The sequence below is a fragment of the Streptomyces sp. NPDC002619 genome (assembly GCF_042889305.1).
In the GTDB taxonomy this organism is placed as follows: Bacteria; Actinomycetota; Actinomycetes; order Streptomycetales; family Streptomycetaceae; genus Streptomyces.
In genome coordinates this window covers 1-46,057 of sequence record NZ_JBIAQV010000051.1, presented here as the reverse complement: position 1 = coordinate 46,057, position 46,057 = coordinate 1, and the positions used below count along the sequence as shown (strand labels likewise).

The 46,057-nt window shown below is 68.1% G+C and carries 37 protein-coding genes and 9 pseudogenes; 17 read left to right on the top strand and 29 right to left on the bottom strand.

Annotation, left to right across the window (positions count from 1 at the left end; translation table 11 throughout):
• Positions 1-76 precede the first annotated feature (76 nt).
• The 4 genes from ACFYXB_RS39275 to ACFYXB_RS39260 all read left to right on the top strand — a co-directional run bounded on the left by ACFYXB_RS39275 (position 77) and on the right by ACFYXB_RS39260 (position 2,434).
• Entirely contained in the window at positions 77-457 is a 381-nt protein-coding gene (locus ACFYXB_RS39275; protein ID WP_389589775.1) for a VOC family protein, read from the top strand.
• A gap of 106 nt (positions 458-563) precedes the next feature.
• Positions 564-1,481, top strand: a complete 918-nt coding sequence (locus ACFYXB_RS39270; protein ID WP_389589774.1) for an IS5 family transposase — start codon at positions 564-566, stop codon at positions 1,479-1,481.
• Positions 1,482-2,016: 535 nt separating this feature from the next.
• The gene (locus tag ACFYXB_RS39265; protein ID WP_389589772.1) at positions 2,017-2,232 is read left to right on the top strand and encodes a hypothetical protein; all 216 of its coding nucleotides are present in this window, start codon (positions 2,017-2,019) and stop codon (positions 2,230-2,232) included.
• Positions 2,141-2,434: a transposase gene (locus tag ACFYXB_RS39260; protein ID WP_389589781.1), complete on the top strand. Its 294-nt coding sequence runs from the start codon at positions 2,141-2,143 to the stop codon at positions 2,432-2,434. Before ACFYXB_RS39265 ends, ACFYXB_RS39260 begins: the two co-directional genes overlap by 92 nt.
• A 158-nt stretch (positions 2,435-2,592) precedes the next feature.
• Here ACFYXB_RS39260 and ACFYXB_RS39255 read toward each other — a convergent pair whose 3' ends face one another.
• A complete protein-coding gene (locus tag ACFYXB_RS39255) occupies positions 2,593-4,686 on the bottom strand; it encodes a protein kinase (RefSeq protein WP_389589771.1) in 2,094 nt (697 codons plus the stop codon).
• A 499-nt stretch (positions 4,687-5,185) separates the two neighbouring features.
• Between ACFYXB_RS39255 and ACFYXB_RS39250 the strand changes: the two genes are divergently transcribed.
• From ACFYXB_RS39250 to sbnB, 4 genes are read left to right on the top strand one after another with little or no spacing between them, the layout of a single operon-like run.
• Positions 5,186-7,831 (top strand): Pls/PosA family non-ribosomal peptide synthetase, encoded by a 2,646-nt coding sequence (locus ACFYXB_RS39250; RefSeq protein WP_389589770.1) that lies wholly within the window; start codon positions 5,186-5,188, stop codon positions 7,829-7,831.
• 37 nt (positions 7,832-7,868) lie between these two features.
• Positions 7,869-10,382, top strand: a complete 2,514-nt coding sequence (locus ACFYXB_RS39245) for an amino acid adenylation domain-containing protein (protein ID WP_389589769.1) — start codon at positions 7,869-7,871, stop codon at positions 10,380-10,382.
• 50 nt (positions 10,383-10,432) lie between these two features.
• Complete coding sequence (locus ACFYXB_RS39240; RefSeq protein ID WP_389589768.1) at positions 10,433-11,437, top strand: TauD/TfdA family dioxygenase; 1,005 nt, start codon at positions 10,433-10,435, stop codon at positions 11,435-11,437.
• Positions 11,434-12,504 (top strand): 2,3-diaminopropionate biosynthesis protein SbnB, encoded by a 1,071-nt coding sequence (gene sbnB / locus ACFYXB_RS39235; RefSeq protein WP_389589766.1) that lies wholly within the window; start codon positions 11,434-11,436, stop codon positions 12,502-12,504. Before ACFYXB_RS39240 ends, sbnB begins: the two co-directional genes overlap by 4 nt.
• A gap of 735 nt (positions 12,505-13,239) precedes the next feature.
• On the opposite strand, the pseudogene ACFYXB_RS39230 reads toward sbnB, so the two are convergent.
• The 4 genes and pseudogenes from ACFYXB_RS39230 to ACFYXB_RS39215 form a co-directional block, all read right to left on the bottom strand.
• Positions 13,240-13,527, bottom strand: a pseudogene (locus tag ACFYXB_RS39230) (helix-turn-helix domain-containing protein); the annotation flags it as partial.
• Between the two features lie 34 nt (positions 13,528-13,561).
• Complete coding sequence (locus ACFYXB_RS39225; protein WP_389589764.1) at positions 13,562-14,104, bottom strand: nucleotidyltransferase domain-containing protein; 543 nt, start codon at positions 14,102-14,104, stop codon at positions 13,562-13,564.
• A 276-nt stretch (positions 14,105-14,380) separates the two neighbouring features.
• A complete protein-coding gene (locus ACFYXB_RS39220; protein WP_389589763.1) occupies positions 14,381-15,181 on the bottom strand; it encodes a GPP34 family phosphoprotein in 801 nt (266 codons plus the stop codon).
• A 230-nt stretch (positions 15,182-15,411) separates the two neighbouring features.
• A complete protein-coding gene (locus ACFYXB_RS39215) occupies positions 15,412-15,570 on the bottom strand; it encodes a hypothetical protein (protein WP_389589761.1) in 159 nt (52 codons plus the stop codon).
• Between the two features lie 552 nt (positions 15,571-16,122).
• On the opposite strand from ACFYXB_RS39215, the gene ACFYXB_RS39210 reads away from it, so the two are divergent.
• Positions 16,123-16,599: a hypothetical protein gene (locus ACFYXB_RS39210; RefSeq protein ID WP_389589759.1), complete on the top strand. Its 477-nt coding sequence runs from the start codon at positions 16,123-16,125 to the stop codon at positions 16,597-16,599.
• A gap of 175 nt (positions 16,600-16,774) precedes the next feature.
• Here the strand turns inward: ACFYXB_RS39210 and ACFYXB_RS39205 are convergent, their stop codons facing one another.
• The gene (locus ACFYXB_RS39205) at positions 16,775-17,620 is read right to left on the bottom strand and encodes an alpha/beta fold hydrolase (RefSeq protein WP_389589757.1); all 846 of its coding nucleotides are present in this window, start codon (positions 17,618-17,620) and stop codon (positions 16,775-16,777) included.
• Between the two features lie 373 nt (positions 17,621-17,993).
• On the bottom strand, positions 17,994-18,278 hold the full coding sequence (locus ACFYXB_RS39200; RefSeq protein WP_389589756.1) for a helix-turn-helix domain-containing protein: 285 nt from the start codon (positions 18,276-18,278) through the stop codon (positions 17,994-17,996).
• Between the two features lie 227 nt (positions 18,279-18,505).
• Between ACFYXB_RS39200 and ACFYXB_RS39195 the strand changes: the two genes are divergently transcribed.
• Positions 18,506-20,338, top strand: a complete 1,833-nt coding sequence (locus ACFYXB_RS39195; protein ID WP_389589754.1) for a tetratricopeptide repeat protein — start codon at positions 18,506-18,508, stop codon at positions 20,336-20,338.
• A 286-nt stretch (positions 20,339-20,624) separates the two neighbouring features.
• Here the strand turns inward: ACFYXB_RS39195 and ACFYXB_RS39190 are convergent, their stop codons facing one another.
• From ACFYXB_RS39190 to ACFYXB_RS39180, 3 genes and pseudogenes are all read right to left on the bottom strand, one after another.
• Positions 20,625-21,008, bottom strand: a complete 384-nt coding sequence (locus tag ACFYXB_RS39190; RefSeq protein ID WP_389589753.1) for a hypothetical protein — start codon at positions 21,006-21,008, stop codon at positions 20,625-20,627.
• A 645-nt stretch (positions 21,009-21,653) separates the two neighbouring features.
• A complete protein-coding gene (locus tag ACFYXB_RS39185; protein ID WP_389589751.1) occupies positions 21,654-22,655 on the bottom strand; it encodes a zinc-dependent alcohol dehydrogenase family protein in 1,002 nt (333 codons plus the stop codon).
• A gap of 488 nt (positions 22,656-23,143) precedes the next feature.
• A pseudogene (locus ACFYXB_RS39180) lies at positions 23,144-23,284 on the bottom strand (DDE-type integrase/transposase/recombinase); the annotation flags it as partial.
• Positions 23,285-23,662: 378 nt separating this feature from the next.
• Here ACFYXB_RS39180 and ACFYXB_RS39175 point away from each other — a divergent pair.
• Positions 23,663-24,918 (top strand): annotated as a pseudogene (locus ACFYXB_RS39175) (SAM-dependent methyltransferase).
• A 302-nt stretch (positions 24,919-25,220) separates the two neighbouring features.
• Here ACFYXB_RS39175 and gap read toward each other — a convergent pair.
• The 5 genes and pseudogenes from gap to ACFYXB_RS39150 form a co-directional block, all read right to left on the bottom strand.
• Positions 25,221-26,219 (bottom strand): type I glyceraldehyde-3-phosphate dehydrogenase, encoded by a 999-nt coding sequence (gap, locus tag ACFYXB_RS39170; protein WP_389589750.1) that lies wholly within the window; start codon positions 26,217-26,219, stop codon positions 25,221-25,223.
• Positions 26,220-26,326: 107 nt separating this feature from the next.
• Positions 26,327-27,283 (bottom strand): GlxA family transcriptional regulator, encoded by a 957-nt coding sequence (locus ACFYXB_RS39165; protein ID WP_389589749.1) that lies wholly within the window; start codon positions 27,281-27,283, stop codon positions 26,327-26,329.
• Between the two features lie 267 nt (positions 27,284-27,550).
• Positions 27,551-28,855 carry an MFS transporter gene (locus tag ACFYXB_RS39160; protein ID WP_389589748.1) on the bottom strand — a complete coding sequence of 435 codons (1,305 nt, stop codon included), beginning with the start codon at positions 28,853-28,855 and terminating at the stop codon, positions 27,551-27,553.
• Between the two features lie 496 nt (positions 28,856-29,351).
• Entirely contained in the window at positions 29,352-29,858 is a 507-nt protein-coding gene (locus tag ACFYXB_RS39155) for a recombinase family protein (RefSeq protein ID WP_389589746.1), read from the bottom strand.
• Between the two features lie 92 nt (positions 29,859-29,950).
• Positions 29,951-30,561, bottom strand: a pseudogene (locus ACFYXB_RS39150) (MerR family transcriptional regulator); the annotation flags it as partial.
• Positions 30,562-31,567: 1,006 nt separating this feature from the next.
• Between ACFYXB_RS39150 and ACFYXB_RS39145 the strand changes: the two are divergent.
• Positions 31,568-31,675: pseudogene (locus ACFYXB_RS39145) on the top strand (RNA polymerase subunit sigma); the annotation flags it as partial.
• Positions 31,676-31,947: 272 nt separating this feature from the next.
• Positions 31,948-32,595 (top strand): DUF6629 family protein, encoded by a 648-nt coding sequence (locus ACFYXB_RS39140; RefSeq protein WP_389589745.1) that lies wholly within the window; start codon positions 31,948-31,950, stop codon positions 32,593-32,595.
• A gap of 306 nt (positions 32,596-32,901) precedes the next feature.
• Here the strand turns inward: ACFYXB_RS39140 and ACFYXB_RS39135 are convergent, their stop codons facing one another.
• Positions 32,902-33,441, bottom strand: a complete 540-nt coding sequence (locus ACFYXB_RS39135) for a LuxR C-terminal-related transcriptional regulator (protein WP_389589780.1) — start codon at positions 33,439-33,441, stop codon at positions 32,902-32,904.
• On the opposite strand from ACFYXB_RS39135, the pseudogene ACFYXB_RS39130 reads away from it, so the two are divergent.
• Positions 33,341-33,802: pseudogene (locus tag ACFYXB_RS39130) on the top strand (transposase); the annotation flags it as partial. The gene ACFYXB_RS39135 and the pseudogene ACFYXB_RS39130 overlap by 101 nt on opposite strands.
• A gap of 115 nt (positions 33,803-33,917) precedes the next feature.
• On the top strand, positions 33,918-34,499 hold the full coding sequence (locus ACFYXB_RS39125) for an NAD(P)H-dependent oxidoreductase (RefSeq protein WP_389589744.1): 582 nt from the start codon (positions 33,918-33,920) through the stop codon (positions 34,497-34,499).
• A 67-nt stretch (positions 34,500-34,566) separates the two neighbouring features.
• Here ACFYXB_RS39125 and ACFYXB_RS39120 read toward each other — a convergent pair.
• From ACFYXB_RS39120 to ACFYXB_RS39065, 12 genes and pseudogenes are all read right to left on the bottom strand, one after another.
• A pseudogene (locus tag ACFYXB_RS39120) lies at positions 34,567-34,716 on the bottom strand (IS5/IS1182 family transposase); the annotation flags it as partial.
• A gap of 194 nt (positions 34,717-34,910) precedes the next feature.
• A pseudogene (locus tag ACFYXB_RS39115) lies at positions 34,911-35,489 on the bottom strand (helix-turn-helix domain-containing protein); the annotation flags it as partial.
• A 102-nt stretch (positions 35,490-35,591) separates the two neighbouring features.
• Positions 35,592-36,155, bottom strand: a complete 564-nt coding sequence (locus ACFYXB_RS39110; protein ID WP_389589743.1) for a dihydrofolate reductase family protein — start codon at positions 36,153-36,155, stop codon at positions 35,592-35,594.
• Positions 36,155-36,436 (bottom strand): transposase, encoded by a 282-nt coding sequence (locus ACFYXB_RS39105; protein WP_389589742.1) that lies wholly within the window; start codon positions 36,434-36,436, stop codon positions 36,155-36,157. Before ACFYXB_RS39105 ends, ACFYXB_RS39110 begins: the two co-directional genes overlap by 1 nt.
• Before the next feature lie 106 nt (positions 36,437-36,542).
• Positions 36,543-37,217, bottom strand: a complete 675-nt coding sequence (locus ACFYXB_RS39100; protein ID WP_389589779.1) for an alpha/beta hydrolase family protein — start codon at positions 37,215-37,217, stop codon at positions 36,543-36,545.
• A gap of 27 nt (positions 37,218-37,244) precedes the next feature.
• Positions 37,245-37,373, bottom strand: coding sequence for a hypothetical protein (locus tag ACFYXB_RS39095; protein WP_389589741.1), 129 nt, complete (start codon positions 37,371-37,373; stop codon positions 37,245-37,247).
• 11 nt (positions 37,374-37,384) lie between these two features.
• The gene (locus ACFYXB_RS39090) at positions 37,385-38,014 is read right to left on the bottom strand and encodes a CGNR zinc finger domain-containing protein (RefSeq protein ID WP_389589740.1); all 630 of its coding nucleotides are present in this window, start codon (positions 38,012-38,014) and stop codon (positions 37,385-37,387) included.
• A gap of 387 nt (positions 38,015-38,401) precedes the next feature.
• Positions 38,402-38,632: a hypothetical protein gene (locus ACFYXB_RS39085; RefSeq protein ID WP_389589739.1), complete on the bottom strand. Its 231-nt coding sequence runs from the start codon at positions 38,630-38,632 to the stop codon at positions 38,402-38,404.
• Positions 38,633-38,855: 223 nt separating this feature from the next.
• A complete protein-coding gene (locus ACFYXB_RS39080) occupies positions 38,856-39,755 on the bottom strand; it encodes a DMT family transporter (protein ID WP_389589738.1) in 900 nt (299 codons plus the stop codon).
• 107 nt (positions 39,756-39,862) lie between these two features.
• Positions 39,863-40,423 (bottom strand): VanW family protein, encoded by a 561-nt coding sequence (locus tag ACFYXB_RS39075; RefSeq protein WP_389589777.1) that lies wholly within the window; start codon positions 40,421-40,423, stop codon positions 39,863-39,865.
• A gap of 10 nt (positions 40,424-40,433) precedes the next feature.
• On the bottom strand, positions 40,434-41,159 hold the full coding sequence (locus ACFYXB_RS39070) for a peptidoglycan binding domain-containing protein (RefSeq protein WP_389589737.1): 726 nt from the start codon (positions 41,157-41,159) through the stop codon (positions 40,434-40,436).
• Positions 41,160-41,574: 415 nt separating this feature from the next.
• A complete protein-coding gene (locus ACFYXB_RS39065) occupies positions 41,575-42,123 on the bottom strand; it encodes a carboxymuconolactone decarboxylase family protein (RefSeq protein WP_389589736.1) in 549 nt (182 codons plus the stop codon).
• Between the two features lie 1,046 nt (positions 42,124-43,169).
• Between ACFYXB_RS39065 and ACFYXB_RS39060 the strand changes: the two genes are divergently transcribed.
• Positions 43,170-44,066: a prolipoprotein diacylglyceryl transferase family protein gene (locus ACFYXB_RS39060; RefSeq protein WP_389589735.1), complete on the top strand. Its 897-nt coding sequence runs from the start codon at positions 43,170-43,172 to the stop codon at positions 44,064-44,066.
• A 104-nt stretch (positions 44,067-44,170) separates the two neighbouring features.
• On the opposite strand, the gene ACFYXB_RS39055 is transcribed toward ACFYXB_RS39060, so the two are convergent.
• Complete coding sequence (locus ACFYXB_RS39055; RefSeq protein ID WP_389589734.1) at positions 44,171-44,980, bottom strand: transposase family protein; 810 nt, start codon at positions 44,978-44,980, stop codon at positions 44,171-44,173.
• A 390-nt stretch (positions 44,981-45,370) separates the two neighbouring features.
• Here ACFYXB_RS39055 and ACFYXB_RS39050 point away from each other — a divergent pair.
• Positions 45,371-46,057 (top strand): annotated as a pseudogene (locus tag ACFYXB_RS39050) (hypothetical protein); the annotation flags it as partial.

Here is a 46,057-nt window from a genome sequence, read left to right as displayed (position 1 = left end):
TGCCCGTGAACAAACTGATCGCAGAGCAGATTGTTCACGGGCATGAGAGAGGCTCCACCGCTTTAGGATCGTGCGCATGAGCGATGTCTATCCGTTCTTGGCGGTCAACGACGTCGACGCCGCAGTCGTGTTCTACGCGCAGGCGTTCGGCGCCATCGAGGATGGTGAGCGAGTGCGTGCTCCTGACGGGCCGCAAGTGGCAGTTCTCTCAATCGCAGGTCATCGCCTCGGCGTGGCGACCGAGGCGCCAGAGCTCGGCACGCCGAGTCCACAGACGCTGGGTGCGACGACGGTACGGATCTCCCTCGACGTCGATGATCCCGACGCGGTTGCAGCACGGGCAGTCGCTGCCGGCGCGCGCGAGATGTTCGCGGTCGCTGACCAGCCGTACGGGATGCGCCAAGGCCGCGTGATCGACCCGTTCGGCCACCACTGGCTCATCGGCCGCCACCTCTGAGTGTCGCAGAGCAGTTGGGAGCAGAACTGGCGAAGTGACCTGACAGGCCAGGACCTTTCGGTAGCAACAGCGGTGTCGAAGCCCTGCCGTACCAAGAGGTCCTGTGATGCCGTTGTACGCGCCTGTTCCTGCCGCTGTCACCCGCGCTGAAGAAACCCGCTGCTCCTGCGTGGCCTGCCGCTTCGGCCACGGCGCCCGGCATCCGGTGCGGCCGCGCCGCTACACCTCGGACACCACCGATAAGGAATGGCAAGTCATCGAGGCGGTGATGCCCTGCCCGGCGTGGCTGGACGGCAACGGCGGGCGCCCGGAGGAGTACTGCCGACGGCAGGTCGTCGACGCGATCTTCTACGTGGCCGACAACGGCTGCAAGTGGCGCAACCTGCCTGCGGACCTCCCGCCCTGGCGCACCGTGCACGCCATCTTCGCCAGGTGGTACCAGGATGGTGACGTCGACGCGGTCCACAACGATCTGCGTGACCAGGTCCGCCGGGCGGAGGGGCGGGACGCGGATCCCACTGCCGCGATCATCGACTCGCAGTCGGTACGGGCCGCGGAGACCGTCGGCGCCGACAGTCGCGGCTACGACGCGGGCAAGAAAGTGGCGGGCCGCAAGCGGCATGTCATCACGGACTGTCGCGGCCTGCTCCTGGTCGTGCTGGTCACAACCGCCAGCGTGCAGGACCGCGACGGAGCCCGGCCCGCACTGGAGCACCTACGAGAGCTGTTCGACACGATCCGCCTGGTGTGGGCCGACGGCGGCTACGCCGGCAAACTCGTCGACTGGGCCAAGGAGAAGCTCCAGCTCACGCTGGAGATCGTCAAGCGCAGCGACGACACCGAAGGCTTCGTCGTCCTGCCGCGTAGGTGGTGCGTGGAGCGAACCTTGTCGTGGATCTTCCAGCGGCGCCGCTGCGTCCGCGACTACGAGCGCCTACCCGCCCACCACGAAGCCATGGTCAAGTGGTCCATGATCATGCTGATGGCCCGCAGACTGGCCCGCCCGACCGCCCAACACCCCTAAACGATCAGTTTGTTCACGGGCACTAAGGGATACAGCCCGGCGGGTCCTGGGGGCCCGTGCAGGAATCGCGTGATACCGCGCTCGGCGATTCCGCCGTGGCCTTCGTTGTCTGAGGCATTGCCTCAGCACTCGTCACGCCCACCGTTCCGGCGAGCAGCGCAGCAGCGCAAAACGCACCGACGAGGTGTCGGATGTGCTTCCGGGCGCTTGTCGCCATGATGATCTCCCGCGGCTTGGGGTGATGGATTACTCCTTGTTTGTCAGTTTAGTACTACAGCTTGGCACTACAGCCGGACCACTATATTTTCCCTGGTCAACGGCCTGGAGGTGGGGAGTGCAGTGGGGCGGGGGCGGTAGTGGGGCGGTCTTTGCGGGGCCGTCCCGCGATCGTGTGCCCCTGCCGCATGTAGTGGCGACACTCCGGACAGCTCACCCACGTGATCGATGACATGCCGACGAGCTTGTGGGAACAGGAACTTGAAGACTCTTCCTGCGGATCGGAGCCCGCTTCGCCTGCGTGGAGGCGCGGCGTCGGATGCGGGACTGCGTGTGCGGGCTGCTCGGCCCGGTGGACCGCAAGAATGGTCGGCAGATCGCCGAGTACGCCGGCCACGCCACCCCCGACGCGCTGCAGCACCTGCTGTCCCGCAGCCACTGGGATGCGGACGAGGTCCGCGACGACCTCGAACCATACGTCGGCATACGTCGCCGAGCAGCTCGGCGAGCCGGACGGCGTACTGATCGTCGATGACACCGGCTTCGTGAAGAAGGGCTCTACCTTCGCCGGTGTCCAGCGCTGGTACTCCGGCACCGCAGCCGCCCGCGGCGGACGCCGCCTCCGCCTGCGGATCGCCGCCACCCGGCCATGGCGGCACGAACTTGTCAGCGCGTTCGCCCACCTCCTTGTCAGCGCGTTCGCCCACCTCGCCGTCCTGCCACGGCCTGCCACCTGACCTGCGGTACTTGTCCCTGCCCGCCTACGACCCGAGGATCCCTGGAGAACCCGACCCCAGCGTTGGGCCGCAGCCATGTCCGCCCGGCGACCAACAGCCGAAAACCACCGGCCCACCGCGACCAACTCGACTCCGCCGCCGCAAGCGAAAAGGGGAGGCTAGAACTTGATCACCGACACCGAGGCCGAGCCGGCATTGGCCGCGTAGGCCCGGCGTCCGTCCTCGGAGACCGCCACCCACACCGGGTACCCGTCGACATCGATTGGGTTGCCCACGGTGCGGTTGGTGGCGGTGTCGATCACCGACACCGAATCCGAGCCGGCATTGGCCACGTAGGCCCGGCGTCCGTCCGGGGACACCTCCACCCCGACTGGGTACTTGCCGACATCGATGGGGTTGCCCACGGTGCGGTTGGTGGCGGTGTCGATCACCGACACTGAATCCGAGTCGGCATTGGCCGCGTAGGCCCGGCGTCCGTCCTGGGAGACCGCCACCCCGACTGGGTTCTTGCCGACATCGATGGGGTTGCCCACGGTGCGGTTGGTGGCGGTGTCGATCACCGACACCGAAGCCGAGCCGGCATTGGCCACGTAGGCCCGGCGTCCGTCCTGGGACACCGCCACCCCCTGCGGGTTGTCGCCGACGGGAATGGGATTCCCCACGATGCGGTTGGTGGCGGTGTCGATCACCGACACCGAATCCGAGCCGGCATTGGCCACGTAGGCCCGGCGTCCGTCCCGGGAAACCGCCAGCCTGATCGGGTTCTTGCCGACATCAATGGGGTTGCCCACGGTGCGGTTGGTGGCGGTGTCGATCACCGACACCGAAGCCAAGCCGGCATTGGCCACGTAGACCCGGCGTCCGTCCTGGGACACCGCCACCCCCTGCGGCTTGTCGCCGACGGGAATGGGATTCCCCACGGTGCGGTTGGTGGCGGTGTCGATCACCGACACCGAAGCCGGGTTGAAGTAGTTGGTCGAGTAGACCCGGCGCCCATCCGGGGACACTGCCACCCCGCCCGGGGAGTTGCCGACCTGGATCGAGGACACGGACGGTGCGGCGGGTTCAGGACCCGAGGAACGGGACTGTGCCAGGTAGATGCCGCCGCCCGCCGCGGCAAGCGCCACCAGCGCCACCCCCGCAATGAGCCTGGCCCGTCGGTTTCTGGGCCGCGGCGGGCGGGGCCGCAGCCGGGCCTCGTCCCCTTCGTGCGGCAGCGGTTCCGGGGGCGGGCCGGTCGGTTCCTCCGGCTCGGCCGGCGACAGGATCTCGGTCGGCGGGGCCGATTCCTGGGGGCGCGGCGGCTTCGAGGCGGAGGGCCGCTCGGGCGGCGGCACCTCCGGTGAGGGAGCCGGTTGCTGCAAAGGGGACGGGTGGGGCTGGTCGGCGATGGAGGCGAGCCGCCGGGCGGCCTCCTCACCGTCCATCCTGTCCGCGGGGTCCTTGGCCAGCAGCCCGACGAGGACCGGGGTCAGCTCCGCCGCCCGGCGCGGCGGGCTCAGGGACTCGGACAGCAGGGCGCTCAGCGTGGTGAGGGCGGTGTCACGGTCGAACGGACCGGCCCCCTCGAGGGCGTAGTACAGGGTGGCCCCGAGCGAGAACAGGTCGGCGGCAGGGGTGGGCGGCTGACTGTTGGCCCGCTCCGGGGCCATGAAGCGCGGCGTCCCGAGGATCTCCAGGGTGGCGGTCAGGCGGTCCTCCCCGGAGCTCGGCTCCAGCGCGATGCCGTAGTCGGTGAGCATCACCTGGCCGCCGCCCTCCGTCGGATAGGAGGGCTGGGGCCCCGGATGGGTTAGCAGGATGTTGGCCGGTTTGACGTCCCGGTGCAGGACGCCGAGCCGGTGTCCCTCCAGCAGGGCGTCGAGGACCGCCAGACCGATCCGGGCGACGTCACGGGGCGGCAGCGGCCCCCGCTCGCGCACCACCGCCTCCAGGTCCATGGCGCCGGGGACGTATTCCATGACGATCCACGGCAGGCCGTCCTCTTCCACGATGTCGTGCACGGTGACGACATGCGGATGGTTGCGCAGCCGGGCGGCGTGCCGGGCCTCGCCGCGGGCCCTCGCGATCCGGGAGCCCACCTCGCATTCGGGGACGTCCGGCGGCAGAATGATCTCCTTGAGCGCGACCTCGCACGCCAGTTCCTGGTCGTACGCCAGCCACACACGTCCCATGCCGCCGGTGCCGAGCCGACGCAGGAGCCGGTAACGTCCGGTGATCACGCGCCCGGCGGCCTCTTGCGCTCCTGTCATGGCACTCCTCTTCCAGGACGGCCAGCAGGGGCTTCCTCGGCGAGCACTGAAGGGGCCCTCTCCACGTATCGCATATCGGCTGAAGAGCGGCAAGTCGCCCAGAACGGGGGTAGCCCAGCTCATGTATCCGTGTGCTTTGTCATGCCACCGGAATTCGGGACTTGACACGCACCCAGTTCGTGCATAAGCGGCCGTGTCCGTGACCGACCCGGACAACGCCGGGCCGGACGGGCGGTCAACGCAATGCGCGGGTGATTTCCCCGCGTATTGGACGTGTGCCTGTGATATGCGGTCGCAAGTCGTGCGAAGCGCGCAGAAAGCAAGGGAACGCGGGGCGATGACCAGCAAAGCGGTCGGTTTACCAAGACCTGGGTGTTGCGTCAAGCCCCGAAATTCAGGGGCAGGACAGGGACTCCCCGGCCGGGCTCACTGGAGAGGCGGGCATCACGAATCCGCCCGCATCGACCGACCCCGACCGAAACGTCCTGAAGGAGCTCACGTGATAGGGAAATCTGTCGAAGTCCTGCCGGCCGTTCCGGCTGAGATCTCGACCCTCCAGGACGGCGGGGACGCCGGCCCGGCGAACGGCACCGAGAGGCTTCTGGCCGAGGTGCTGGCCGGCGTGGTGCGCGTGGAGCAGATACCGGCCGACAGTCACTTCTTCAACGACCTGGGCGCCGATTCCCTGGTGATGGCCCAGTTCTGTGCGCGGGTCAGGAAGCGGGCAGACTTGCCGACGGTGTCGATGAAGGACATCTACCGGCACCCCACAATCCGCAGCCTTGCCGGCGCGCTCGGTGACACCACGCCCATGCCCGGCCCGTCCCCGTCCTCGGCTGAGGATGTACCGGCGCAGACACCGACCGATGTGGGGGTTGCGAACGCCATTGCGGCACAGACAGAGGTGGCGGCGCGAGCCGAGGTGCCGACAGCCGTCCGTACGCGGCGCTACATCGTGTGCGGACTACTGCAGTTCCTGATCTTCCTGGGCTACTCCTGCCTCGCAGCCCTCGTTGGCGCGCAGGGCTACGAATGGATCTCTGCGGGCTCGGGCCTGTTCGACCTCTACCTCCGGTCGGTCCTGTTCGCCGGTGCCGGCTTCCTGGGTCTGTGCACCTTCCCGATCGTGGCGAAATGGTCACTCATCGGCCGTTGGCGATCCGGCGCGTTCCCCCTGTGGGGGATGGCCTACCTACGGTTCTGGGTCGTCAAGGCCCTGATCCGCACCAGCCCCCTGCGCCTGTTGGCCGGTTCACCGCTGTACGTGCTCTACCTCAGGGCGCTCGGCGCGAGGATCGGCAAAGGCGTCACGATCCTGTCCCACGCCATACCGGTCTGCACCGACCTGCTCACCGTCGGGGAGGGCACGATCATCCGCAAGGACGTGCTCCTGTCCTGCTACCGCGCCAACGGCGGCCTGATCCAGACCGGCCCGGTCACTCTCGGCAGCAACGTGCTCGTCAGCGAGCACACGGTCCTCGACATCGAAACCTCGATGGGCGACGACGCTCAGCTGGGCCATGCCTCCTCCCTGCACACCGGCCAGGTGGTGCCCGACGGAGAACGCTGGCACGGCTCGCCGGCGCAGCCGACCGAGGTGGACTACCGGACGGTCGGCCCGGCCGACTGCCCCACGGTCAAAAGGACCGTGTACGGCGTAGTGCAGCTGCTGAATCTGCTGGTGGTGGTTCTGCCGCTGGCGATGGGTGGTGCGAGCGTCCTGTCGGCCGAGATCCCGCAACTTCACGCGCTCCTCAACCCGCAGCGCGTGGACATCACCAGCCCCACCTTCTACGCCTATGCCCTGACCACTTCCCTGGTCGTCTTCTTCGGCTCCCTGCTCGTCGGCCTCCTTGTCGTGGGCACCGTGCCGCGCGTGCTCAACCGGGCCATCGAGCCTGGCAAGGTCTATCCGCTGTACGGCTTCCACTACGGAATCCAGCGGGCGATCGCGCTGATGACCAACAGGAAGTCCTTCACCACGCTCTTCGGCGACAGCTCCGGCATCGTCCACTACCTGCGCTACCTCGGATACGACCTGTCCCGCGTCGAGCAGACCGGGTCGAACTTCGGCACCGAAGTGCAGCACGAGAACCCGTACCTGAGCGCTGTCGGCACCGGCACCATGATCGCCGACGGGCTGTCTCTCATGAACGTCGACTTCTCGAGCACGTCGTTCCGCGTGTCCCATACGTCGATCGGGGCCCGTAGCTTCCTCGGGAATCGCATCGCCTACCCCTCGCAGGGCAGGACCGGCGACAACTGCCTACTCGCCACCAAGGTCATGGTCCCCATCGACGGACCGGTGCGCGAAGGCGTGGGTCTGCTCGGCTCACCCAGCTTCGAGATCCCGCGCACGGTGATGCGCGACAAGAGGTTCAACCACCTCCAGACAGGCGACGAGCTGCGCCGCCGCCTGGCCGCCAAGAACAGTCACAATGCGGCAACCGCCGGCCTGTACCTGCTGGCGCGGTTGATCCACGTCTTCGTGATCACCCTCATCACCATAGGGGCAGCCCGCCTCTACCCCGCGCTCGGAGCTCTGGCGATCGCACTGGCCAGTGTCCTCACCCTGATGTTCACCGTCGTCTACTTCGCGCTGATCGAGCGGGCATCCGCCGGGTTCAAGGCCCAGAAGCCGCTGTACTGCTCGATCTACGCGCCCTCCTTCTGGCGCCATGAACGCTTCTGGAAGTTGGCCTCGATCGACTACATCCAGGTCTTCAACGGCACCCCCTTCAAGAACGTGATCTGGCGGCTGCTCGGGGCCAGGATCGGCAAGCGGGTCTTCGACGACGGCTGCTTCTTCCCGGAGCGCACCCTCGTCACCATCGGCGACGACAGCACGCTGAACGCCGGGACCGTGGTCCAGTGCCACTCGCAGGAGGACGGTGCCTTCAAGTCCGACCGCAGCGCCGTCGGCAGCGGCTGCACCCTCGGGGTCGGCGCCTTCGTCCACTACGGCGTGGCGATCGGCGACGGCGCCATGCTCGCCCCCGACTCCTTCCTCATGAAGGGCGAGGAAATCCCCACGCACGCCCAGTGGGGAGGCAACCCGGCCCGGGAAATGCCGGACAACAAGACCCACCTTCAGGCCTGCCAAGAGCGCAACACCGCCCACGCCGCCGCGGCCCACGGCAACTGACACCGCCACACCAGCAACAAGCAGAGGAAACGAACCGATGGCAACGCATGTGAACCACACCCTGATGGACCGGGAGTACTGGCGCGGCGTACTGACGGCCGGCGGCTTCACCCCCGCCCCACGCTGGACCCTCCACCCGATGACGGGCATGGGCCAGTACGAGTCCCAAGTCCCCGACGACACCGTGACCGGGTTGCGCCGACTCGCGGACGAGCTGGCGATGCCGCTCGGTTCGCTCCTGCTGGCCGCGCACGCCAAGGTGCTCGCGGCACTGTCCGCAGAGCAGGAGATCACCACCGGCTACGTCACCGAGGGCGGCCGCCCACTGCCGTGCCGTCTGTCCACCGTGCCCGCCTCATGGCGGGAACTGCTGCACCACACCCACCAGGCCGCCGCCGAACTGCTGGCACACCAGGACGTCCCGGCCGAGGACATCGACACTCTGAGGCGCGAACTGGGCCTGACGGAGCCGTCGTTCGAGACCGTCTTCGATCCCGCCGCGATCGACGGGGACCTCGCCGAGGACACCGCGCTGCGGGTGGGCGCACTTCACCGCGACGGTCGGCTCGTGCTGCGGCTGCGCTACCGCACCGACATGCTCGACGCCGACAGCGCCGCCCGCATCGCCGGCTATCACCTGACCGCGCTCGCGCTGATCACCGCCGACCCCGATGCCGAACACGCATGCCAGAGCCTGCTGTCGGACGCAGAGCTGCGATTCCAGCTCGAGCAACTGGCCGGGCCGGTCCGGGAGTTGCCCAACGCGCGGGTGCATGAGCTGTTCGAGGACCGGGTGCGGATGCATCCGGAAGCCGTCGCCGCCGTGTATGCCGACCGGCAGTGGACCTATGCGGAACTCAACGCCCGGGCCAACCAGCTGGCCCGCGCCCTTTCAGCCCGCGGGCTCGCCCGCGAAGGTGTCGTGGCGGTGGTGACCGAACGCAACCTCGACTGGCTGGCCGCCGTCATCGCGACCTTCAAATCGGGAGGCGTCTACCTCCCCATCGAGCCGCACTTCCCGGCCGAACGCATCGCTGCCACCCTCTCCCGCGCCGAATGCACCCTGGTGCTGACCGAACCGGGCAGCACCACCACTCTCGACCAGGCACTCGACTCCCTGCCCGGAGTCGCGAGGCTGCTCTTCGAGGAGGCCTACGAAGAAGACCACGCCGACGATGATCTCGGCATCCACGTCACACCCGACCAACTCGCCTACATCTACTTCACCTCCGGCTCCACCGGTCGGCCGAAGGGCGCGATGTGCGAACACGCCGGCATGCTCAACCACCTCTACGCCAAGATCGACGACCTGGAGATCGGCGAGGGACAGGTGGTGGCCCAGACCGCGCCGCCGTGTTTCGACATCTCCCTGTGGCAACTGCTCTCCGCGCTGCTGGTCGGCGGGCAGACCCTGTTGGTCCAACAGGACGTCATCCTCGACGTCCCCCGGTTCCTCGACACCGTCTCCGACGGCAAAGTCACGGTCCTGCAGGTCGTGCCCTCCTACCTCGAAGCCGTCCTGACCGAGCTCGAACAGCGTCCCCGTACGCTGCCCGACCTGCGGTACGTGTCGGTCACAGGGGAGGCGCTGAAGAAGGAGCTCGCCGAGCGCTGGTTCACCGCCCAGACCCAGACCCGACTGGTCAACGCCTATGGGCTCACCGAGACCTCGGACGACACCAACCACGACGTCATGGACCGGGCGCCGCAACGCATCCTGCTCGGCCACCCGGTCAACAACGTGAACATCTACGTCGTCGACGAACGCCTCGCACCGGTGCCACTGGGCGCCCCGGGCGTGATCGCGTTCTCGGGAGTATGTGTCGGCCGCGGCTACATCAATGACCCCGAACGCACCCAAGCGGCGTACATGGCCGATCCGCACCGCGAAGGCATGCGGCTCTACCTCGGCGGCGACTACGGCCGCTGGCACCCTTCGGGGAAGCTGGAGTTCCTCGGCCGCCGCGACGCCCAGGTCAAGATCCGGGGGTTCCGGATCGAGATCGGCGAGATCGAGAACACCCTGCTCCGTCTCTCCGGTGTCCGCGACGGTGCGGTGGTGGTGGCCGAACGCGCCGACCGGAGCAAAGACCTGGTCGCCTTCTACTCCGCCCCAAAGCCCTTGGGCACGGGGACCCTCGCCGACCGGCTGGGTATCTCGCTGCCTGCCTACATGGTCCCGGCGGCCTTCCACTGGCGCGAAAGCCTGCCGCTGACCGCCAACAGCAAGATCGACAAGAAGGCGCTGACGGCGCTCGCCGCGGAACTCGCCACCACCGAGGACGACCACGAGCCGCCGACCACACCGACCGAGCGGCGGCTGGCAGACGCCTGGGGACACGTCCTCGGCGTCCCACAGGACCACATAGGACGCCGCGACCACTTCTTCGAGCGCGGCGGCACCTCCCTCTCGGCGGTGAAACTCGCCATCGCCCTGGACCGCGTCGTGTCCCTCAAAGACGTCACCGCACACCCGATCCTCACCGACCTCGCCGCACTGGTCGACAACCGACCCGAGCGGCACGCAATCGCACCGATTACCTCCTCCTGAACCTCATCGAAGAACCCACATCGAAATCCCACATCGGAAGGAAAAGCACCATGTCCTACCCGACCACGGCGGCCCTCCTCAAGATGGACCTGAACCCCGGCAAGCCCCCGATCCTGTACACCGAGACCCCTGACGACGTGTCGGACTGGGCGGCTGAACACCATCGCGCACTGCGCACTCTCGTCACCGAACACGGCTCGCTCCTCATCCGCGGCCTGCGACTGTGCGACGCGGACCGGGCCGGCGCCATCCTCCACCGCCTGGCCCCGGCCCTGATGACCGACAAGGAAGCCTTCGCCCCCCGCCAGACATACACCCCAGGCGTGTACTCCTCCGCGGTATGGCCGCCGAACCAGCCGATGTGCATGCATCACGAACTCAGCTACGCCCTCCAGCCCCCCGGCCTCATGCTGTTCGCCTGCCTGACCGCGCCCAGCACCGGCGGAGCCACCGCCGTCGCCGACGCCGCCACCGTCCTGGAGGCACTGCCCACCGAGCTGGTCCAGCGCTTCGAACAGGAAGGCTGGCTACTCACCCGCACCTACAACGACGAGATAGGCGCCCCCTACGCCGAGGCCTTCGGCACCGACGACCGGAGGGCCATCGAGGAGTACTGCCGCACAGCCGCCATCGAATTCGCCTGGCAACCCGACGGCAGCCTGCGCACCCGCCAGCGCCGCCCCGCCGTGACGGTCCATCCGGTCACCGGCCGCCGCTGCTGGTTCAACCAGATCGCCTTCCTCAACGAATGGACGATCGAGCCCGAAATCCGTGAATACCTCATCGAGGTCTACGGCGCCGAGTCACTGCCGTTCAACACCCGCTACGGAGGCGGCGACCCCATCGGCCCGGATGTCATCCAGCTCCTCAACGACACCTACACCGCCCACACCGCCCGCGAGCCGTGGAAGGCCGGCGACCTCATGCTCGTCGACAATGTGCGCACCGCGCACAGCAGGGAGGCCTTCCAAGGACCACGCGAGGTACTCGTCGCCATGGCCGAGCCGCTGCGCCCGGCCGAGTGCCCGCCGACCGCCGAGGTGAGCGCCGGATGACCACCGTCCGCTCCAACGCAATCGAGCCCGCCATGTCCCAGCCGTACACCGTGCCACCGTTCGCAGTGATCTCCGGCGCCCAGGTCCAGCAAGCCCTCCAGGACCGGGAAAAGCAGATCGTGGACCTCGTCGAGGCCACCTACCGGCTGCACGCCGCAGGAGAGTCGGTCAACCCGCCCTCCTACTTCCTGCGCTTCCCCGATCGGCCCTCCTCCCGGATCATCGCGCTGCCCGCCTCGATCGGCGGGCACGTGCGGGTGGACGGCCTCAAATGGATCTCCAGCTTTCCCGACAACGTCCAGGCCGGTATCCCCAGGGCCTCCGCAGTCCTGATCCTCAACGACCACGACACCGGCTACCCCTTCGCCTGCCTGGAAAGCTCCACCATCAGCGCCACCAGAACCGCCGCATCCGCGGCACTGGCCGCCGACCGCCTCACCCGCAACCGGCAACGCCCCACTCGCATCGGGTTCTTCGGCACTGGCCTGATCGCCCGCTACATCCACACCTTCCTGACCGCCGTGGGCTGGTCCTTCGACGAGACCGGTGTCCACGACCTGTCCCCCGACAGTGCCGCGGGCTTCCGCGACTACCTCCAACAGACCTCCGGCGCCGGACAGATCACCCTGCACGACACCCCCGAGGAACTCATCCGCTCCAGCGACCTCGTCGTCTTCGCCACCATCGCCGACGAGCCACACATCAGCGACCCGGCCTGGTTCGACCACAACCCTCTGGTCCTGCATGTGTCGCTGCGCGACCTCGCGCCCGAGATCATCCTCGCCTCGACCAACATCGTCGATGACGTCGAACACTGCCTCAAAGCCAACACTTCGCCCCACCTGGCCGAACAGCTCACCGGCAGCCGCGACTTCCTGCACGGCACACTCGCGGACGTCATGACCGGACGGGTGACACCCTCCACCGACCGGCCGCTGGTGTTCTCGCCCTTCGGCCTCGGAGTACTCGACCTCGCCGTCGGCAAATACGTCTACGACGAGACGGCCCGCTCCGGGCAGCTCCACGTCATCGACGACTTCTTCCACGACTTGCGACGGCACGGATGACCGGCCCGCAGCACCCTGCCGCGGAGGAGGAGGTGAAGCGCGGGCCGGCATCGATCGGTGCGCGGGCCGGCTTGCAGGCTGACAGGGCGCCGGCGCGTAGTGGTGTTCGTGGACGACCGCATGGACGGCGCCGGAAAGTATCTGTGCTCCGGTGGGCATCTGCTCCCGCGACTGGGTCCAGAGAGTGGAAAGCTCCGAGAGGGCGATATGTGAGTTGATCTCCGCATTGCCTTATCGACTGGGGTAGGCGGGCTGGTCGGGGGCTGCCGGGCGGCTGCGGCTGCGGCTGCGGCTGCGGCTGCGGCTGGGCGAACAATCCCTGCTCGGTCTCGACCAGGATGCCGCGCTCGGTCAGCCGCTTGAGTTTCAGGCGGGTGTTGTTGATGTTGTTGGGCGCGATCTCCATGTCCATCGCCTCGCATATCTGCCGTGCCCGCCGCGGGGCGTCGGCCGCGGCGAACACTGCCATGATCTGCTGGTAGGCCGGATGGTCCGGCAGCTTGGGGGCCGGCGGCGCGCGCGGGCGGTGCCGGATCGGGCAGCTCCAGGAGCGTCTTGCGGGTGATCCGGATCTCCCCGGCAGCCCGGCCGGGTTCGTCCAACTACGCGATCTGCTCCTTCGCCTCCTCGACCTGCGTGGCGATCTCCCGCTCCCGCTCCCGCTCCTCCAGGCGCGCCAGCACCGCCCCCAAGGTCAACTCCCCGCCGGTCATGCGCCGCGCCAGGAGTCGGATTGATCTCGCGCCGCTCGGGCAGCGTGAAGGTTCTCGGCCGTCCGCCCTTGTACTTCGGGTAGAGCGCCTCGAAGCCGTCGGCGTTGAAGTTGTGGATCACGTCCCGGACCCGGTCCGCGCTGGTGAAGGTCACCTCGGCGATCTTTGTCACTGGCATGCCCTGGGCTGACAGCAGCACCATCTGGGCCCGCCGCCAGGTCACTACCGAGCCGGAGCCGCGGCGAATGATCCTCAGCAGCCGTCGGCCTTCGTCGTCGTCAATCTCGCGTAAGCGCACCCGTTCTGCCACGCGCAGACGTTAGCGGCAGCGCGCCTTCAAGCCCTCATGCTGGGCGGGTGCCCTGCTCTCGCAGGGCCGCCTCCAGCCGGGTGATGTCTTCGACGTCCTTCTTCCGGCGGGGCCGGCCCGGAACCCAGACCGGCATCATCTGCTTGATCTCGATCTGAGTGCGGGGACTGATGATCCGGCACCGCAGTGCCGCGATACGGCCAACAGAAGCATCGAGCATGCCCTCCGGCCACACCTCCCCGGCCCAGGGACCGCCGGCGACCACAACGCGCCCGAACCGGTCCGTGGCCAAGAGAGAAAAGCTGCTCTCCACGCCCTGCTTGCAGAAATCAATCTGCTGGTCGGCAGGTGACCCCGACAGAGGTTCATAGCCGGAACGCAGCAGGCCGTCGGTCAGAGCAGAGGCATCCTCCGCCCAGGCGAACCAGTCGATGTCCTCATGGTCACGCGTGACCTCACCGATGAAGAAGTCCATGGCCCAGCCCCCGCGGAGCCATACCTCCACGCCGAGAGCCTTCGCGATCTCCACCGTCTCGCCGATCAGCCGGAGCTGCCGAGCACTGCGTTCCCTGTCCACATCAGTGCAGACTATGAGGCAACTCCAGCCACAGCAGACCGATTTCCGGCTGCGAGAGCGGGCGAACGTTGCCTGATGCGGCACTAGCTGTGTCGGAGGATCGCCTGAGCGACCTGGGGTGCACCTTCAGGGCGCCTGAGACCCTGCTCACCCACGAGGCCAGCCAGGCAGGCGAAAGCGGACGGTCACTCATGAGGCCGGATCATGGCATGCGCCGCGGGTGATCTGCACGATCGGCCGCAGGCCCGCGAAGTACGGGCCCGGGAGTCGGCGCTTTCAGTCATTCGCGCGCCGCGCCCGCTCGTCGGCCTCCCTGACGAAGCTGACAGCGGCGGCGACCGGATTGCCGCTGGTGACCTCCTCGATGCGGCGGCGGGTGGCGTGGTGCTCGCGGCCGGGGTAGAGGCGCCCGCTGAGGCCGGCAGCCCCAACCAGGGCGACCAGATGTACCGCGCGCCGGGACGGCGGTCCGGACCGGGCCGCCGCGGTAACCGCTCGGACCGCCTCATCGATCCTGCCGGCGGACGCCCGGGCGTACTCGGGCGACAAGGTGCTCCAAGAGGTACGGGGCACCACACCGAGGAATCGGCGCCGGTGAGCGATCACCAGCCCGCGGGCTTCCATTGCGGCGAGGCAGCGCTCCTCGATATCGCGGAAGTGAGGCCACGTGCTTATCCAGCCGTGGAGCGGCCAGTTCGGCAGGTGGGCAGCCAGTCCGATCCGCACCGCGGCGGAGACCCGAGCGGCGAAGCCACGGGGCAGGTCCTGGCGCAGGCGGAGGAGGTTGTCCGGCGGGCTGACCAACCGGGGCTGGCCAGTGCGGGGTTGGCCAAGCCCGATATCGCTGCTGAGCTGCTCAAAAAGACCATCGATAACCGGATCCCCCAGCGTGAGCGGTCGCAGTTCCACGATCTTGGCGTCTTCGATGGTGATCGCGCCGCACAGCTCAAGTTCCGCGAGCACAGCGCCGGACAGCGCCCGGTTGAAGAAGTCCGGCCTCCGGATGAGGCCCTGCCCCGGATTCCCGCAGGCCAGCACAAGCTCCTCGGGCAGTGTTAGGAACGGCCGCTCCTGCATCGCTGTATTCTCCCTGGTCGCGGTACTGGAACCTCAGGCACAGATGACGACGCCGTACCGGGCCGTGCGGTTGCCGCAAAGCAGCCGGGGCGCACGCCGATGCAAGCAGTGTCAAGCATCAGGTGAAGCCACAACGTCAAGCATCAACCGAGACAAGACAGCATGACCCAGCGCGTGTCTAGGTTCAGTTGAGCCTTGACGGATGTGTGTCGGTTGATGCTTTCCGGTTCCTAGCCTGTTGTGCGGTTCTTCGTGCCGTAGGCCTTGAAGCGGGTCACCTCCTTCGTGGTGGTGCGAGGAAGCGTGCGCAGGCGGTGTCCGTCGTGGTCGAAGACGTGCAGGGTGGTGTCGGTGACCTCGACGGTGACCACGGTGCGGGCATGTGCCATGCCGACCTGGACCTGCTGGCCGCAGACCTGGATGCTGCCGCGGGCAGGTCGGCGCAAACCGCTGTCTAGGTGAGCACGATGGCGGCGCGCGCGGAGCGTGTGGCGTAGCACCGGTGCGCCTCAACCATCAGAGGGCGGACCCCCGGGGACCAGCATGCAGCAGCACGGTCCTCAAGATTGATCACTTCTGCTCGCTTTCGGTGTGGGGGCCACTGGGCCGGCCGGTAGCGACGTTCAACAGGTGGGCGGCCACGTCGGCCAGCAGGCGGCTGAAGCTCTCACTGGAAGAGGGCCGACCACCCTGGCGCGCCCTGGTCGATCTCGGCGATCCGCACTCTGTATCCAACGAAAGGTCTCCTGGTTGGGATCGCCGCTCGCCGACGTAGATGCCGAAGACATGCCAGTCTGGGCTGCCGGTGATTCGGCCCGGTGAGCGGACGATGAGATGAGGGCGTTGTGGTCCACCGGTTCCACGCGGCCCAGTTGAGGTACCGACGAAATGAAGTTCCCGGGGTGACGGAATGCGCGAGGAAGAGTCGGAGGAGAATTGGCGTGCCGTACCACATCGTGACCGTGACCGGCTCGCACCGCACCGGCTTCGGTCTCCAGGTCGAGCCCGCCGTCCCCATCAAGGCGTTGGCCGCCCGTGTCGCTGACACCGACGTGCCCGTGCGGGGCGACACTCTGCTTCTGCTCTTTCCCGAGGGCCGCCACGGGCGGGCGATCCTTGTGGACTTCGCCCTGGAAGCGTGGCGCGACGGGGACACGTACTACAGCCGGAGCAGTCCTGATGACCCCGAGTTCACCCTCGTCATCGGCACCGAGCGCGGACCGGAGGACCTTCCGCCGGGCACGGAGATCTGGCTGGACGATGCCGCTCCCACCGGCGGTGAGCGAAGTGGTGGCTGGAGCCGGATCGTCGCGCAGTTCGAGGACCTGCCGTGGGTGAGGGTCGATTCTGACGCGGACCCGGAGGTGATGCCGTCACATTCGTCGTCCTCGGAGCCTCCCGAAGATCCGATGACATGACGTTCCCGGAGTGACGGAATGCGCGGACGAATGGTCGGCAGGGATTCCCCACACCGATAGGCGGGATCCTCACCTCACAGATGGCTCGTTTCAGCAGGCCACAGCATTCCGTCGGTTGCCCCAGTTGCCCACCGGACGCGCCGCCGCCGTGATCTCCGGCGGCAACCTCGACCGGCTATGCGGCGAGTGTCGCCAGCGTCTGCTCGGGTGCGGTGAGGATCGAGAAGTGGCCTTGGCCGGGATGGACGTGAAGGCGTGCGCCCGGTATCGCCGCGGCGAAGCGGCGGGCGTGCTGGAGCGGGACGGTGGTGTCGGCGTCCCCGTGGTGGATCGACGTGGGCACCCTGATCGACTCGAGGTCGAAACCCCAGGGTCGGGTCAGCACGCGCAGATCCTGCCCGACTCCCCAGCTGCCGCGGTGGAACGCTCGCAGGTAGTTGGTCAGGAAGGCCGCGCGCGCGTCCGACTGGGCGAGGGCACGCCGGTCGCTGGCGGGCATCTCGCTGGTCGCCAGGCGAAGGAACAGCCCTGGTGCCCGGCGCGCCAGCATCGCCAGGCGGCCCAGAAACCAGCCACCGAAAGCCGGAGCGTGCCGGGCGATCTGCAAGGACGCGCGCTGCCCGGCTGCCATCCCGCGGGTGGGCCAGGCAGGCGGGCCAAGGGGCGCGATGAGCAGCAGGCTGCGGACGCGGTCAGGCAACTCGGACGCGCAGGCGGCCGCGAACGCTCCGCCGCCCGAGACGCCGAGCAGCGCCACCGAGCCGACGTCCAACGCGTCCAGGACCAGGGTGGCTTCCGCAGCCCAGTCCACGACCCGCGGCAAGCGACGGGCGTCGGTGCCGCCGATGCCGGGGCGATCCGGGGCGATGAGACGCAGTCCGAGCGCGTGGGCCGCGCCCGCGAAGCCGTACACGGCCAGCCGGGAGTCGGCCAACCCGTGGCAGAACAGCACCGCAGGCGCGTCCGACTCCCCCACCACCTCGACCGCGATCACCCCGCCGTCGGCTCGACACAGCTCCACCCTCATATCGTCTCCCATGACCTTGATCTGAGAGCTGCCTGAGCGGCTTTCCAGAGGTTCTGCCGGTAGCCGGCTCGGCGGCCAGGGGCCGGTCCGGGGGCTGCGGCAGTCAGGAGCCGGCCCGGTGATGCTCTTCGACAACACCTGGACCAGCCCCTCCCCGACAGTCACGCGCAGGACTTCTGGAAACGCGCTTAGCTGTCCGCGTGACCTCCCCTGGCGATGCCGCCGTGGGCCTCTAACCGTTCAAGATCCTTCTCGCCACCAACCGCGGTGCGAGTGATCCCCGGGGCCGGTACAGCGATGGAACCTATGAGACCGTCCTACGCACGCGCGGGAGGATCGTCGCACGAGGCGTCATCACTTTTTACTCCTACAAGGCCGGTGGCACAGCGGACACCGCGGGGCGGGCTCCCGCACGCGGGGCATCGGCCAGGGCATCGAACCCGCCGCCGGTGAAACGGTGCACCGCATCGCACACCGTGACCGGGTTGCATTCCACCAGGCCGGCGGCCTGCGGCGCGGTCAGGCCCCGGCTCAGTAACCGGATGCACTCCAACCGCCGCCGCTCGTTACGCGACAGATCACGCCCTGCCAGCCGCCGACGCACCTCGAACTGCCGCCCGGACGTCAACTCCACCGTCAGGATCTTCGGCATCACCACCACTTCCCACCAAAGCTCCTACCCCCACGGAGAGTTGACTTCGCCGAGACCGCTTAGCCGCGCGACTGGCGTGTCGGTGCCCGTCGGTATGCTCGCAGCTCGCGGGCGCCTTGATCCGCTGTGTCGATGGGAGCGGAATGACACCGACGGCAGATGATGGTCCGGGCGGCGGCTCCGGGCGGTCTCAGGCTGAGGTCGAAGTGCAGCGGTGCCGTGTGAACGTGGCTGTCGGCCAGCTCTCACACGCCGCCTTTCACCTCGGCCGGGCGCTGTTTCATGATCCGGCGCTCGAATCCGCGTACTCCGCGCTCGGTGACGTCGCTGAGGCTGCCGGATCGTCCGACGCCGCGCGCGAGCTGTTCAAGGGCGATGGCAACACGGTCTTCCCCGGGAACGCGGCGGCGATCATTGCGCTGATCGCCGGTGAGGGTCGGGTATCCGAGGCGGTCGAACTGCTCGGGTCCGTGGTCGCTGCTCATCCCGAGAAGCCCTGGGCTGTGGCACCCTGGTTCACCCCGGAATCGGCGAGGTCCCTGCCGCTGATATCGATCGGCAGGGCTGTGACTGCCGTCTGGCAGGCGGTCGACAATCCGGCACCACCTGAGACGGCGCGGGCGCTGGCTCCGTGGCTGGTGCTGGCTCGGACGGCTGCGGGCCGTCCTGACATCGACGCTGATTGCCTGTGCGCCTTTTCAGCGTTGGCCAGACGGCTCGGGGCGTACCAGGACTCGATCGCGTGGTGCGGCACGGCCGAGGAGCTCGAAACACGATCCAAGGGTCGCGCGACACAGCCCACATTGATCATGCTCGGTTATGCCCACCGCGACGCCGGACAACTGGAACAGGCGATCGACGCGTGGACGCGCGCCGCCGCGCTGCGGCCCACAAACGCCGATCTCCTGCTCGATCTCGCCGACATCACGTTCGACCAAGGCGACGTCGAACAGTCGCTGAGCTGGGCCGAGCGCGCGGCGGCGATCGACGGCACCGCGGTCAAACACCGGGCAGCGGTTCTCGCAGCCCGGTACCGAGCTGGCCGGCAGGCCCGCGGGGGCGGCGACATCGCCCAGTTGACACAACTCGTCGATCTCGCCGTGGCACATCCGCGGGTGCCCTACCTCCGCAACTGCGTATCGCGTGCCTGCGAAGGAGCGACCTGGCTCCAGACCGTTCCCCCGCCGACGGAAGCCGTCTGCCAGAGCTTCGGGTACCTGGCCGAGATCGAGGAGTCGGGCCAGGGGAAGGTCGCCCGCGTCAGTTCATACGCGACGTCCCTCGAAGCACCGACTCCGATGACCATCCATCGCGCGTGCTTTCCACAGTCCTCGGTCGCGGTGTCGCACATACCCGAACCGGATCCGCGCATCCCCGTCAGGACGGAGTTCGGTCCGCCACTGTGGTTCTATCGAGGCACCGAGGCCTCCGCGACCGTGGCAACGCCCTCGCCGGAGGCCGTCGAGCTCGTACAGCAGGTCGCCAAGGGCATCTGGGCTGACCCGCTGGTCGCCTTCGACCGGGCAGCGGCCTTCACCAGGCTTGACTCCGCTGATCTCCTGGGGTTGCTCGCCCACATGCCGCCGCCACGGGAACCGTCATGGATGGAGGTCCAACGCAGGTACCCGCTGTACTGGCAGCGGTTCGCCCAGGTGTGGGTGTGCGTCGGTATCCTGCACCACCGGCCGGAGGAGCCGTGGCCCCGGTCCACCCGGCGCACCTTGCTGCTGCGCCTGCTGTTCGGGCCTGACGACTGGACCGTCGACGCGGCCGCGTTCGCCCTATGCGTCGCCGCGTGGCGTTATCCCCAGCAGCGCGCGGAGATCGCCGACACGATTGCACAGCGATACCTGCACGCCGCCCAAGCGGTTGGCAAACGGCCCACGCAGCTCCACGATCCGCTCGCACGGGTCGTGCTGATCTGCCCGAAAATCGATCCCAAGGTCGCGCGCCTTGCCCAGAAGAACCTCGCCGCTCGGCAGGAATCGGTGGCCGTAGACGATCGGACAAAGCCCACCGACTCGCTGCTTCGGAAGTGGACGCGCCGCAAGGACAGATAGAGCTCGGTGCTCCACGAGGACCTGTTAACGACGGATCCAAGTGGACATGGCTGTGGGGACCTGTGGCGATAGGTCACCGCAGCCACGCTAAGCGGTTGCAGCGAAGTCGGGTGCTGATCCTTTCGTTGGCCGGGCTGGAGACCACCCCGAACCGCGACGGATCAGCAGCACACTTCACCGCGACCGCTTAGCCCCTCGGTGGCATCGCCCGTGACGCCATCCCTGACCGTGGAGTTCCTCGTGGCGGTCTGCCATGGCCGGGCGACGGCGCGAAGTGTCTCGCTGGTCATGACAGGAGTGCCAGCGCGCTGTACCAGACCGGGCTCGCGTTGAGCCGATCCGGATAGAGCTGCAGCATCTGATCATAGAACTCACGCGGACTCGGTTTTGCTGCCAATAGGCGCTGTGCGTCCAGCAGATAGTCGCGGGTCTGTTCCAGGATCGACGGGGCATCGGGTAGGTCTCTGTTCTTGTGACCCGCTACGACCGCCCGTGGGCGCAGCGCTGCGACGGTGTCAAGTGCGGTGAGCCACTTCTCGATTCCGCCGCCGCCGCTTTCCAGCAGGCACTGGTGAACTCCGTTGTATGCGACATCGCCGGCCACGACGAGGCCGATCGATGGCACGTGCAGGACGGTGGTCTCGTCGGTGTCGGTGTGGCCGGTCTCCACCGGCAGTAGGCGGTGGCCCTCCAGTTCGAACCCCCTTCGGGAATCACTTGGTAAACCACGGGACTGTCGGGAATGAGTCCGGGGAAGTCCACATCCCACGTTTGTTCGCGCCCCTCGGTGGCCTGCTGGTGCATCAGCCGGATCGTGCCCTCGGTCGCGTACGGCACGGCGCCGGGGAATCGTTGCACCAGCAGATCGGTGCCGAACCAGTGGTCGCCGTGCCCGTGGGTGGCGTAGATGTAAGCCAGTCGTTTGCCCCAGTGCTCAATCCAGTCGCCGACGGTGTGCACCTGCTCCCAGGTGAACGGCGGGTCGACCAGGACCGCGTCCGTCTCGCCCAGAATCAGGGTGGATGCCAGTGGCGAGGATACGATCGGGCCTCCGTCGGGCAATCGCATGGATCGTTGACGGCGTACTCCGTCGGAAACCAGCACGTCGTAGCGAAACTCCGTCACGTCACACCTCCTGGCTCTGCGACCGCTCGCCGCGCAGACGTTGGACGGGGATCAGACGTGGGTGGCGCCTGCATCGGCGGCGAAAGTCCCTCGCGGGAGGCCGCCATAGGCATCGGCGATGAGCTGGCGTTCATGCCGTGCTTCCGGTGCCCGCCGGCACCGGAGCCAGTGTTGGCAACACCGGTCCTCGCTACTTCTTTCCGGGAACAAGGAACACCTTTCCTTGCCGGCCCGTCTCCTCAGCTTGGGCTACGGCGTCACCGATCTCGTCGAGAGAGTATTTACGCCCGGGGGAGGTTTCAATAATTCCCTCGCGTATAAGCGCCACGATATCCTCCCCCAACTGCTGCCGTTCTGCGTCCGTGAGCCTCGGAAGCCAGTAGCCGAGCCAGTAGACTTCCAGAATACGACGGCCCGCCAGGATGTAGCGCGGATCCTCGCCAACACGGATCGACTCGCCCGTCAGTGAGCCGTATACCAGCATGCGTCCATCCTCGTGGAGCGACTTGAATATCTGGGTTCCGGTTTCTCCGACCACAGGATCGATGGCGTACTTGACGCCTTCGGATCCAACGATACTGCGGACTTGTTCGTCGATCGGCCCCTCGGTGGACACGATGACGGCGTCGGCTCCGAGGCGTTCCAACTCGGCTACCGATTCGCGTCTGCGGACGACATTCACGGTACGGATGCCATCACTTTTGGCCAACCTGATAACCATGCGTCCTATTTCGGACCCTGCCGCGGACTGAAGGAGCCACTCACCTCTGGGGACAGCCAGGACTCGGCGGACCATGAGGATCGCGGAGGCCGGATTGATGACGAAGGAGGCCACTTGTTCATCGGGGATCTCATCGGGCACCGGGAACAGGTCACCCGCGGGGACGACAGCATATTCCGCCCAGTTTCCCCCTTGCCCATTGACAACCGATAGCCGCTGCCCGGAGGCAAGGTTCTTCACCCCAGGCCCAATGGCGTCCACAATTCCGACACCTTCAAACCCAACCGGCGCTGGAAACTGGGCTTCGACACCTGCATAGTATCCCCGCACATACAAGAGGTCAGACGGATTCACTGGAGTCGCCAGAATACGAACCCTTACTTGCCCATCCCCAGGCTCCGGAAGAGGCACGTCTTCGGCTTCAAGAACCTTGGATGGCTCACCATGTTCAGCGAATCGGACAGCTCTCATCCCTCAACCTCTCCCATGCACTCCGTCGCGCATACGCACGCATGACCCACCTGCTGGCCAACCTGCTTACCGTTGAAACCTAGAGCTTTTGCGGAGATCGACGATCGAATTCGTCAGAGCCGCAGCACCGTGGCGAATGGGAATTGGGACCAAACGAGCGTAACCCGCACAACTAACCAGCGCACGCCGGAGGCGCCAGCCGGCTCAGGCGGAGCGAGAGAAGTCTCGGCGGGCGGTTGAGATGTCGCCGGGCCGGCCTGGGCCGGCTTTAACTGAAGTGACCCCGCGGGTCCCGACACTTCGGTCTTATGCTGCGAGGTCCAGTCGTTGGTGGCAGCGGACCCTCGCTTGGTATGGCGTGATGTAGCCGTTCGTCGAGTGGATCCGCTCCCGGTTGTAATGTTCCCCGATCCACCGGAACACGTCCTGCCGAGCCTGTGCCCGGGGTGGTTCACAGACCGTCGTGCCGATCTCTGTCCACCTGCATGCGCCATCCGGATGGCGTCCGCGACGAGTTCTGTGCGCATATGGTTGGCCATCGACCAGCCCACGACTTCCCGTGTGCGCAGATCGATCACGGTCGCCGGTTACAGCCAGCCCTCGGCCGTCGGCAAGCAGGTGATGTCTCCGGCGAATTTCAGGCCGGGCATCGGTGCGGGTGAAGACCCGCTGAAGACTACGCACCCACCGTCGGCGCGATGCGTGCAGCCGCCGCGAGCCTGAACCACGCCCAGCCCGTCGACCCGGTCAAGGCCGCGCGCGCCATTGTCGAGATGGCCGTCGCCCCCGAGCCCCCCTGCGCCTCCCGCTCGGAGCCGACACCCTGCAAGCCTTCGACACCAAGCTGGACAACTTCCGCAAGGAGATGGACGCCTGGCGGCACGTCGCCCTCTCCACCGATCACGACTAGGACACACCGCTGAATCCGCCTTCTTCGGCACCACGGTCCGAGGCCCCTCAGGAGCTTCGGTCGCGCTCCGATCACCCATGACCGGAAGGACGTTCCCGTGACCGCACAGCAGCCGTCCGCCATAGCACGCCATTACCGGCAAGGCGACCTGCGCCGGAAGATCGACGAAGCGCTCGACCGCCTCTACCCGGGGCATACGACGCTCACCACCGACGACCTTCATGGCGTGGACGAGTTCCACACCGGCGGCCATGCGGCGACGCGAGAGCTGGCCGAACACCTGGAGCTGAGAGCGGGGCTGCGTGTCCTTGACGTGGGAAGCGGCCTGGGCGGTCCGGCCCGCCATCTGGCCCAGCACGCAGGCGCCGATGTCACCGGCGTGGACCTGACCGAAGAGTACGTCGACATCGCGCGCTGGCTCACCGATCGCGTGGGTCTCGCCGACCGGGCCCGCTTCCAGCAGGGGGACGTGACCGCACTGCCTTTTCCCAGGCGAGCTTCGACCGGGCCTGGATGCTGCACGTGGGCATGAACATCGAGGACAAAGCGCACCTGTTCACCGAGATCAGCCGCGTCCTGACCGACAACGGCCTCTTCATCGTGTACGACGTCATGCTCCTCGGCGATCCAACCCTCGTCAGCTACCCACTGCCGTGGGCCTCGGAGCCCGAACACAGCTTCCTGGCCCGCCCCCAGGAATACCGGTCGCTGCTGCGCAAGACCGGGTTCGACATCGTCGCCGAGCACGATCACCGCTCGCAAGCCGTCCAGTCGCTTCGTGACGCGGGCGACGCGCACCACCGGAACAGCACGCCGCACAACCTTGCGGGCGGGGACCTGCTGCACAGCGAGGTCGTCGCGCAGCCGCAGGAAGCGAACAGGATGACGGTACCGGGCCTCGTCGACGGCGGTGTCGGCCTGGAACTCTGCCACCAGGTCCGGGCGGACGGGGTGGTACTCCAGTTCGCCGCGGGTGCCCCAGCTGGCGCTGAACCGGCGCCCGTGCCAGGGATGGTCGGGGTCGGCCGGATGCAGTCGCTGTGCGAGGTCACGCCGTTGGGCGGTAAGCAGGGGGATGGTGCGGGCGATCAGCCGCAGGTTGCCGACGGCGTCGTAGCGGGCCAGCAGCAGGGTGGTCTGAGCGGCAAGCGCCCCCGTGACCCCGCCGACCAGTGCTTCGGCGGTGGTACGGGAGCGGACCTTGATCCAGGCCCGTTTGCCGGGCAGGTAGCGCTGCTCGCTGCCCTTGATGACGACGCCCTCGATGCCCACGGTGCCGGGTCCAGCCAGTCCAGCGCGGGCTGCCGATCCGTCGTCGCACAGGGTGAAGGGGGCGGTGTTGGGGCTCCTTGAAAATAATCCCCAGCCCTGCTCTTCGTCCTCACTTGGTTGTGGGCTTTGACCAGGGGCGGGCCCGTCTGATAGCCGCCAGATTACGAGGGGCGTCGCGGACTGTCAGGGGTGGTCTTAAGGCCATCGCGGGGCGACGCTCGAAGAGTGCCTTGACCGGCCGTGGCGCTCCCGCACCCTCCGGAGGCCGGGCGGACCCGCTTCTGTGACTGAGCGCTCTGGTTGCCCGACTGGTCAACCAGAGCGCCCAACGGAAGTGCTGGCCGGCGCGGTCGCCGGAGGCGGGGTACCACCCCGGCGTCCGGTCAGTGGGTGGCGAGGAACTCGAGCGTGTCGATCACGCGATTCGAGAAGCCCCACTCGTTGTCGTACCACGCGACCACCTTGACGTGGCGGCCGTCGACGCGGGTGAGGGCCGAGTCAAAGATCGACGATGCGGGATTGCCCGTGATGTCGGACGACACGAGCGGGTCCTCCGAGTACTCGAGGATGCCGGCGAGCGGCCCCTCCGCTGCGGCGCGGTACGCCGCCAGCACGTCGCCGCGCGTCACGTCGCGGGCGACGGTCGTGTTGAGTTCGACGATCGAGCCCACCGGCACCGGTACGCGGATCGAGTCGCCCGACAGCTTGCCGTCGAGGTTCGGCAGCACCAGGCCGATCGCCTTGGCGGCGCCGGTCGTGGTCGGCACGATGTTGACGCCGGCGGCCCGGGCGCGACGGGCGTCGCGGTGCGGACCGTCCTGCAGGTTCTGCTCCTGCGTGTAGGCGTGCACCGTCGTCATGAACCCGTGCTCGATACCGGCGAGTTCGTCGAGGACCGCAGCCAGCGGCGCGAGCGCGTTGGTGGTGCAAGAGGCGTTCGAGACGATCGTGTGCACGGCCGGGTCGTAGGCGTCGGTGTTGACCCCGAACGCGAGCGTGACGTCGGCGCCGTCCGACGGCGCGCTGACGAGTACCTTCTTCGCGCCCGCGTCGAGGTGGGCGCGGGCGGCCTTCGCCGAGGTGAAGCGGCCGGTGGCTTCCAGGACGATGTCGACGCCGAGTTCGGCCCACGGCAGCTGCGCCGGTTCGCGCTCGGCCATCACCGTGATCCGACGGCCGTCAACGCCGAGGGCGTCCCCGTCGACGGTCACCGGGCGCCCGAGCCGGCCGGCCGTGCTGTCGTAGGCGAGCAGCCGGGCGAGAGTGGCGGGCTCCGTCAGATCGTTGACGGCGACGATCTCGAGGGCGCTGTCGCGTTCGAGCAATGCGCGCAGCACATTGCGTCCGATGCGGCCGAATCCGTTGATGGCGATGCGAGTCATGAGTGATGTCCCTTCCCTTCGCCACCATGCTCGTCCGCGGCTAGCGCCGCTGACAGTGGCGGTATCGCCACGGTTCAAAAGGATCCCGCCACGCGGTGCCGGGCGTGTTACTCGCCCCGGGTGAAGGTGCGCCGGTACTCGCTCGGTGTGGTGCCGAGGATGCGCTGGAAGTGCAGGCGCAGGTTCGCGCCGGTGCCGAGCCCGACGTCGGCGGCGATCTGTTCGACGCTGCGCTGCGAGCGCTCGAGCAGTTCGCGGGCCAGGTCGATGCGGGCGCGCATCACCCACTGCATTGGCGTGTAGCCAGTCTCCTCAACGAAGCGCCGGGAGAACGTGCGCGGCGAGACCCCCGCCTGCCGCGCCAGTATGTCGAGGGTGAGGGGCTCGCCGAGCCGGTGCAGCGCCCACTCGCGGGTGGCGGCGAACCGCTCGCCGAGCGGCTCAGGGACGCTGCGCGGCACGTACTGGGCCTGGCCGCCGCTGCGGTAGGGGGCCGCAACCAGACGCCGGGCCGCGTGGTTGGACGCGGCCACTCCGAGGTCGCCGCGCAGGATGTGCAGGCACAGGTCGATGCCGGAGGCGGCGCCGGCCGAGGTGAGCACGCTGCCCTCATCGACGAACAGCACGTTCTCGTCGACCTGGACGAGCGGGTGCCTGGCCACGAGTGCCCGCGTGTAGTGCCAGTGCGTCGTGGCGCGCTTGCCGTCGAGCAGGCCCGTGGCGGCGAGCGCGAAGGCGCCCGTCGAGATGGCGGCGAGCCGCGCGCCCCGGTCGTGGGCGGCGATCAGTGCGTCGACGACGGCCTGCGGCGGGTCGTCGCGGTCCGGGAACCGGCAGCCGGGGACGAAGACGATGTCGGCCCACGCAAGGGCGTCGAGGCCGTGGTCGACGTAGTACGCGAGGCCATCGCCGCCGGTCACGAGACCGGGTGTCGCCCCGCACACCCGCACCTCGTACGGCATGCTCGCGCGGGTCGTGAAAACCTGCGCGGGAATTCCGACATCGAGCGGCTTCGCACCCTCGAGCACAAGGACGGCGACGCGATGCTGGCGGAAGGCTGGCACAGGAAGAGGTTACGTGGCGCGTGACTTCGATACGCCCTCTGCGCGGACCGGACAGACGACACACCGCCCGGGCTGTCTTCCACGTTGCAGTCCACCGCCCGTCCCACCCTTCGCCCGCCTCCAGCCGATCTGAGACCAACCCCGCGCTCAAGAGGAACCTCTACCCCCCCACGCTCTCCAGGACCCCATCAGCCCCGGCGGGCTTAATGTCACTCGAGGTCACCTGGTGGGCGGCTGCTCGTCTCGCGGAGGGCCGTCTCGTGGACTTCAGGGCGGGCCGTCGGGCGGGTCTTGCGAGGCCGGAAGCGCTCGTCCCAGGCGTGCGAGCGGGGACAAAGCCATCACCACTGGCGACAGCATCATGCCTGCGGCCGTAACCAGGAGGCTGGTGCGCAACGCCCACTCCTGCGCGAGAAATCCGCCGAGCAGAGAACCGAGCGGGGTCATCCCCATGCCGACAAACGTGATCGTCGCGGCCGCGCGGCCCTGCATCCCGTCCGAAGTGACGGCCTGCCGGACGGCCATGACCGTGACACTCACCAACTGGCCGCCGGTCCCGAACACGAAGCCGACCGCAAGGAGCGCGGCAACCGTCACCGCAGAGGCGCCGTGCAGCGCGGGCACGCACAGGAACACGCCGTCGCCGAGTGCCGCCGCATACACGAGCACAGCGCCATAACCGAACCGGCTCGGCAGGCGGGCGGCCAGCAGCGAGCCCAGGAGCGCACCCGGTCCCGCCGCCGCGAGCGCCAGCCCAACGACGGTGCCCGACAGGTGCAGTTCCCGCGGCAGGAAGAGCAGATAGACGGTCATCATGGCCGCGAAGGAGAACTGGAAGGCCGCCGAGGCCAGGCACACAGTGCGAAGCGCGGTATCGCCGACAACGAAACGGAGGCCCTCGTGGATCCGCCGCCATACCCGAGGGAGACGTTCCGAGCGCTCCGGGATCGATTCGCGGCGGTGGATCTGTCGGATCGACAGGAACGACAGCGCGAAAAACAAGGCGCTGGAGGCGGCCGCGATCGGCGCGGACAGCTGGGACACCAACGTACCGCCGAGGGCTGGACCGCCGATCTGGGCCGCGGACCGGCTGCCCTCGAGCGCGCTGTTGCCCCGCACCAGCTGATCACGTTTGACCAGTCGTACGAGAGAGGCTTGGTATGCCACGTCGAAGAACACGGACAGGACCCCGACGACGAAGGCGACCACCAAGAGCGCGGGCAGGCCGAGCCATCCGAGGAGGCCGGCCACGGCGGCGGCGCCCAGTGCCAGGGTCCGGCCGGCGTCCGTCAGCACCATCACCGTGCGGGTCCGCCATCCGTCTACCCACGCGCCGACGAAGAGGGAGAGCAAGAGGATCGGTGCCTGCCCCACCGCGCGGAGGATGCCCAGCTGGCCGGCACTGGCGTTGAGTGTCAGAACGGCGAAGAGCGGCAGAACCACCAGACTTGCTTGTTCGCCGAGTTGAGAGGCCGTCTGGCCCACCCAGAGTCTGCGAAAGTCGCGGTCCCGCCACAGGCTTGGGGGGACAGGCTGACCGGAATCGAATACGGCGGAGGAAGCGGACGGCACGGAGATCCCCTGGGTTGCAGAAGACGAGGCCCGCCACCCGGCGCACGACAGGGGCGCCGGCGGTTCGGGCGGGGGAAGGCTCGCTGTGCCGCAACATCAAGGGCAGCACACGATGACAGGCCGATCACGGCCTACGACGTCAACGCGTGCTCGGACGACCGGGCATGTCTTAGCTCCTCGTGGGTCACTCGCTGCCCGAACACTAGCCCTCCGTGGCCCGGTGCGAAAGCGGGTTCGCCCGCCCCTCGCGCCAACCAAGCAGGCTGAGACGCTAGTTCGGAGAAGGGCGAGTGTGCGCAAAGGACGGCAGACCACGACCGCACGAGCGGCAGACTGGCTCCATCACGACACAGGATGCCAAGGCCGGCCTTCACTTCTATCTGCAGTGCGCGCGATGCCTTGCTGTGGAAGCTCGAAGGGCTCTCGGAGTACTGGTAGCCGAGAGCGTCCGCGACGACGGGGGGCTCCGGGCGTCGTGATTGCCAGGCCCGCCAGGTCACTCGGCATCACCGTCCCGGGCCTGTGCCGGCAGCTGGGCCACGACGTCGGTTGTGCCGTCCTCGGTCTGCCGGGCCGGGTCGTCCAAGACCTGGGTGGTGGTCCCGTCGAGGATCTGCCGGGTGAGCCGTTCCATCAGCTCGGGATCGGTGCCGCTGCCGGGGCCGGTGATCCGGGCGCGGACCGGTCTGCGGGGTCCGACGATATGCGTTTCGGCCTGGGTGTCGACTTCGGCGAGCGCCCGGTAGACGGAGGCGACCGAGGGGTGCTCTCCGGCCTTCTTGCCGGTCTTGATGGTCAGCTTCCCGGCGATCTCGGGGGCGGGAACGCCTCGGTCCTTGAGCGCGCGGGCCAGCAGGAGGGAGTCGTCGTCGATAGCCTTCGGCCGTCCGCCGTGGTTGCCTTTGGCCGCAGCGGTGGCCTGGCCCTCCAGGGTCTTCTCCCGGATGTAGTTGCGCTCGATCTGTGCGACGGCGGCCAGGACGGCGAAGAACATGGCACCCATGCCGCCCGGGTCGCCGTCCTCGGGGACGGGCCGCGCTCGGTGCCTCCGAGCGGGAACGGCGACCCGGCGGCATCGCCGGTCTCGGTGCCTGGCAAGGCGAACACCTCGTCGGGTACGGCCGCCACCAGTTCGCCTGCCAGCACCGGGATCCGCGGATCGTCCGTCTGGGCTTCGGCGAGCGCGTCGAGGCGTTCGTACAGCGCGAGCAGCGCCGGGTCGGCAGCCAACGGTCCGAGCACTGCGTACAGTTCCCGGCCGCCGAAGCCCGAGGCGTCGAGCAGTGTCAGGTGCTCCAGGTCCTTCGCGGCGGCAGGCGAGGCGGTGTGCGGTGTCTTCGCAAGGAGGCGGCGAGCGCAGGGGACAGCGCTTCGGTCTGCCCAGGATCGGCGGCCAGCAGCACCGCAAGCCGCCGCCGGCGCTCCCCGATCTCGGCCTCCTGCCGGGCGAGGTCAACGTCCAACTCCTCCAGTACGTCGGCCAGATCGCGCCCCGCGTCGTGCGCGAGGACGTCCCGCACCTCGTCGAGGCTGAGTCCGATCTCGGTCAGCCGGCGTACGCGGGCCAGCAGAACGGCGTCGCGGACACTGTAGGCCCGGTATCCGTTGGGGCGCCGCTCCGGTTCCGGGAGCAGCCCGACATGGTGGTAGTGCCGGATCGCCCGGGTCGTGACCCCAACGAGCGCGGCGATCTCTCCGATCCGCATGACCTCAGTGGAAACCCTGCCGTCGCGTCAAGGTCAAGCGGCGGATGCGTGGCCGCTCAGACACCCGACACCCGCCGTACCGCCTCCATCGCGGAGATCGGGTCGAGGTCGAACCCGCGGTACGTCTTGTCGAGCCGTCGCGATCACTCAGCTCGGCCTCGCCCACGAGCTACAGGACCGGGCACGACACCCCGATGTCGACGACCGCCTCTCCTGGTCTATGCCACCGTCACACCGGCCGCGACCCCGTCCATGAAGAGCAGCCTCGCCGCCGGTATCGGCCCGTTGAGCCCCACCGATCCACCACTCTCCGTGGCTCGCGTCAGATGCGAGAAACCCGCACCCTATGCGAATCGCCAGAGAACCCCCAGGTCAGCCCCCTGCACAAGTGGCAGCAGGCCCCGGAACAGGTGAGGGCGTCGCGCCCTCGGTGGGCACCATGGCCGCCACGAATCGGGTTCTTCGCCGCGCACCGCCACGCGGCGAGGGCCATCTCGCCCAGCAGTCGCAGCCTGACGCCGTCCCGACTGTCGATGGCGAGCTTGCTCTCAAGGAGCCAGGCGGCGCTGGAAATCCCAAGTCGCTGGCGTCGCACCGTCGGTCGCACCGCTGTTGACCGTGGTTGTCGGCGTCTACGGGCACGGATGGGTCACGGCCATGACCGGGTCGGCAGGCGACACTCGGACGGGCGTCCGGAAGTACGGTAGATGCGGGTCCGGTGATGCGCGCGTGGAAAATGTTGTGTGCGCGATCCGTGGCGGCGGCCATGGGGCCGAGGCAGGTGCACTCGGCATTCCGCACACATGAGAGCATGCGAGCCGTCGTCCGCCATGTCAGCCGGACAAAAGGAATGTCTCGGCGTCCAAATCGCGGCCCAGTCGGCATGGGTGGAGCTGTAGTTCGCCGTGGGGCCCGTCGGGTTGGACGGCGTATCGAGGCCGAGTGTGGTGCAGGTCACGGGAAGTCGGTGTGGGGTGCCGGACAGTTCATTGAGGTGAGCACTCATATGCGAACCCGGGTACGGGCCGGGGAATCGAGCGCGTTCGCCGAGCTCTTCGACAGCTACGCCCGCGCGGTCTACAACCATGCCTTCCGGCTGACCGCCGACTGGTCGACGCCCGCTTCACCGTACCCGCCCCGGCCACCGGGCAGACCTGCGAGGTCGACATCCTCAAGGAGATCTTCTGGCGCCCCATCGCCCAGAGCCCCTACGGGCCCGTCCTCGCCCAACAGGACGTCATCGGGACCAAGGTCCGCGCCGCTAAACATCGGCACGTGCCGCACCACCGCCGCAGTGACGCAGCTGTCATGTCGTCCGGGCCGTCGGGGAACGTAGCGTGGTCCCCAGAACGTGGATGGACACGACAGTGGACGCCAGGGGGCGTGATGTGTTGGAGTGCGACGGCCGATCTCGTGGCGGGCACCGGTGTCGCGGCCGTCGGGGTGGCCTGTGTGGCACGGGTGCACAGCAGCCGGGATCTCCCGCTCGCCGCACTGCCGTTGCTGCTGGGGGCCCACCAGATCGTCGAGTCGGTGGTCTGGGACTCGGGTGGCGGCAACGGAGTGGCCACCGTCGTCTGGGCCGTCATCGCGCTGCCGCTGCTGGCGGTATGGGTGCCGGTGGGAGTGATGTGTGCCGCCCCACGGCACGCCCGGCGCCGACTGATCCTTCCCCTCGCTGCCGGGGCCGCCACGGGCGCGGTGCTCGCCTACAGCGTTGCCACCGGCCCGGTGACGGCCGAGATCCGCGGTCACACGGTCGGCTATATCCTCGACCTTGCCCATACACCTCTGCTCGTCACGGGCTATCTCCTGGCCACCGTGGGCTCATTGCTGCTGTCCGGTGCCCGACGGCTGCTGGTGCTTGGCGTCCTGGTCGCCGCCGGCGCGTTGGTCTGCTGGGCACTGTGGCGGCTGGAATTCGTCTCGACCTGGTGCGCGCTCGCGGCGATCTGTTCAGTGATGCTGTTCCGTTGGGTGCGCGCACACCCGACCCCTCCGCGGATGCGACGTGGACCGGCCGCCAATCACTGACACCGCAGATGCGCCAGCCAGACCGCCGCGGTTCAGCGGTGATCCCAAAAACGGGCCGGCACCACCGCTGCGGGGCGGACAGTCGTCTGCCGCCCCGGCCGGGGCGGGCGGACCGCCTCTGCAGCTCAACTCCCCGTGCAAGCAGGACACGGGCGGGCCGACTCCGTCGGAGATCCGGCGTGCTCCGCCGGCAGAGCATGGGCCCGCGCGACTTCATCACTGTCGCCGGCGTTGGCCGACAATCGTCCACAAAGCTTGTCGCCAACTCGGTGAGCATCAGGTTTCGCGGGAATGTTCGCGCATTGGTCACTTTGGCGTGGCCGGAGAAGAGCCGGCCGTCCCCGGCTGGGCGCGTACCAGGCGCGTGAGTTCCATCCGGGAGGCCAGAGAAAGCTTGGTGAAGATGGATCTCAGGTGGGTGGCGACGGTGCTGGGTGACAGCGTCAGCGTCTCAGCTGCTGACCGGTTTGTGTGTCCTTCGGCGACGAGGAGGGCGACTCGGCGCTCGGTCCTGGTGAGGGCGTCCCATTCCGTGGCGGGCCTCGACGTGCTGCGGACCCAAGGACCGGGCGGACCTCGGCGCCGGCCAAGGCCGTCCGGATTCTGCGGGTTCCGGCGGTGGCTCCGAGTCGTTGGTAGGTCTCGCCCGCGCGGCGCAGGCTGGCGACGGCCTTGTCGCGGGCTCCGGCTCGCAGCAGCGCCACGCCGTTGTCGGTCAGGGCATCGGCGTACAGCAGAGGACAAGGGGCGGGCCAAAGCCCTCGCCTGGGACTGGCTGCACCCCCGTCTGACCGCCCGCGGACCCGGGCTCGACCACTGCCGTGAACTCCCTTTGATCCACGGCACGTTGATCCGTCTGACGGTCGAGCACCTGCCCGGCGAATGCGACCCGAAGCCGGTGTGGCTGTGGTCCTCGCGCACCGGCATGACCAGCACCGACGTCGATGTGCGCTGGCAGGCATTCCTCCGCAGATTCGATCTTGAACACACCTTCCGGCTGTTCAAGCAGACCCTGGGCTGGACCGTGCCGAAGGTCCGCGACCCCGCGACCGCCGACCTGTGGACCTGGCTGACCATCGCCGCCCACACCCAGCTCCGCCTCGCCCGCCCGCTCGCCGAGGATCTGCGCCGGCCCTGGGAACGGCCCAGCGAGCCCCGTCGGCTCACCCCGGCCCGGGTCCGCCGGGGGTTCCGCCACCTCCGGGCGAAGACCCCACGCGGATAATGACGATCAGCGAAGTGGGCGACGGATGCACAGTCCACACGGATCGGTAGCCGATGACGGCTCGTGTCGATTGGAGAGACGCACAATGCGTATAGGGGTGTACCTCGCGCATCCGCGGCCGGGCAGCTTCAACCACGCTGTGTTCGATGCCGTTGTGGAGGAGCTGCGCGTGCGAGGGTGCCAGGTATTCGCGCATGACCTCTACGCTGAAGGATTCCCACCGCTGCTGTCGGCCGTTGAGACGGGGACGGTCCAGTCAGCGCCGAACGGCCACGACTCGCAGGTGGCTCTGCACCGGACAGAGGTGGCCACACTTGATGCCATGGTGTTCATCCACCCCAACTGGTGGGGTATGCCACCCGCTCTCCTTACGGGTTGGGTGCAGCGCGTACTCGCGCCCGGCGTCGCGTACAAACTGGGTGCCGCGGAGGGGGAACCCACGGGGCTCCTGAAGGCTGGCAGGGCCCTCGTCCTGAACACCTCCGACACCCCAGCCGACCGTGAAGAGAGCGAGTTCGGCGACCCGCTGCAAAGGATCTGGTCGGCATGCGTCCTGCCGTACGTAGGAGTTGCCGACGTGCGCCGGATCGTCTTCCGCACTGTCACCGACTCGGCCGATGAAGCACGCGCGTCCTGGCTGCACCAGGCACGCCGGCAAGCCGCCGCGCTCTTGGCCTGAACCGTGGCGTACGGGGCGCTGTGCACGTTCGTGTGTACCGGGCTGGGAACTTTTTCGTGAACGCCGACACCAGTACTGCCTGCTGGAAGCAGCCCAGAGCACGTCGTCCCTTGCGGGTCCTGGCCGCGATCCGGTGGTCGTGCAGCAGCCGGGCCACGTGCTCGGCGGTGGACCGCTTCACATCAAGCACGGCTGTATATGTGACACTGATCGACACGTGATGCCCCTCGATCGGATCTTTCTGTCGCAAGATCGTTCCTACCAGGGGCCTTACGCCTGCCCGGACTTGGGGATCCGGGAGCGTCGCGATCCTGGCCGCGTACGTGCTCAGCGGGCCGTGGTGCCTACTCGGGACCCAGGCGTCGAGCTACTGCTGTGACCGCGAAGGTTCACCGGGGTTGGGAACGCGGCCTTCTCGTCGGAGTGGATCTCGCTGTAGGCGAGCCGGCTGTGGTCATCGATGGCGGAGTGGATGTAGTCGAAGCCCATGCCGCTGCGGGTGGCGCGGCCGGCTTGGCGGCCGAGGATCTTGTGCCCGCCGCCGTCGGGGATACGGCCGGGCTTCTTCACGTCGACGTGGACGAGCTCGCCGGGCCGCTCGTGTTCGTAGCGGCGGATGACCTGACCGGTGGGCCGGTCCAGGAAGGCAAGGCGGTTCAGGCCGTGCCGGGTGAGGATGCGGTGCACGGTCGAGGCGGGCAGAGCCAGGATTGGGCCGATGCGGGCGGGGCCCAGTTTGCGGGTGCGGCGCTGGTCGCACACACGTGTCTCCACGACGGGAGCGGTGCGGTGAGGTGTCCTGCGCGGTCGGCTGGAGCGGTCGTGCAGCCCTGCCTCGCCCTCCGTCCGCCAGCGGCGCACCCACTTGTGCGCCGTGGTCCGGGAGACGCCCATCTCGGCCGCGACATGCGCGACGGGGCGGCCGGCTCGGACACGTTCAACCCGTATCCGCCTGCCGTGAACGGTCAGCCGGGCATTACGGTGGGACACGAAGACCTCCGCGCGGTGCAGTCCTAGACAGCTCCACCACACCGGAGGTCTTCGCCGTGATCAAGCCCCGGCAAGTGTCAACAACGCTCGTGATCAATACACCTAGCGCGCCACGCGGTAGCGGAGGTAGACGACTCTCGAGCTGAAGGTGCGGGTCTCGACGAGTTCGAGATCCACCCGGCGCTCGCGCTGGGGAAAGAACGGAATGCCACCGCCAACCAGCACCGGGTAGACCCTGGCCCGGTACTCGTCGATCAGACCCAACGCGGCCGCCTCGGCGGCGAGAGTCGCGCCGCCGATCGCGATGTCGCCCTCCCCCGGCTCGGCCCGCAACCGCTCGATCTCCTCCGCCAGGCCGCCGGAGGCCAGGCGGGCATTGCCCTGCACCGCCGACAGCGTGGTGGAGAGCACCACCTTTGGGAGCGGCTTCCAGATCGCGGCCCACTCGAGCATTGAGTCGTCGAGCGATGGATCCTGGTCGGCGGTCTCCCAGTACAGCATCGTCTCGTACAACCGTCGTCCCAACAGGTGGACGCCGACCTCTCGAATCTCGTCGATCGAGAAGCGAAAGACCTCCTCGTCGGGCGCCGTCCAGTCGAAGCCGCCGTCCGGCCCGACGATGTAGCCGTCAAGTGAGACGGCCATCGAATAGGTCACGCTGCGCATCAGAAGTCTTCCTCGGTAACGAGTTCGACAGTACGACCGCCGGACGCCGCAGAACTCATCGCGGCTCGCGGGCGCTGCCAGCGGCGGAACGGAACGTGGACCGTCTGCCAGTGCCCATAGCAGGGCGGGAGGTCCCGCCACGGAGCCCCGGTCCGCACTCGCCACCGGATTCCGTCGATCAGCATCCGCTTCGACCTGGACGGCCTGCCCGTCGTCGCTGCGGCCGGCAGCAGCGGCTCCAGCACGGCCCATTGATCATCTGACAGATCTCCCCGCCCCACGCGAAGATCATCACGAAGGGCGGCGATCTTTCAAAACACGGCCTAGGCGCGGCCTAGGCGGTCACTGGCCGGGGCGGCCCGGGCGGGGCATCCGTCTGCGAGAGCTTCAGCCGCTGACCTGGCGTTTCCCTGATCCGGGCCGGGCCCGTCCGGTCGGAAGGTCATGACGGTCGGTTGGGCTGAGCGCGTAACGGCCGGCCCAGGCGGCGAGCACGGTTGCTACGTACTCCGCGTCGGCCGGGTTGGCAAGCAGGTGGTTGGCTCCGTCGAGGGTGATGAAGGATTTGAGGTGGCGGGCGGTGTCGAAGATGCGTCGCGCGTTGTCGACGCCCACCAGTTCGTCCGCCGGCGAGTGGAGTACCAGCAGCGCGGCTTGGAGATGCGCGATGCGGTTGGCCTGTGGCTGGGCAGCGATGTCGTCGAGGAATTGTCGTTGGATGCGAAACGTGCGTCCGGCCAGGGAGACCTCGGCCTGGCCGAGTCGCTCGATCTCGCCCCGGTTGTTTCCGAGCAGGTGCAGCACGTGGTCGGGGCTGAAGGGTGCAGCGATCGTCGCCACCGCTCGTGCCTCGGGTATGCAGTGTCGTGCGGCGAGAACGGCAGCACTGCCGAGGAAGTGTCCGATGAGGAGGGATGGTGCCTCGAAGTTGGCACGCAGGTAAGCGGCGGCGAGCGCCAGGTCGTCGACGTTTGAGCTGAAGTGGGTGTTGCCGAAGTCTCCCCCGGAGCCGCCGAGACCGGTGAAGTCGAAACGCATGACTGCGATGCCGTAGGCGGTCAGCGCCCGCGAGATCCGGGTGGCCGCTACCTAGTCCTTGCCGCAGGTGAAGCAGTGCGCGAACAGGCCGTATGCCTGCGGCGTGCCGTCGGGCAGTTCCAGCCGCGCGGCAAGCCATGCACCCTGCGATCCGCTGAACTCGACCTTCTCGCTCCGCATCGGTGTATCCCTTAGCTGTTTGAGGCTGGGTGATGGCGCCGGTAGTGGCGGGCGACGCGCATGCGGTTGCCACACGTCGGCGAGCACCATTCCCGGCGCGCGTGGTTCTTGACGAAGAAGAGCAGGCAGTTGGGTGCCAGGCAAGGGCGCAGGCGATCGCAGTCGGGTCCGGTGAAGAGCTCGACGGCCTGGTGCGCGATGAGCTGAACGGCTAGGTCCGCGGGCGTCCCAGGGCTCCGATAGGCACGTGATGGGTGCCCGTCTGCGGGCCAGACGAGCTCGGGCCAGGCATGCGCGAGGGCGTTCAGCCTCGTGATCGCCTCCGGTCGCGTCAGTTCCGGCGCGGTGGCGGGCGGGCGCGGATCCTCGGTCGCTTCTGCGGCCAGGTGTCGCAGTGCGTCACGCAGCGCACGCAGTGCTTCGGCGACCGGGCGCACCGCGTCCTCGCTCAGATGGTCGGCGTTGATCGCCCTCTCGGTTGCGAGTCGGTGGGCAACGGCGCGCAGCCAGGCTGTGGCATCGGCATCGCTGTCGAGGGCGTCGTGAGTGTGGCCGCGGTCGAGGGTGACGGTGTTCATCAGCTCGACCGGCAGCGGTTCACCCAGCAGCGTCGCGCTCGTGGTCGCAGCTTCGGTGATCATGTCTGCAGGATACCACGAAACTAATGGTTGGAGCCGCTAACATCCATTTATCAGCAACGGATAGCCTCACACTCCTAACGCCAGACGGCCATCTCAGCCATCAGGTTGGGCGCAGAGGCCAGGCCTGCACGCACCACCTCTCGGGCGGTACTTTGCGGCGCAGCGAGGCCGGTGAGATCGGCATTGACGTGCACGAGGGACTCACCCTGGAGCCCAACGGACAGCTGGGCGGTCATCGGCATTCTCGTCTCCGTGTTGCTTCGAGACGGTCAGGGTCGTGGTGCGAGGGGCTCCTCCGAGCCCCGCCGTGGAGCACGCGGGACACCGGCTCGGAGCCTGGGGCAGTCCGATCGGAGCGGCAGCGGCCCCGGTCGAGACAGCGCCGGGTCAGGAGTGGCTGCGCGGCGTGACCAGAGGCCACTCGTTGCCGGTGCCAGCGACGTTGTTGAGGCAATTGGTCAGGGTGTTGAGAGCGAGGTGGCCGACGATCTCGGCGACCTCGACGTCCGTGACCTCCGCTGCCCGGACGTCGGCGAGGACCGTGTCGTCGACGGTGCCGCGGCCGCGGACGATCTCGTCGGACAGGGCTAGCACGGCTACGGTGTGGTCACCGCCCACCCCGCCTCCTGAGCCGGACTTGCTCCGTCACCAAGTCACGGAGGCCTCGATCGACGGCGAACACGCGCTCAGAGCTGGCCGCGCGCAGTGACGGCACATTCCACGAACCCGGATCCCGACACCTCGCTTGGCACCAGCCGGGGGTACGGCCGCGGGCGACCCCGGCAACCGCCGTGCATCTCCACCGGCCGCGTGGCCAAAGCCGCGTGGCGACCGCCACGGTTTACGGCACAGCCCGCTCTACCGGGCCAGACACCTCCTCGTCCACCTGCAGGCAGTCGGCCAGGCAACGGGTACGCGACAGCGCGAATACCCCATAGGTGAGCAGCCCGAATCCGCCCAGCGCTGCCACCAGCCAGATTCCCGTACGAGGTTGCTCCGCATAGACCGTCACTCCTAGCAGCACTCCCGCCACGGCATCGGTCAGCGTAAGGGCGGGCTGGGAGGCAATCAACGGACCGGCCTGCATAGCGGCCCCGAGCACAACCAGCGACACGCCCCCGACGATCGCGAAACTGTAGGTCTGCCACGACCGCAGAAACGCGGTGACACCCTGCTCGGTCAGCGCACCCATCGCCGACTTCATCAGCGCCGCTGTCAGCGCGTTGCCCAGGGCCGCTGCCGCAGCCAGACAAGCTGCCCGCGGCCTGCCCAAAGGCCTCCGCGCACCTGCCAGCACCAACGCCACACCCAACCCGCCGACGATCAGGAGCGTCGGCATCCACCAGATCCCGGGCACGCGCTCACGCCCCCCGGTAGGAGCAAGGGCGAACAAGAACACTGCCAGTCCGACTGCGATACAGGCCACCGAGATCCAGGACCTGCGCGTGCGATGCACGTGGAAGATGGCCCCGCCGATCACCAGAGCCAGCGGCAACTCGAGGATGAAAACCGGCTGGACCACAGCCAGGGAACCAGTGGCCAACGCCAGAGCCTGCAGGACCGCGGACAGGGTGACCCCGAGGATCCCGGCCAGCCAGACAGGGGTCCGCAGGAGATCAAGTATCAGCCCCACGCGTAGCTTCTGCGACGCCGGAACCGTCAGCGCCGCACGCCGCTGCAGCACCGTACCCAGCGCGTTACTGCCGGCCGCGAGCGCGGCGAGCAAGACAGAAAGAGCCATGACCACACCACCTCCCTGTCGTCCGCAGCTGCCAGCCCCGCCAGCCGCCCACCTGACCACAGCACCCGACGACACAATTTCGACGAAACCGGAAGCCGCCCGATCGATTATCGGGGAGATGCCCCCAATCGCACCTGACATCCACGGCGATGATCAAAGGGGCCGCGCACCAACGTGAAGATGATGATGCCGTCGACGAAGCCGTTGGCCTCGGTGCGCTCGCCGACGGTCTGGTTGAGGCTCCAGGTCTCGTTCGGCAGGACGAGGGAGCCGTTGATGAGTTGTGCGGCGCGGCCGATGTTCTTCGTGCGATACGCGGCCGGCTCGAAGTTGACTGTGAAGGAGGACATCTTCTCCTTCAGGCCCAGTCGTGCCGCGTTCTCGCGAGTCACCTTCGGCTGGGTCTTCGTTGTGGCCACCTCGCCGGTGCGGGCGGCCGCGCCCGACTTGGTGAGCAGTGGCAGGACCGCCGTGCTCAACGCCTCGGCCGTGACCTCTTGGCCGGGCTTGCCATCCGTGTCCACCACGACTTTGTCGCCGTCGAGGCGAAACCTGGCGTCTTGGGCGTTGACGGTGATGTCAGCCAGGCGGCCGGCCACTGCGGGAGCGGCGAGCCGGCCCTTGCCATCGAGATTCGGTGTCAACTTGCCGGAGTCGTCCGGCTGCATCTTCAAGTGCTCACCCAGGACGACCCGGCTGATAGTCAGCCTTGCCGCCCGCGGTGAGCGTGACCGGCGCCGACATTGCCGGCTGCGCGAACTCACGCACCGCCCGGCGCGTCTCCGCCGCGGTGATCTTCGGCTTGGTCTCGCTCGTGCGCAGGACTGTGACGGAGTCAGCCTTGCCGCTGAGGAATGCGGTACGCAGGGTGTCGACCGCGGCATCCACGTCCAGGGCATACCCGTCATGTGGGGCGATATCGTTGACCTGGCCATTGCCGAAAGTGACCGCGCCGTCGCGAGCCTTCTCGTTGAGACTTTCACCCAGCTTCTCGAGGGCCGTGCGTGCCTTACCCCCGTCGACACGCGCGGTCGGCCCCGTGTCACCGCCCGAGCGGAAAAGCCCGCCGATCACGGCGAAGGGATCAGTTCGGGAGCCCGCCGCTCGGTCGACGGTCTGCCGAACGTCGAAGGCCAGTCCGGCCTGTCGCGAATCAAACTCGCCCGAGTGGTCAGCCACCCTCACGGTTGGCTTCCGTGAGCCGGCCGCCGACAGATGCTTGTCCAGCTTCAGTGTGGCCTCCGCACGGCTCAGGCCCCCGATGTCCACCCCGTGCACCGTCGTACCCGCGGCAATCTCACCGCCCGCGAGCAGCAGCCCGGCGAGATACAGTCCGCCGGCACCGACGGCCAGTGCACCGCCTGCGAAGGCGAGGGACGGAATCGTGGTTATTCGGCGGCGCATGGAACTCCCCGGAGGCAAACAGGAGGTCGGCACATCTGACGAGACAGCGGCGTGCAATCGAAGCTCGTCGAATCATTCGTAACGGGCCGACAAGTACATACGTTCCGGCCCAGACCCTGCATGCAAGAGCACACGCCGATTCCACCGCCAACCCTCGATGCAGCACAGGGCGACCACCCCTACATGCCCTGGGACGCGGCCGCATCGTTGGATTGCCCATGTGCGGGCCGCGGGACGTCTTCGTGTGCGTGGGTGAGCCGTACTCGTCGCAGGCGGCGCGGGATGGTTCCCCGGCGCTCGCGGACCAGCTCGCGCCGCCTGTTGCCCGGATGTGAGCGGCTGAGTCGGGGTGACTAGAGGGGCGTGTGGGCCGCCGTTGGCAGGACAGGGCGTGGCGGCCCGCACGGCTGGGGCGTCAGGCGTGCTGGTACGGCCTGACGAGGGGGAATTCGTTGTCGGTGTCGGCGACGATGTTGAAGTAGTTGGTCAGGATGTTGAGGGCCAGGTTCCCGACGACCTCGGCGATCTCAGCGTCGGTGATGCCGGCGGCGCGGGCGGTCTTGAGGGTGGTCTCGTCGATCGTGCCGCGGCCTCGGGCGATGGCGTCGGACAGGGTGAGCAGGGCGGCCGTGTGGGGGTCGACGGACTGGGCGTGGCGGGCACGCTCGATTTCGTCGCCGTCGAGCTTGGCGACGTTCTTGCCCAGGAATGTGTGGGCGGACAGGCAGTAGCTGCAGCGGTTGTACTCGGCAGTGGCCAGGGAGAGGCGCTCCCGGACCGGGCCGGGCAGCACCCCGCCGGCGAGCGCGCCGGACAGGCCCATCCACCCCTTGAGCAGCGCGGGGCTGTTGGCCATCACCTTCGCCATGTTCGGAACCGAGCCAATGCTCTTCTTCAGCTCGGCGAGCAGGGTGGCGGCCTCGCCGGTGGCCTCGGCGGGGTTGATCTGGGGCAGCGCCGACATTGCGATCTCCTTCTGATGATGGAATCTAACCTAACGGCTGAGCTCTCTGCTTACCGTTAGGAGCGTGCCACGCTATTCCTCTACTGTCAAATGGATATCTAGACCTATATCCATTAGGGTGGTGTAGCGCGGAGGCCCGATGACCGAGGCCGCGACCGAGAGCGCGCCGCTGCTGAGCGAACCGCTGCCGGTCGAGCTGATGTGTGAGTACGGACGCCTCCTCAGTCCTTCGCACGGCCGCTCCCAGCGTCGACCGCACAGGTGCAGAAGGGACCACGAAGGATCACGCGTAGGACCGTCGGCGTGGCCGCCGCCCTGCTCAGCGGCCTCGGCACCTTCGGCGCCCCACACCGCTCTAGCTGCCTCGCCCGACAACGAACCGCGACCGCCGCTCTCACCGGCCCAGCCTCCGAGCAACGGCCACGGCTTGGACGGCATTCATCGAAGCGAATAGCCGCTTGGCCCTGCCCGCGACCGGATGCGAAGTGCCGGCCACGACGCCAGGAGAGCTCACGACACTCTGCTTCACACGAATAGGAGTTCTCGTGCCCAAGTCCCGTAAGCGGGTACCCGACAAGCGCAAGATCCGGCAGCCGGCAAGCCAGCCACCCGGCCGCCACGGGGGTGCCGGGAGCCGGCCCACGCCGCAGCCCCCTCAGCCGCGGATCGTACTTCCGCCGCTGGATCAGATACTTCCCCCCGGCATGCGGCCGCCGTCGACCACGCCTGCGTCGACGTTCTCCGTGACGGGTGTCCCGCGGGTGCCGGGACCGGCACCCGCGGTGACAGACGCAAAGGGGTCGTCGCCCATCGGGACGGCACCCGAGCCCACCACGACACAAGCGGCTCCAGCTGCCGAGATTCGGGGCAGCGGGCAGGCGACCTGGAGGCAGGAGGTTGCCGAGCAGGCACCCGGACTGGCAGCGACGTACTGGTTCGAGGCTGAACCGGATACCCGTTCCGGTCCTTACACGGTGGCGGTCACGTTCGCCGGGGTCCGGGATGGTGGCGAGCCCGCAAAGGATGCGCGGGACCGATTCGAGCGCGTGGAAACCGCGGAAGGGATAACCCCGGGCAGCGGCCGTATATCGGTCACCGCGAAGGTGGAGGACATCAACCCGGGAACCTGGCACCTCACCGCGACACCGGTCACCCTGGTGCCTGCCGGGCACAGTGGCACCCCTGAACCAGGACCTCGACTGGAACCGGCGGTGGTGATGGCCTCGACCCGCTTCGCGCCGTTGGTCCGTGGCCCAGGCGTGCGCCCATTCGCCTGGCCGTTGCTGGTTGTTGCTGGTGTGGCGCTCGCCGTTCTCGTGCAGGCGTTGCTCGCCGCCCGGGCCGGCCTGGACACCAGAGCGGCGGTCTCCGCCTCGCTCGCCGGATCCGTGGTGGGTTACTTCACCGCGAAGGCCTACTACATGGTCCAACACCGCCAGCGCCTTCGGCAGTTCGCCCGCTCAGGTACCTGCATCCAGGGCTTCCTGCTGGGGGCCTTCGGCACGGCGCTCGCGGTGGTCGCTGGTGCGGGCATCCCGGTGGGGACGTGGCTGGATGTGGCGGCACCGGGGGCGTTCCTGGCCATGGCCACAGCCCGGCCGGGGTGCTTCCTGGGCGGCTGCTGCGTGGGACGACCCACCACCTCGCGATGGGGACTGTGGTCATCCGACCGGAGGGTCGGGATCCGTCGCGTACCCACCCAACTCATGGAAGCCCTCCTCGCCTTGGCCCTCGGCGCGGCAACGCTCGCCGCGGACCTGACGTGGCACCCGTCCGTCCCAGGCACGCTCTTCGTCTCCGCCATGGCTGCCTACACCTTCGGACGGCAGCTGCTGTTCCCACTGCGTGCGGAAGCCCGCAAGACGAAGACCGGCCGGCCGCTCACCGTGGTCGCCGCGCTCCTTGTGCTTCTGACCGCGCTCACGGCACCCATCCTGGCCTGACACCTGAGAGGCCACGACGTTTCCGGACGGGGACCCAATAGGGTTGTCCTGAACAGGAAACGAGGAAGAAGTGGCGCCACCCAGTGAGGTTTTCTCACTGGAGATCATTTCCAGTGACTGTTGAGGACGAGGGCAGCGCGGGCGGTGTCGCCGATCCAGCTCGGGCTGAGCGTGACGCGCTTGGGCGCGCGCCAGCGTTCCTTGAGCTCGGCTGCGGTCCGCTCGTCCAGCGCCCGCAGGCCTCTGATTAGCGTGTTCGTGGTGCGGGTGTCTGCCTGAAGAGCCTGCTCGGACTGCCCCTTCGGGCGGCGGACCGGGACGTGGATGCCGATGCCCGCGCCGATGTAGCCCTTGTCCGCGAGGGTAGGCAGGCCCTCGGCAGCCGCCTTGTACAACGCGGGCAGTGCATGAATGCGGGCGGCGGTGATGTCTGGCGTCGATCCGGGCTCGACCTCTGAGACCCACAGCGGCGTGCCATCGGGAGCGGCCAGGAACTGCCCGTTCCCACCGAATGCCTTGTGCTTCTGGCTGAACCACAGGTCGTTGCCGTTGTCTCGAACTCCGGCAACCCGGTCGCACGCGATCAGGGTGCCGTCCAGAATCAGGTGCGTCATGTTGGACTCTTGACACTTCTTCAGGACATCGTGAAGGTCAGGGGCCTGGTCTGCGAGGACTTCGATGCCTTCATGTAGGTAGCGATAGCCGGTGGCCTGGGGGACGCCGGCGTCGCGGGCCAGGCAGTGCACGCAGCCGCGTTCACGGAACCAGCGAAGCACGAGCACCGCCTGACGGAACGGCCCAAGTGCCCGGGAGCCGCGTGGGGTGCCGAGTCGTCGGCGGTGCGCGGCGAGCAGGCGGGCAAGGAGCTCAACGATGTGGCGCGGAACGTCGAGCGTGGCAGCATGGGTGACCAACGTGAGCCCTCTGGTTTCGCGGACGATCTTGTGGCGAGAACCGTCCTACCAGGGGCTTCGCGCCTATCCGCCAGCCGGGGACGCTGGTGCGAACGGGACGTGCCTCCCAGATCGCCACCTTATGAAGATCATTGTGCTAGGACGACCTCGCTCGCCGGCATAAAGCGCGAAGCCCGACGCGCGCGGCGGGCATCCACCGGGCACAGGTGCTCCCGAGCGGATGGGCCGAGCGCGAGTAGTGCCGAGGGCACCACGAGCCAGAGCGTGTACTCACCCTGGGCGCCAGTTGCTCTGTCGGATTGGGTCACCACCGCTGGGCATCCATTGCGCGAACAGCCCCTGGCCAGGCATGCTGCCCCGCATCGTCCGTGCGGTAGGGGTGGAATAGCTGTGAACCAGGAAGCCAGCGAGGGCGGAGCGGAATCGTCGGGAATGGTCGGCCGAGTCCGCTATCGGGCTTCGTGGCAGCAGTCCCTGCCACTCGGCCTGATCCTCGGCGCCCTTACGTTGATGCAGTTGTCGGACCCCTTGCTGTGGGAGCACCAACGACCCGGGGTGCCCGGCCTGCCGCTCGGGCCGCGGATCCTCGCTATCGTGCCGCCATTCCTTGTCATGCTCGAACTCTGGTGGCTGAGCCGCTACGTAGGGGTGACCCTGACTCCCGAGGCGGCTGTCGTGCACAACCTGCGCCGCCGGACTATTCCGTGGACCAACGTGTCCGAGGTCGCGGTCGAGTCGTTCTCCGGCGGACGGCGGGTGGTCCTCTATGAGACGGATGGACGCCGCACCCCGCTAAGAATGCCCAGCTCGGGATTCCTGTCCCGCGACCGCCGCTTTGACGACAAGGTTGCGGCCATCCGAAGCTGGTGGCTTGCCAACGGCGGCGTAGCCCCAGGTGAAGACACAGCCAGTGATCTGGGCGCCTGGCGACCTACCAGCGTCCGACTGCCGGACCGACTCGGCATGCGACCTGCGTCGACCCGGTCGGTTCCTACGGCCCTGCTACTCGGCTGGCTCGCGGCTGATGCGGTGATGGCGGGGTTCACCGAGGGCCCCGGCGTCGATCACCCGACGCTC

Bases quoted from the DNA above. Each gene is read 5' to 3' on its own strand.
- ACFYXB_RS39275 (WP_389589775.1), top strand. From the start codon at position 77: ATGAGCGATGTCTATCCGTTCTTGGCGGTCAACGACGTCGACGCCGCA.
- ACFYXB_RS39270 (WP_389589774.1), top strand. From the start codon at position 564: ATGCCGTTGTACGCGCCTGTTCCTGCCGCTGTCACCCGCGCTGAAGAA.
- ACFYXB_RS39265 (WP_389589772.1), top strand. From the start codon at position 2,017: ATGCGGGACTGCGTGTGCGGGCTGCTCGGCCCGGTGGACCGCAAGAAT.
- ACFYXB_RS39260 (WP_389589781.1), top strand. From the start codon at position 2,141: ATGCGGACGAGGTCCGCGACGACCTCGAACCATACGTCGGCATACGTC.
- ACFYXB_RS39255 (WP_389589771.1), bottom strand. From the start codon at position 4,686: ATGACAGGAGCGCAAGAGGCCGCCGGGCGCGTGATCACCGGACGTTAC.
- ACFYXB_RS39245 (WP_389589769.1), top strand. From the start codon at position 7,869: ATGGCAACGCATGTGAACCACACCCTGATGGACCGGGAGTACTGGCGC.
- ACFYXB_RS39240 (WP_389589768.1), top strand. From the start codon at position 10,433: ATGTCCTACCCGACCACGGCGGCCCTCCTCAAGATGGACCTGAACCCC.
- sbnB (WP_389589766.1), top strand. From the start codon at position 11,434: ATGACCACCGTCCGCTCCAACGCAATCGAGCCCGCCATGTCCCAGCCG.
- ACFYXB_RS39220 (WP_389589763.1), bottom strand. From the start codon at position 15,181: ATGCAGGAGCGGCCGTTCCTAACACTGCCCGAGGAGCTTGTGCTGGCC.
- ACFYXB_RS39215 (WP_389589761.1), bottom strand. From the start codon at position 15,570: ATGGCACATGCCCGCACCGTGGTCACCGTCGAGGTCACCGACACCACC.
- ACFYXB_RS39200 (WP_389589756.1), bottom strand. From the start codon at position 18,278: ATGCCGAAGATCCTGACGGTGGAGTTGACGTCCGGGCGGCAGTTCGAG.
- ACFYXB_RS39185 (WP_389589751.1), bottom strand. From the start codon at position 22,655: ATGAGAGCTGTCCGATTCGCTGAACATGGTGAGCCATCCAAGGTTCTT.
- gap (WP_389589750.1), bottom strand. From the start codon at position 26,219: ATGACTCGCATCGCCATCAACGGATTCGGCCGCATCGGACGCAATGTG.
- ACFYXB_RS39155 (WP_389589746.1), bottom strand. From the start codon at position 29,858: ATGGGTGCCATGTTCTTCGCCGTCCTGGCCGCCGTCGCACAGATCGAG.
- ACFYXB_RS39140 (WP_389589745.1), top strand. From the start codon at position 31,948: ATGTGTTGGAGTGCGACGGCCGATCTCGTGGCGGGCACCGGTGTCGCG.
- ACFYXB_RS39110 (WP_389589743.1), bottom strand. From the start codon at position 36,155: ATGCGCAGCGTGACCTATTCGATGGCCGTCTCACTTGACGGCTACATC.
- ACFYXB_RS39095 (WP_389589741.1), bottom strand. From the start codon at position 37,373: ATGCGGAGCGAGAAGGTCGAGTTCAGCGGATCGCAGGGTGCATGGCTT.
- ACFYXB_RS39090 (WP_389589740.1), bottom strand. From the start codon at position 38,014: ATGATCACCGAAGCTGCGACCACGAGCGCGACGCTGCTGGGTGAACCG.
- ACFYXB_RS39080 (WP_389589738.1), bottom strand. From the start codon at position 39,755: ATGGCTCTTTCTGTCTTGCTCGCCGCGCTCGCGGCCGGCAGTAACGCG.
- ACFYXB_RS39075 (WP_389589777.1), bottom strand. From the start codon at position 40,423: ATGCAGCCGGACGACTCCGGCAAGTTGACACCGAATCTCGATGGCAAG.
- ACFYXB_RS39070 (WP_389589737.1), bottom strand. From the start codon at position 41,159: ATGCGCCGCCGAATAACCACGATTCCGTCCCTCGCCTTCGCAGGCGGT.
- ACFYXB_RS39065 (WP_389589736.1), bottom strand. From the start codon at position 42,123: ATGTCGGCGCTGCCCCAGATCAACCCCGCCGAGGCCACCGGCGAGGCC.